The sequence below is a fragment of the Chromatiales bacterium genome (genome assembly GCA_024234935.1).
Lineage (GTDB): Bacteria > Pseudomonadota > Gammaproteobacteria > Steroidobacterales.
Window position 1 is genome coordinate 172733 of the sequence record JACKNI010000003.1, and the last position, 57671, is coordinate 230403.

53 protein-coding genes, 1 tRNA gene and 1 other RNA gene (2 of these 55 running past the window's edge) are annotated in these 57671 nt (G+C 62.7%); 21 read left to right on the plus strand and 34 right to left on the minus strand.

All coding sequences use genetic code 11. From position 1 onward, the window contains the following. The 7 genes in view from gcvPA to H6979_09340 are tightly spaced (at most 51 nt apart) and all read right to left on the minus strand, a layout consistent with a single transcriptional unit that may run on beyond the window. Positions 1 to 74: the 5' end (the start) of an aminomethyl-transferring glycine dehydrogenase subunit GcvPA gene (gcvPA, locus tag H6979_09310; protein ID MCP5140042.1), read on the minus strand. The gene continues 1288 nt to the left of window position 1, outside the view; the window shows 74 of its 1362 coding nt (coding positions 1-74); its start codon is at positions 72 to 74; its stop codon lies off the left edge, out of view. A gap of 51 nt (positions 75 to 125) precedes the next feature. Continuing rightward, positions 126 to 518, minus strand: coding sequence for a glycine cleavage system protein GcvH (gcvH, locus tag H6979_09315; protein MCP5140043.1), 393 nt, complete (start codon positions 516 to 518; stop codon positions 126 to 128). A gap of 21 nt (positions 519 to 539) precedes the next feature. Continuing rightward, complete coding sequence (gcvT, locus tag H6979_09320) at positions 540 to 1643, minus strand: glycine cleavage system aminomethyltransferase GcvT (protein MCP5140044.1); 1104 nt, start codon at positions 1641 to 1643, stop codon at positions 540 to 542. Between the two features lie 13 nt (positions 1644 to 1656). Then, entirely contained in the window at positions 1657 to 2619 is a 963-nt protein-coding gene (locus H6979_09325; GenBank protein MCP5140045.1) for an alpha-L-glutamate ligase-like protein, read from the minus strand. Beyond that, positions 2619 to 4151 carry an inactive transglutaminase family protein gene (locus H6979_09330; protein ID MCP5140046.1) on the minus strand — a complete coding sequence of 511 codons (1533 nt, stop codon included), beginning with the start codon at positions 4149 to 4151 and terminating at the stop codon, positions 2619 to 2621. Before H6979_09330 ends, H6979_09325 begins: the two co-directional genes overlap by 1 nt. A gap of 15 nt (positions 4152 to 4166) precedes the next feature. Beyond that, positions 4167 to 5483, minus strand: a complete 1317-nt coding sequence (locus tag H6979_09335) for an aminopeptidase P N-terminal domain-containing protein (protein ID MCP5140047.1) — start codon at positions 5481 to 5483, stop codon at positions 4167 to 4169. A 10-nt stretch (positions 5484 to 5493) separates the two neighbouring features. Next, positions 5494 to 6105, minus strand: a complete 612-nt coding sequence (locus tag H6979_09340) for a UPF0149 family protein (protein MCP5140048.1) — start codon at positions 6103 to 6105, stop codon at positions 5494 to 5496. A gap of 170 nt (positions 6106 to 6275) precedes the next feature. Between H6979_09340 and H6979_09345 the strand changes: the two genes are divergently transcribed. From H6979_09345 to rpiA, 5 genes are all read left to right on the plus strand, one after another. After that, positions 6276 to 6506 carry a TIGR02449 family protein gene (locus H6979_09345; protein MCP5140049.1) on the plus strand — a complete coding sequence of 77 codons (231 nt, stop codon included), beginning with the start codon at positions 6276 to 6278 and terminating at the stop codon, positions 6504 to 6506. After that, a complete protein-coding gene (locus tag H6979_09350; protein MCP5140050.1) occupies positions 6503 to 6820 on the plus strand; it encodes a cell division protein ZapA in 318 nt (105 codons plus the stop codon). The genes H6979_09345 and H6979_09350 overlap by 4 nt, the downstream gene beginning before the upstream one ends. Before the next feature lie 45 nt (positions 6821 to 6865). Continuing rightward, a non-coding RNA gene (ssrS, locus tag H6979_09355) (6S RNA) lies at positions 6866 to 7051 on the plus strand. A 14-nt stretch (positions 7052 to 7065) separates the two neighbouring features. Then, positions 7066 to 7680: a 5-formyltetrahydrofolate cyclo-ligase gene (locus tag H6979_09360; protein MCP5140051.1), complete on the plus strand. Its 615-nt coding sequence runs from the start codon at positions 7066 to 7068 to the stop codon at positions 7678 to 7680. A 379-nt stretch (positions 7681 to 8059) separates the two neighbouring features. Beyond that, complete coding sequence (rpiA, locus tag H6979_09365; GenBank protein ID MCP5140052.1) at positions 8060 to 8722, plus strand: ribose-5-phosphate isomerase RpiA; 663 nt, start codon at positions 8060 to 8062, stop codon at positions 8720 to 8722. Between the two features lie 59 nt (positions 8723 to 8781). Here rpiA and H6979_09370 read toward each other — a convergent pair. The 5 genes from H6979_09370 to H6979_09390 all read right to left on the minus strand — a co-directional run bounded on the left by H6979_09370 (position 8782) and on the right by H6979_09390 (position 12260). After that, positions 8782 to 8855: transfer RNA gene (locus H6979_09370), tRNA-Gln, on the minus strand. A 32-nt stretch (positions 8856 to 8887) separates the two neighbouring features. Further along, on the minus strand, positions 8888 to 9286 hold the full coding sequence (gene rpsI / locus H6979_09375) for a 30S ribosomal protein S9 (protein MCP5140053.1): 399 nt from the start codon (positions 9284 to 9286) through the stop codon (positions 8888 to 8890). 33 nt (positions 9287 to 9319) lie between these two features. Continuing rightward, positions 9320 to 9748 carry a 50S ribosomal protein L13 gene (rplM, locus tag H6979_09380; GenBank protein MCP5140054.1) on the minus strand — a complete coding sequence of 143 codons (429 nt, stop codon included), beginning with the start codon at positions 9746 to 9748 and terminating at the stop codon, positions 9320 to 9322. 182 nt (positions 9749 to 9930) lie between these two features. After that, entirely contained in the window at positions 9931 to 10974 is a 1044-nt protein-coding gene (locus H6979_09385; GenBank protein MCP5140055.1) for an AraC family transcriptional regulator, read from the minus strand. Positions 10975 to 11036: 62 nt separating this feature from the next. After that, entirely contained in the window at positions 11037 to 12260 is a 1224-nt protein-coding gene (locus H6979_09390; GenBank protein ID MCP5140056.1) for an acyl-CoA dehydrogenase family protein, read from the minus strand. Between the two features lie 177 nt (positions 12261 to 12437). Between H6979_09390 and H6979_09395 the strand changes: the two genes are divergently transcribed. Further along, on the plus strand, positions 12438 to 13478 hold the full coding sequence (locus tag H6979_09395) for an AraC family transcriptional regulator (GenBank protein MCP5140057.1): 1041 nt from the start codon (positions 12438 to 12440) through the stop codon (positions 13476 to 13478). A gap of 50 nt (positions 13479 to 13528) precedes the next feature. On the opposite strand, the gene H6979_09400 is transcribed toward H6979_09395, so the two are convergent. From H6979_09400 to H6979_09420, 5 genes are all read right to left on the minus strand, one after another. After that, complete coding sequence (locus tag H6979_09400; GenBank protein ID MCP5140058.1) at positions 13529 to 14773, minus strand: sodium:proton antiporter; 1245 nt, start codon at positions 14771 to 14773, stop codon at positions 13529 to 13531. An 86-nt stretch (positions 14774 to 14859) separates the two neighbouring features. Beyond that, positions 14860 to 17277 (minus strand): xanthine dehydrogenase family protein, encoded by a 2418-nt coding sequence (locus tag H6979_09405; GenBank protein ID MCP5140059.1) that lies wholly within the window; start codon positions 17275 to 17277, stop codon positions 14860 to 14862. A 37-nt stretch (positions 17278 to 17314) separates the two neighbouring features. After that, positions 17315 to 17773, minus strand: coding sequence for an SRPBCC family protein (locus tag H6979_09410; GenBank protein MCP5140060.1), 459 nt, complete (start codon positions 17771 to 17773; stop codon positions 17315 to 17317). Further along, a complete protein-coding gene (locus tag H6979_09415) occupies positions 17774 to 18271 on the minus strand; it encodes a (2Fe-2S)-binding protein (GenBank protein MCP5140061.1) in 498 nt (165 codons plus the stop codon). Then, on the minus strand, positions 18258 to 19151 hold the full coding sequence (locus tag H6979_09420; protein ID MCP5140062.1) for a xanthine dehydrogenase family protein subunit M: 894 nt from the start codon (positions 19149 to 19151) through the stop codon (positions 18258 to 18260). Before H6979_09420 ends, H6979_09415 begins: the two co-directional genes overlap by 14 nt. Before the next feature lie 169 nt (positions 19152 to 19320). On the opposite strand from H6979_09420, the gene H6979_09425 reads away from it, so the two are divergent. From H6979_09425 to H6979_09450, 6 genes are all read left to right on the plus strand, one after another. Then, on the plus strand, positions 19321 to 20196 hold the full coding sequence (locus tag H6979_09425) for an FAD binding domain-containing protein (GenBank protein MCP5140063.1): 876 nt from the start codon (positions 19321 to 19323) through the stop codon (positions 20194 to 20196). A gap of 14 nt (positions 20197 to 20210) precedes the next feature. Beyond that, positions 20211 to 20681: a (2Fe-2S)-binding protein gene (locus H6979_09430; GenBank protein ID MCP5140064.1), complete on the plus strand. Its 471-nt coding sequence runs from the start codon at positions 20211 to 20213 to the stop codon at positions 20679 to 20681. Positions 20682 to 20698: 17 nt separating this feature from the next. Continuing rightward, positions 20699 to 23023 (plus strand): molybdopterin-dependent oxidoreductase, encoded by a 2325-nt coding sequence (locus H6979_09435; protein ID MCP5140065.1) that lies wholly within the window; start codon positions 20699 to 20701, stop codon positions 23021 to 23023. 140 nt (positions 23024 to 23163) lie between these two features. Further along, positions 23164 to 24456 carry a serine protease gene (locus H6979_09440; protein MCP5140066.1) on the plus strand — a complete coding sequence of 431 codons (1293 nt, stop codon included), beginning with the start codon at positions 23164 to 23166 and terminating at the stop codon, positions 24454 to 24456. A gap of 30 nt (positions 24457 to 24486) precedes the next feature. After that, a complete protein-coding gene (locus H6979_09445) occupies positions 24487 to 26250 on the plus strand; it encodes an FAD-dependent oxidoreductase (protein ID MCP5140067.1) in 1764 nt (587 codons plus the stop codon). 41 nt (positions 26251 to 26291) lie between these two features. Then, positions 26292 to 26795 carry a hypothetical protein gene (locus H6979_09450; protein MCP5140068.1) on the plus strand — a complete coding sequence of 168 codons (504 nt, stop codon included), beginning with the start codon at positions 26292 to 26294 and terminating at the stop codon, positions 26793 to 26795. On the opposite strand, the gene modC is transcribed toward H6979_09450, so the two are convergent. Genes modC through modA form a run of 3 tightly spaced genes read right to left on the minus strand, consistent with a single transcriptional unit; the run spans position 26770 to position 29332 of the window. Beyond that, positions 26770 to 27840, minus strand: a complete 1071-nt coding sequence (gene modC, locus H6979_09455; protein ID MCP5140069.1) for a molybdenum ABC transporter ATP-binding protein — start codon at positions 27838 to 27840, stop codon at positions 26770 to 26772. The two genes, H6979_09450 and modC, sit on opposite strands and share 26 nt — an antisense overlap. Then, positions 27837 to 28514 carry a molybdate ABC transporter permease subunit gene (gene modB, locus H6979_09460; GenBank protein ID MCP5140070.1) on the minus strand — a complete coding sequence of 226 codons (678 nt, stop codon included), beginning with the start codon at positions 28512 to 28514 and terminating at the stop codon, positions 27837 to 27839. Before modB ends, modC begins: the two co-directional genes overlap by 4 nt. 2 nt (positions 28515 to 28516) lie before the next feature. Next, a complete protein-coding gene (gene modA, locus H6979_09465) occupies positions 28517 to 29332 on the minus strand; it encodes a molybdate ABC transporter substrate-binding protein (GenBank protein ID MCP5140071.1) in 816 nt (271 codons plus the stop codon). A 100-nt stretch (positions 29333 to 29432) separates the two neighbouring features. On the opposite strand from modA, the gene H6979_09470 reads away from it, so the two are divergent. From H6979_09470 to H6979_09485, 4 genes are all read left to right on the plus strand, one after another. Beyond that, positions 29433 to 31232, plus strand: coding sequence for a DUF3413 domain-containing protein (locus tag H6979_09470; GenBank protein MCP5140072.1), 1800 nt, complete (start codon positions 29433 to 29435; stop codon positions 31230 to 31232). 26 nt (positions 31233 to 31258) lie between these two features. Next, the gene (locus H6979_09475; protein MCP5140073.1) at positions 31259 to 32275 is read left to right on the plus strand and encodes a CDP-glycerol glycerophosphotransferase family protein; all 1017 of its coding nucleotides are present in this window, start codon (positions 31259 to 31261) and stop codon (positions 32273 to 32275) included. A gap of 17 nt (positions 32276 to 32292) precedes the next feature. Beyond that, entirely contained in the window at positions 32293 to 33072 is a 780-nt protein-coding gene (locus H6979_09480; protein ID MCP5140074.1) for a glycosyltransferase family 2 protein, read from the plus strand. A 71-nt stretch (positions 33073 to 33143) separates the two neighbouring features. Beyond that, positions 33144 to 34178: a glycosyltransferase family 4 protein gene (locus tag H6979_09485; protein MCP5140075.1), complete on the plus strand. Its 1035-nt coding sequence runs from the start codon at positions 33144 to 33146 to the stop codon at positions 34176 to 34178. On the opposite strand, the gene hisF is transcribed toward H6979_09485, so the two are convergent. The 3 genes from hisF to H6979_09500 are packed head-to-tail and all read right to left on the minus strand — an operon-like array spanning position 34179 to position 36690. Then, positions 34179 to 34937: an imidazole glycerol phosphate synthase subunit HisF gene (hisF, locus tag H6979_09490; GenBank protein ID MCP5140076.1), complete on the minus strand. Its 759-nt coding sequence runs from the start codon at positions 34935 to 34937 to the stop codon at positions 34179 to 34181. Then, complete coding sequence (hisH, locus tag H6979_09495; protein ID MCP5140077.1) at positions 34931 to 35527, minus strand: imidazole glycerol phosphate synthase subunit HisH; 597 nt, start codon at positions 35525 to 35527, stop codon at positions 34931 to 34933. The genes hisF and hisH overlap by 7 nt, the downstream gene beginning before the upstream one ends. Before the next feature lie 20 nt (positions 35528 to 35547). Beyond that, positions 35548 to 36690: an N-acetyl sugar amidotransferase gene (locus tag H6979_09500; GenBank protein MCP5140078.1), complete on the minus strand. Its 1143-nt coding sequence runs from the start codon at positions 36688 to 36690 to the stop codon at positions 35548 to 35550. Between the two features lie 51 nt (positions 36691 to 36741). Between H6979_09500 and H6979_09505 the strand changes: the two genes are divergently transcribed. After that, the gene (locus tag H6979_09505; GenBank protein ID MCP5140079.1) at positions 36742 to 37833 is read left to right on the plus strand and encodes a hypothetical protein; all 1092 of its coding nucleotides are present in this window, start codon (positions 36742 to 36744) and stop codon (positions 37831 to 37833) included. An 8-nt stretch (positions 37834 to 37841) separates the two neighbouring features. Here H6979_09505 and pseI read toward each other — a convergent pair whose 3' ends face one another. The 5 genes from pseI to pseB are packed head-to-tail and all read right to left on the minus strand — an operon-like array spanning position 37842 to position 43234. Further along, positions 37842 to 38909 (minus strand): pseudaminic acid synthase, encoded by a 1068-nt coding sequence (gene pseI / locus H6979_09510; GenBank protein MCP5140080.1) that lies wholly within the window; start codon positions 38907 to 38909, stop codon positions 37842 to 37844. Continuing rightward, the gene (pseG, locus tag H6979_09515; protein ID MCP5140081.1) at positions 38906 to 40384 is read right to left on the minus strand and encodes a UDP-2,4-diacetamido-2,4,6-trideoxy-beta-L-altropyranose hydrolase; all 1479 of its coding nucleotides are present in this window, start codon (positions 40382 to 40384) and stop codon (positions 38906 to 38908) included. Before pseG ends, pseI begins: the two co-directional genes overlap by 4 nt. Next, positions 40384 to 41079: a pseudaminic acid cytidylyltransferase gene (gene pseF, locus H6979_09520; GenBank protein ID MCP5140082.1), complete on the minus strand. Its 696-nt coding sequence runs from the start codon at positions 41077 to 41079 to the stop codon at positions 40384 to 40386. Before pseF ends, pseG begins: the two co-directional genes overlap by 1 nt. Then, positions 41076 to 42236 (minus strand): UDP-4-amino-4,6-dideoxy-N-acetyl-beta-L-altrosamine transaminase, encoded by a 1161-nt coding sequence (gene pseC, locus H6979_09525; protein MCP5140083.1) that lies wholly within the window; start codon positions 42234 to 42236, stop codon positions 41076 to 41078. Before pseC ends, pseF begins: the two co-directional genes overlap by 4 nt. Continuing rightward, a complete protein-coding gene (pseB, locus tag H6979_09530; GenBank protein MCP5140084.1) occupies positions 42233 to 43234 on the minus strand; it encodes a UDP-N-acetylglucosamine 4,6-dehydratase (inverting) in 1002 nt (333 codons plus the stop codon). The genes pseC and pseB overlap by 4 nt, the downstream gene beginning before the upstream one ends. Positions 43235 to 43339: 105 nt before the next feature. On the opposite strand from pseB, the gene H6979_09535 reads away from it, so the two are divergent. Continuing rightward, complete coding sequence (locus tag H6979_09535; protein ID MCP5140085.1) at positions 43340 to 44914, plus strand: capsule assembly Wzi family protein; 1575 nt, start codon at positions 43340 to 43342, stop codon at positions 44912 to 44914. Positions 44915 to 44966: 52 nt separating this feature from the next. Here the strand turns inward: H6979_09535 and H6979_09540 are convergent, their stop codons facing one another. Both H6979_09540 and H6979_09545 read right to left on the minus strand, forming a co-directional pair. Next, positions 44967 to 47339, minus strand: a complete 2373-nt coding sequence (locus tag H6979_09540; GenBank protein ID MCP5140086.1) for an MMPL family transporter — start codon at positions 47337 to 47339, stop codon at positions 44967 to 44969. 1 nt (position 47340) lies between these two features. After that, positions 47341 to 48291: a glycosyl hydrolase gene (locus H6979_09545; GenBank protein MCP5140087.1), complete on the minus strand. Its 951-nt coding sequence runs from the start codon at positions 48289 to 48291 to the stop codon at positions 47341 to 47343. Between the two features lie 291 nt (positions 48292 to 48582). Here H6979_09545 and H6979_09550 point away from each other — a divergent pair, with 291 nt between their 5' ends. The 3 genes from H6979_09550 (at position 48583) to H6979_09560 (ending at position 52663) form a co-directional block, all read left to right on the plus strand. After that, entirely contained in the window at positions 48583 to 50625 is a 2043-nt protein-coding gene (locus H6979_09550; protein MCP5140088.1) for a DUF1302 domain-containing protein, read from the plus strand. A gap of 17 nt (positions 50626 to 50642) precedes the next feature. Beyond that, a complete protein-coding gene (locus tag H6979_09555) occupies positions 50643 to 51956 on the plus strand; it encodes a DUF1329 domain-containing protein (GenBank protein ID MCP5140089.1) in 1314 nt (437 codons plus the stop codon). A 65-nt stretch (positions 51957 to 52021) separates the two neighbouring features. Beyond that, positions 52022 to 52663, plus strand: a complete 642-nt coding sequence (locus tag H6979_09560) for a class I SAM-dependent methyltransferase (protein MCP5140090.1) — start codon at positions 52022 to 52024, stop codon at positions 52661 to 52663. A gap of 13 nt (positions 52664 to 52676) precedes the next feature. On the opposite strand, the gene fdhD is transcribed toward H6979_09560, so the two are convergent. The 4 genes in view from fdhD to H6979_09580 are tightly spaced (at most 24 nt apart) and all read right to left on the minus strand, a layout consistent with a single transcriptional unit that may run on beyond the window. Then, positions 52677 to 53594 (minus strand): formate dehydrogenase accessory sulfurtransferase FdhD, encoded by a 918-nt coding sequence (fdhD, locus tag H6979_09565; protein MCP5140091.1) that lies wholly within the window; start codon positions 53592 to 53594, stop codon positions 52677 to 52679. Between the two features lie 18 nt (positions 53595 to 53612). Then, complete coding sequence (gene nrfD / locus H6979_09570; protein ID MCP5140092.1) at positions 53613 to 54470, minus strand: polysulfide reductase NrfD; 858 nt, start codon at positions 54468 to 54470, stop codon at positions 53613 to 53615. A gap of 24 nt (positions 54471 to 54494) precedes the next feature. Then, a complete protein-coding gene (locus tag H6979_09575) occupies positions 54495 to 55109 on the minus strand; it encodes a 4Fe-4S dicluster domain-containing protein (GenBank protein MCP5140093.1) in 615 nt (204 codons plus the stop codon). Further along, a protein-coding gene (locus H6979_09580) for a molybdopterin-dependent oxidoreductase (GenBank protein MCP5140094.1) crosses the window boundary here: on the minus strand, positions 55109 to 57671 show its 3' portion. The gene runs 62 nt beyond the window's last position; 2563 of the gene's 2625 nt are visible here — the last part of the coding sequence; the start codon falls outside the window, past its right edge; it ends in the stop codon at positions 55109 to 55111. The genes H6979_09575 and H6979_09580 overlap by 1 nt, the downstream gene beginning before the upstream one ends.

Consider the following 57671-nt stretch of genomic DNA (forward strand, 5'->3'; position numbering starts at 1 on the left):
GTGTCGATATCGGCGACACCGATCGTCTGCAACATGACGGCCAGGTCGTCGTCAGTATGTGGAATGAATGGCACGCCGCTTCCTGTAATCCTGTTTGTGATTCTGCCTGTCGTTTACAGGTCGTCTCAGTCTTCGGCAGCCAGCAGTTGTGCGTAGGCCGCACTGTCCAGCAATGCAGCGAGAGCTGCTGCATCAGCGGGACGCAACCGGACCAGCCAGCCTTCGCCATAGGGATCGGTGTTCACCAGCTCCGGCTGGCCAGCCAGCGCCGGATTACCCTGCACGATGACACCGGCCAGCGGCGCATAGACATCCGATGCTGCCTTGGTGGATTCGACCACGGCCATCGCATCACCGCGTGTCACCGTCCGCCCCGCATCCGGCAGCTCCACGTAAACGAGTTCGCCAAGCTGATGCTGGGCATGGTCAGTGATACCGATCACGACCGAGCCATCGGCCTCGGCGCGGACCCATTCGTGGTCCTCGGTGTATTTGAGCTGCTGCGGTATCTGGGTCATGTCTGTCTGTATTCCCTGCAACTATTTCTGAACCGGCGCGTCGTCAACCAGAATGCGCCCGAGCCGTACGAACGGCGGTTTGACGATCCGCGCCTTGCGCAGCACGCCACGGATATCAACCTGACAGGAACCGGTCGCTGCAACCGGCAACCGCGCCAGCGCAATCGAGCGTTCCATCGTCGGCGAAAATCCACCGCTGGTGATAATGCCTTCGCCGGCCGCGGTTATCACCCGCTGGCCGTGGCGCATGATACCGCGATCCTCCAGCACCAGACCGGTGAGCTTTTCGCTGACGCCTTCGGCCTTCTGCTTTTCCAGTGCTGCACGGCCACGGAACTGGCGGTCGGCCGGCTCGAAAGCAACCGTCCAGCCGAGCCCCGAAACCAGCGGTGAAGTTCCCGCATCCATGTCCTGACCATAGAGGTTGAGGGCCGCCTCCAGGCGCAAGGTGTCCCGCGCACCGAGCCCACAGCGAACCGCACCGGCGGCAGCCAGCGCCCGCCACAGCGCCACTCCCGCTTCAGCTGGCAACACGATTTCAAAGCCATCCTCACCCGTATATCCGGTGCGCGCCACAAACACGTGATCATGACGCACACACTCAAAGGACCGCAGCGCGAGCGCCGGAGCCTGCAACTCCTCCGCCAGCAGGGGGGCGGCCAGCTCACGGGCCTTTGGTCCCTGCACGGCGATCATCAGCAGATCGTCGCGGTGACGGATCACGATGTCATCGCGGTCCGCAACCCGTGCCATCCAGCCGAGGTCCTGGACGCGCGTTGCGGCATTGATGATCAGCCGGTACACGTTGTCGCCGAGCCGGTAAACGATCAGGTCATCGACGACACCACCCGCATCGTTGAGCATGCAGCTGTAAAGCCCCTGCCCCGTACTGCGCAGCTTGCCCGGATCGTTGGCCAGCAACCGCATCAGAAAACGTGTGCTGTCCGGACCGGTCAGGTCAACCACCGTCATATGCGAGACATCAAAGATGCCGCATGACTGGCGCACAGCGTGATGCTCTGCGAGCGCAGATGCATACTGCAGTGGCATGTCCCAACCGCCGAATTCGACAATCCGGGCGTCGTTGGCAACATGGTCAGCATAGAGCGGGGTTTGATGCGCCATCGTCCTGCCTTGATCAAATTGCCACAGCTGCCGGCTGCAGCAGGGGTCCCATGGAGAATGCTACGCGTTCTTTTACGCCGACGCCGGCCGGCCGGGCCTCGATCGCCCTGAGGCGGTCGCCCAATCCACACCGGTTTGCAATCTGGATATTAAGCCCCGGCCGCACATTGAGTTCCAGCAGCATCGGCCCGAGGTCACGGTCGAGAACGATGTCCACGCCAAGATAACCGAGTCCGGTCAGTTCATGACAGCGTGCGGCGAAATCCAGCAGATACTCCCAGCGGGGGATCTGCCGGCCGGCAATCACCGCTCCGGTATCGGGATGTTCGGTAACCACCGAATTGCCGATGACGGCGCAAATGGTCTTGCCGGTCGCAAGATCCAGTCCGGCGCCCACCGCCCCCTGGTGCAGGTTGGCCTTGCCATGCGACCTGCGCGTCGGCAGTCGCAGCATGGCCATCACCGGATAGCCGCGGAAAACGATGACGCGGATGTCCGGGATGCCGCGATACGCACACTCGCTGAAGATCGGATCGAACTTCACGCAGTACTCGATCAGCGCGATATCCCTGTGTCCGCCAAGGCTGTATTGGCCACTGAGCATGTTCGACAGGTGATGACCGATATCGTCACCATCCATGATCGTACCGTCGACCAGCCGGTATGCCGAGCCGTCCCTGACCCGCGCAGAGACGACGAGAATCCCGTCGCCCCCCGAGCCATGGGCCGGCTTGATGACGAAATCACGATGCCCGGCCACCAGTTCCGGCAGTCGCCGCACATCGTGGTGACTGGTGATGACACCATACAGCTCCGGCACCGGCAGTCCCGCCGCGATTGCCAGGCGCTTGGTAGCCAGCTTGTCATCGACCAACGGATACAGGTGACGCGGGTTATGCCGCAGGATGTACCGGCAGTTGCGCGCGTTGATGCCGAGTACCCCGCTGGCCGACAGCCGTTTTGCCAGGCCAAACATCAGGGCGCCCGGTCCGCAAATGACTTGAAGCGCACGAGTTCGAACAGCCGGTAGCCGCTGTAACGGCCGAGCAGCAGGGTAATGGCCAGCAGCCAGAGCAACAGCTCGGGGAACACGAAGAACAGATGCTTGAAAAACCCGATATCCATCACGCTGAAGCACAGTGCGGCGACAAACAGGCTGCCGACACCCTGCTGGATCGCCTCGGTGGGACCGCGCTCTTCCCAGACGATGGACATGCGTTCGATGGTCATGGTGAGGATGACCATCGGGAACAGTCCGACCGACAGGCCCATGTCCAGACCGAGCTGGTGGCCGACGATGCTGATCAGCGCCATCAGCAACACCACGATGATCAGCACCGAGGCCAGGCGCGGCACCAGCAACAGGCGCAGATGCTCCATGAAGAAGCGGAACAGGAGGCCCAGTGCCACGACCAGTGAAAACAGGATCACGCCCGCCACGACTTCAGTCTCGCGAAAGGCCAGCGCAACAAGCACCGGCATGAAGGTGCCGAAAGTCGTGACCCCGACGATGTTGCGCAGAAACACCACGAGCAGCGCGCCGAGCGGGATCATCAGCAGCACGCCATAGACCGCCTGGGTCTGTATGGGCAGAGAGAACATCGAGAAGTCTGCAATCCGTGACTGCCACGCGTTGGCCCTGCGCTCGGCAACCAGCACCGGGTCGACCTCGTTGCGCTGGACTGAAAACTGTACTTCCGTTTTGCCGCTGCCGTCTCGCGTATACAGAGGTGCCGAGCCTCGCCACCAGATCAGGAAATTGTCCGGCAGTCCCTGGGCACCGGTGGCCGGATCGAAGTAGATCCATCGTTCGCCGTCGTGTACTTCCAGCCAGGGCAACACGCGCGCCTGCTGCTCCCGGTCGACCAGGTAGACACCACGCAGCAGCCGGGCCGGAATCTGCGCCGCCGCCAGTACGGTGATCGCGGTGGCCGCCCGCGCCGTAACCCCTGTCCCGGATCCGAGCAGCAGCAGGACATTCTGGTCCGTACCGGGATTCGCCAGCCGCTTGAGCAACTCGACAGTGAACGAGGCCGGGTCCGCCGACTGGCTTTGTATCTGCCCCAGCAACTGTTGCAGGGCGATGTTCTCCGGCTCACGCAACCGGGGCGGCGCCGGAAATGGCGGTGTGGTATCGCTTTCAGCCTGCAGCGGATCCTTGTAGATCGTCGCCCGGTAATACAGCGTCTGCTCACCCTTGACCCGGCGGACGGCCCATTGCACCTGCCGGCCACCCGTAACATAGCGGGTCGTGAAGCCAAACCCGCGCGAGACGAAATTCTCGTCGAGAATGGCAAAGCCTGGTGTCAGCGCGGGCACGTACAGCGTGACCTTGGCCGGCACCGGCGCCGGGCCGGCATCGAACTTCAGCGTGGCCTCGACGGTCCAGATACGTGTCTGTTCATCAGGCAGCAGCGGATAGCCGAGCCCCTGCCACTTGTAGACAAACAATGCCCCGCCGACCAGGAACAGGGCCAGGGCCAGCACCCAGACTTTATAGTCCTTCATAGGGCTTCCATCGCGTCATCGGGCTGCCGTGCCGATCATGGCTTCAATCGCATCCGGGTCGACCGGCAGATCACGGGTCATGACCTCGCATCCGTCCCTGGTCACGAGCACATCGTCTTCAATCCGCACGCCGATGTTCCACCACTGTTTGCCTATACCGCGGCTGCCGGCCGGAATGTAGATGCCAGGTTCGACAGTCAGCGTCATTCCGGGCTCCAGCACACGCCACTCCTCGGCAATCCGGTAGTCGCCGACATCGTGTACATCCATGCCCAGCCAGTGCCCGGTACGGTGCATGAAAAACCGCTGACAGGCACGCGTCCTGAGCAGATTGGCCAGACTGCCTTCCAGCAGACCCAGGTCCTTCAGTCCCTGCGTCACCACGCGCACAGCCGCCTCATGCGGCTGGTTCCATGGATTACCCGGGCGGACCTCGGCGATGGCCGCCTCATGCGCATCGAGCACAACCTGATAAACGGCTCGCTGTTCGGCAGTGAATCGCCCGTTGACCGGCCAGGTACGAGTTACATCAGACGCGTAGTAGTCGTACTCGCAGCCGGCATCGACCAGCAGCAAATCACCATCCTCCAGCTTCCGGTTGTTCGCATGGTAATGGAGGATGCAGCTGTTGGGTCCGGAACCGACGATCGGCAGATAGGATGGCCGCCCGCCCTGGCTGTGGAATTCATGCATGTACTCCGCTTCGACCTGGTACTCGTACAGGCCAGGCCGACAGATGCTCATCGCGCGGCGGTGCGCCTGAACGGCGATTCGCCCCGCCCGCCTCATCGCCAGAAGCTCTTCCCGGCTCTTGTAGAGCCGCAGATCGTGCAGAAAATGGTCGATGGCAATGAACTGATCCGGCGTATGCGTCGCGGCCGCGCTACCGTGCGAGCTGAGCGCGGACAGCCAGCCCGTCAGGCGCTGATCGAACTCCGGGTGTGCGCCCATCGTGTAATAGACACGCTCACTGTCGCCGATGATCTTCGGCAGGATGTCGTCCACCTTGCCAATGGACAATGCCTCATCCGCGCCAAACTGGCTGACCGCATTGGCAGGGCCGGCACGGGTCCCGTCCCAGGTCTCGCGCTGCGGATCGCGGTCACGGCAGAACAACAGGTACTCGCCGCCGGCCCGCCCCGGCGCCAGAACCGCCACTGCCTCAGGCTCGCTGAAGGCAGTCAGATAATAGAAGTCGCTGTCCTGCCGGTACGGATACTGAACATCGCGGTTGCGCATGCGCGGCTGGGCGGCTGGCAGGATGGCAATACTTCCCTTGCCCATCATGCGCATCAGTTGCCGGCGACGGCGGCTGAATTCCCCGGGATTCATTGTCCGAACTTCAGTGGCGTACAGCGGTGGCTACACGCTGCCGGACACCCGCCATCTCTTCAAAGACGAGCTGTACGCTCACGCGGACATATTCAACCAGCTCCGCCCAGTCAGCCTCCGCATCCCGGTCGCCTTCGTCTTCCTGATAGCCAAGCTGCGACATCTCCGCAAAATCCCGCACGATCTCCGCAATGGCCTCATGCCGGACGGCCTCGTCGGCATCGCCGAAACGCACCGCAAGCGCCAGGCCATAGTTGAAACCCTGGCACCAGGCAGCGAGCGCCGCCGTACGCTCCTCGAGCGGCTCGTCATCCGCGGGCAGCAGCGGCTGGAAACTCATGTCGCCAGCCTCCAGCGCTCTGGTACTGGCAGCCGCCAGCCCGCCGAGCAACGCCGCCGCTTCCTGAATGCCGGCAGAACCCTCACCGATTTCTTCGGCCGGCAGATCCGGCTCCTCGGCCGTTGTCAGGGTATCCGCGAGCCACGACGACTGCGCATCGGCACCGAGTACACAGGCGAGCCCGCACAGGCTGCCATGGGCCTCGGCCGGTTCCGTGACGGCCCCGGCGCGCCGCAGGGCGTCGTCTATGACATCGAAAGACAAGGAATTGCTGGCCGTCATGGCTGAACCAGGCCTTAAATCAGTGGTATTGAAACAGCGAAACAATCTGAACGACAGTCGGGACTTTTAACAACTTCGGATAGCCAGCCTATCCTAGCATCAGGCCCGGCACCGGGAGGCGGCCTGCCGGTATTTGACCGCTGCAGCAGGCTGACACTATATTGAGTTCCATGAGCAACACCCTTGAAAAGACCTTCAGCCGTGAACTCGAGCGCCTCGAACGGCGCCTTGATGAACTGGTATTGATCACCAACCAGCTCAAGGATGAAAACCGCTCCCTGCGCCAGCGCCAGGACACACTGATCGCCGAGCGCGCCACACTCTTGCAGAAAAATGAGCAGGTCCGTTCGCGGGTTGAGGCGATGGTCGGACGACTAAAGGCCATGGAGCACGGATCATGACACTGGAAGCCTCTACCCAGGTCAACATCAAGATCCTCGAGAAGGAGTATCAGATCTCCTGCCCCGTCAGTGAACGCGTTGCCCTGCTGAACTCGGCGGAACTGCTTAACGCCAAGATGCGCGAGATCCGCGACAGCGGCAAGGTGATCGGCCTCGACCGGATTGCGGTGATGGCAGCGCTGAACATGGCCAATGAATTGCTGCGCTCGCGCAACATCGGGGAAAGCCTTGAAGGCAACGCCAAGCTCCGGCTGCAGGCCATGCGCGAGCGCATTGAGGGCGCACTGCAGGCCGGACGTCAGCTCGACCTCTGACACGTCACATATTTTTATTCGGGCCCGTGTCTATAATGGAGCCGGTCCCTCCTGCGGTGTTCGACAGCGGCTTGATTGGTCTCTCGACCCTTAATCGTGCTTTCGGAATCGCAGGCTGTCGGTAGTCTGTGCATGACCGCCTCGTGCGGGAAGCCTTCTCTGCCGCGTTTGATTCCACCTGATGCTCCCGGTCGGTGAGCAGCAGGCCGCACCGGCACAGGCGGGAGGGGCCACCTTCCTTATCCATGACGAACGGCAAGGCACCTTCCAAATCACGGTACCGCCAGCGCCTGCTGGCGCAGCGCCGCGCATTGACTCCAGACCAGATGCACCAGGCAGCCCGGCGGGTCGCCGCCCGGGTCTGGCGCCTGCCGGTCCTGGCCCGCAGCCGGCGTTTGGCCCTGTATTTGCCGGTATCCGGCGAACTCGACTGCACTCCGGTCATCAGCGCAGCCTGGCGGCGCGGACGTGAAGTTTTTCTTCCCGTAATGGCGGGAACCGGGCTCCGCTTCGCGCCTTTTGCACCCGACAGCCAGCTGCTCTGCAACCGCTTCGGCATTCCTGAACCGGCCTGCAGTGCTGACGAGTGGCGCAGCGCGCGCGAGATGGATGTAATTCTTGCGCCACTTGTTGGCTTCGATGCAAACGGCTATCGACTCGGCATGGGCGGTGGTTACTACGACCGGACGCTGGCATTTCTTGCGCTGCGCGCAAATTTTCGCCGGCCACACTTCATCGGATTGGCTTATGCATTTCAGCAGATCGGAGCTGTTCCTCACCAGGAACATGATGTGCAACTTGAAGCAGTCGTGACTGATGCGGGCTGTTTCAGTTGCCGTTCCGGACCACAACAGGAGTAAAAAACTGTCTCTGCGGGTCTCCGACCAGCGAAATGCCCCTTGACCCGAATGAGAACCAAATCACCCCGGTTGCTGGAATTCTGCAAACTCTTGTATATACTCAGCCCCGTCTACCTCGACACGGAGACTGAAACTATGGCTACGAAGAAAGCTTCCAAGAAAAAAGTTGCTGCTAAGACCAAGAAGAAGGCCAAGAAAAAGGCCGCAAAGAAAAAGCGTTAGTTGCTAAACGCCGGCCAGAAATCTGAAAAGATTTCTGGCCGATCTTCGAAAGAAGATAACGCGCGAAATCGGTGCCCGCTTCGGCGGGCACTTTTTTTTGTACCCCCTTCCCGCGCTGCATACCTATAATCGGCCGGCAACAGTTGCGGAGACGCACATGGAACAGGCCGCCAGAAAGCAGCAGGCCGCTCAGGCCGCCCTTGAATTCATCAAGCCCGGCATGACGCTCGGCGTTGGCACCGGATCCACTGTCAATTACTTCATCGATGAACTGATCCGGTATCGGGATGACCTCGCCGCGATCGTCGCCAGCTCCAGGGCAACCGAAGCACGCCTGCGCGCCAGAGGGCTGACGGTCAGCGAACTGGAGGATGTGGGCGATCCGGATCTTTATGTGGACGGCGCGGATGAGGCCAACAAGCACTTCCACCTGATCAAGGGCGGCGGCGGCGCCCTGACCCGCGAAAAAGTCCTGGCAGCCGCCTCCCGGAAGTTCGTCTGCATCATCGACCAGTCGAAGTGGGTAGCCACCCTCGGCCAGTTCCCGTTGCCCGTCGAGGTAATTCCGATGGCCCGGTCCTGGGTTGCCCGACAGTTCCTCAAGGTGCGCGGGCAGCCGGTTTGGCGGGAGGGCTTTGTTACCGACAACGGCAACCACATCATTGATATACGCAACCTGCAGATCAGCAACCCGGTGGAATTTGAAACCCGCTTCAACCAGGTTCCCGGCATCGTTACCGTAGGACTTTTTGCCAACCGGCCAGCCGACGTGATTCTCCTGGCAGACGACAGTGGCATAAAGCGCATGGACCGGCGCTGAACTGCCGGCGACTGCCAGATGAAAAAAAAACGGCCCGCTCCATGCGGGCCGTTTCATATTGGCTGGGGGACTAGGATTCGAACCTAGGTTCTCGGAGTCAGAGTCCGATGTCCTACCGCTGGACGATCCCCCAGTGGGTGGGACGCATTATAGACCGGTCGAGAACTAGCGCTTCGAGAACTGGGTTGCACGGCGGGCTTTGCGCAGACCGACTTTCTTGCGCTCGACCTCACGTGCATCACGGGTCACATAGCCGGCCTTGCGCAGCTGGGGGCGCAGGCTCTCGTCGTAAGCCATCAGCGCGCGGGTCAGGCCGTGGCGAATTGCACCGGCCTGGCCGGTGATGCCGCCGCCGGCAACATTCACATTGACGTCAAACTGGCCTTCCAGTTTGGTCAGCTCCAGCGGCTGCCGGACGATCATGCGGGCGGTCTTGCGGCCGAAAAACACATCGATGGGCCTGGAATTGATGGTGATCTCGCCATTGCCACGACGAATGAATACCCGTGCGGTGGAAGCCTTGCGGCGGCCGGTGCCATAAAACTGGGTGGACTGAGTAGCCATCTGTGGTGGTGCCTGCTGGGTCTGGTTTGGGGGTTAGAGCTTCAGTACTTCCGGCTGCTGGGCTGCATGCTCATGTTCTGAACCGGGAAACACGCGCAGCTTCTTCAGCATTGCCGCGCCGAGGCTGTTCTTGGGCAGCATCCCCTTCACGGCCTTGGTAATGGCGCGCTCCGGGTGCTCCTGCATCATCTTGCCGAGGGCAATCGTCTTCATATTGCCGACGTAACCCGTGTGGTGGCGATACAGCTTGTCTTTCAGCTTGTTGCCAGTCACGCGGATATTTGCCGCGTTGATGATGACGATGTAATCGCCCGTATCGACATGCGGCGTAAATTCGGGCTTATGCTTGCCGCGCAGCCTGAAAGCCACCGCGGAAGCGAGGCGACCGAGCGTCTGACCTGTGGCGTCTACCACATACCAGCCGCGCCGCACCTCATGAGATTTGGCAGAAAACGTGCCCATTCGACACCTGTAACTAAATGCCTCGGCTGGACCCGGAAAACCGGACAGCCCTCGGCGAGGGCCGCAAAGTGTATGCGGGCCGGCGGGTTTTTTCAAATCGGCCGAGCCGGAACCTCCAGCCGCGGGGCACGAAGCCCCGGCGGGCGGGCGATCTGGTCACCTGGACCAGCCCGGAGCGACGGCTACTCGACCGCCAATCCCGGTCGCCGGCCCAGGGACTGGTCCCGGTATTCGCTGGGGGAAAGCCCCTCCCAGCTGCGGAATGCCCGGGAGAAGCTGCTGACATCTGCAAAGCCCAGCAGATAGGTCACCTCGCTGACCGAGTGCAGCCCCTGGCGGATGTAGAGCTGCGCCAGTTCCCGGCGGGTCTCGTTCAGCAGGTTCCGGTAACTCGTGTTGCGCGTCGCGAGCTTGCTCTGCAGTGACCGGTCGCTCATGTTGAGACGCGCCGCAACCTTCTCCTTGCTGCACTCACCGGACGGCAGCAACTCGATGAACAGGGCACGCACGCGCGCGATGATGTCGTCGCGGTCCATGCGCGCCAGCAGTGCCATGACCACGGCATCATTCTGCCGGGCGAGCTCGGCATTGGCGGCGGGCAGCTCCACGCTCATGTCGCGCAGATCGAGGATCAGACTGTTGGACGGACAGCCGTAGACGACCGTGGTACCGAAGAACTGTTCGAATCGCTGCACTTTTTCCCGTGGCCGTGGCCGGCACAGACATACGGACAGGGGCGCGAAGTCCGGCCGGTAGATCTCGCGCATGAAGCGCACCGCCGTGGCCATCCAGGCATCCTGCGGGTAGTACTGCTGACGGTCGATGGTGGCCGCCATGACCAGGCGGTACTCGGTGGCCGTGCGTTCCATCTGGCAGTCGGCATTGGTACTGACCAGCCGGAAATAGCGCACGACGCGCCGGCAGAAGGATTCGAGCGTACTGCTCGCGAGCAGCGAAAAGCCCAGCGCATGCAGCGAGGTCGCGTGTACGAACTCGGCGATGGACAGTCCGAAAGAGGGATCGTTGGTGGCCGCGTCTGCCAGCTCGTAGACGCGGCTCATGGCGGCGGCAGGAAAACGGGTGGTGGGAACGCGTGCGGCTGCGAGGTCGATGCCGGCGCTCGCAAAGATGGCCCGGCTGTCGAGGCCGCGCGCATCAAGCGCCTGGGCCACGGCAACGGCCCAGCCGGCAATGATGTGCGGATCCCTGGTCTCCTGCAGTTCCACGGCGTCGCCTCCCGGGTGACTATCGCAATAGTCGATCCCGGTCGGCTGAAACACAAGCCTGCTCAGAAAGCGCTGACGCCGGTGAGCTCTTTGCCAACCACCAGTTGGTGTACCGATTCCGTGCCCTCGTAGGTGATCACGCTCTCGAGGTTCAGCATATGCCGTACCGGCACATACTCGGCGCTGATACCGCCGCCGCCCAGCATGTCGCGGCAGTCCCTTGCGATATCGAGCGCCATCCGCACGTTGTTCCACTTGGCCAGCGATACCTGGGTGGGGTGCAGGCGACCTGAATCCTTGAGCCGCCCCAGACGCAGCGCCAGCAGCTGGGCCGTGCTGATGCGCCGCGCCATGTCGGCGAGACGTACCTGGATCAATTGCTTGTGCGACAGCGGACTGCCAAACAGACGCCGGCTCTCGGTATACGCCAGCAGCTCCTTCAGACAAGCCTGGGCGCTGCCGATCGGGCCCCAGCTGATGCCATAGCGGGCCTGGGTCAGACAGCTCAGGGGGCCACGCAGACCGGTCACACCGGGCAGCACATTGGCCTCCGGAATGCGCACGTTGTCGAAAAACAGCGCGGCAGTCACGGAGGCACGCAGCGACATCTTGTTTTCGATCTCGGGGGCCGCAAACCCCGCCATGCCCCGCTCGACCAGAAAGCCCTTGATGCCTTCGTCGGTATTGGCCCACACGACCGCAACATCGGCGATGGTGCCGTTGGTGATCCACATCTTGGAACCGTTGAGCACCCAGTCGCCACCCTGGCGCTTCGCCTGGGTTTTCATGCTCGCCGGATCGGAACCACCGTGCGCCTCGGTCAGTCCGAAACAGCCGATGGCCTCGCCGCGCGCCATCGCCGGCAGCCAGCGCTGCTTCTGCGCCTCCGAACCGAAGCTGTGAATCGGGTACATGACCAGGCTGCTCTGTACCGAAACGAAACTGCGCAGGCCGCTGTCGCCGCGCTCCAGTTCCTGACAGATCAGGCCGTAGGCGACGCTGTTGAGCCCCGCACAATCGTAGCCCTCGATACTGCTCCCCAGCAGGCCGAGTCCCGCGATCTCCTTGACCAGTTCCTGCGGGAAACGATGCTGCTCGAAGCATTCGCGAATGATTGGCAGTACCTGGTCGTCGACGAAGCGGGCGACGGTATCCTGGACCAGGAGTTCGTCTTCAGTCAGCTCGGAACGGATATCGAACAGATCGAGCGGATCCAGCGCCCGGCCCGGCTTTGCCTGCGAACTGGACCCGGCGACTGCGCCCGGCTTGGATACCGACTCGACCATGGTCATATGTCCTGCTGTGCTTCAGGGGAGAGGCGATTATTAACAAAGCGGTCCGTCCGCCCGTTATACGGTTTGCGCAGCCGCATTGGCCGAAGCAGCCGGAGCGGACCACACCCGCCCGCTCCGCGCTAGTATCCCCTGCGTCAGCGGCAAAAGTCCCGCTGCATCGAGGCCTGAATGGACGACATTACACACGAGCCCTTTGGCAGCCTGCGGCCCGTGCCGCCGGCCGGCATGCCATTGCCAGGCCAGCTGGTGCTGGAAACCGCTGACCTGCTCACGGCCCGTGATCACCTGTCCCGGTTCCTGTGGCCACACACGGTAATACCCACGGCACGACGGCCCCAGGTGGCCTTCCGCCACTGCAGCGCCAGCATCGGCCAGGTCTCGATGCACGCGCTGCACTACGGTGCAGCGGTACAGATCGAAGCGCACCCGGATGACTCCTATCTTTTTCTCGTCCTGCTGCATGGCGCCGGCACACTCAGCCAGGACGGCTTCACGGGACCACTGAACCCGCAGATCATCCGCGCCATGAACCCGACCGGACCAGCCACGATGCGTTTCGTCGCCGGGGAAGTGAACCTGACCTTGCGCATACCCTCCACACTGCTGCATGGCTGGCTTGAGGAGACCACCGGACAGCGCGTCCCCGCTCCCGTGTACTTTGAACAGCATTCAGATCCGGGCACCGGCAATGCCCCCGGGCTGCGGCGTTTTCTGCACTTCCTGTGCAGCGAATTTGAACAGCGCACCGCCGGCATCGTCAGCAGCCCGACGGTTTGCCGCCAGCTGGAGCGAACGCTGATCAGCCTGGTGATGATGGAATTGCCACACAACCACAGCGCAGCGCTTGATGCCGAACGTACGGGTCCGGCACCGGGCTATATCCGCAATGTCGAGCAGTACATCCGGAGCAATGCGGACCAGCCCGTCACGCTGCGCGATCTCGCCGGGATTGCCGGTGTCAGCGAACGAACCCTGCAGGCGGGGTTTCGGCGCTTCCGGCAAACAACGCCCATGGAGTATCTGCGCGACTACCGCCTGGATCTGGCGCACCAGGGACTTCTGGCTGGCGCCGTCGGCGGCCGCAGCGTGACCGACATCGCGCTGACCTGCGGCTTCAATCACCTCGGCAAGTTTGCGAAGTGCTACCGCGCGCGCTTTGGCGAAACACCCTCGGAAACCCGGCGTCGGGCGCTGACGACAACCATCTAGATATCCTGCCGGTTGCGCCCGCGAGTCCGGGCTGAATTGCAGCCCCGCATTCAGCCAGCGGCCTTTTTTCCGTAATGGCCGACCACGCGGTTGAGTGTCATGCCCTGCACCAGCACCGAGAACACAACCACCATGTAAGTTGCACCGATCAGGAGATCGCGCTGTGGTGACAGCGGCAGGGACAATGCCAGACCGATGGATATGCCACCGCGCAACCCGGCCCAGGTCAGTATCGGTATGGCGCCGTGGCTGAATTCGCGCCAATACCGCATCAGTGACACCGGCACGGCGACGCTGACGAACCGCGCAGCCAGCACAATCAACACGGCAGCGATGCCAATCAGCAGGTTCTGCGGTGTGGTCTTGATCACCAGCAGTTCGATGCCGATGAGAATGAACAGGACTGCATTCATGAACTCGTCAGTCAGCTCCCAGAACGCATCCAGGTGATTGCGGGTCTTTTCCGACATGCCGAAGGCGCGGCCATGGTTGCCGGTTACCAGACCGGCGACGACCACTGCTATCGGCGCTGAAACATGCAAGTACTCGCCGAGGCTGTAGGTACCGGCTGCCAGTGCCAGCGTCAGCAGAATCTCCACCGGATAGTTGTCGACCGTACGCAGCATCCGGTACACCGCGTAACCGCCCACACCACCCAGCAACGCGCCGCCCAGCGCTTCTTTCAGCAGGAATACCGCGACACCTCCCGGGGCCGGGTCGCCGGTGCCGGTCGCAATATCCAGCAGGGTCAGAAACACCACCACGCCAATGCCGTCATTGAACAGCGACTCCCCGGCAATCTTCGTTTCCAGCGATTTCACTGCGCCGGCATTCTTCAAGACACCCAGTACGGCGACGGGATCCGTGGGCGATATCAGCGCGCCGAACAGCAAGCCATATATGAACGGTATCTCCACACCGAGTGCTCCGGCCGTGGCCCAGAAAGCGACACCGATCAGTGCCGTGGCCAGCGCCACGCCGACTGTCGAAAGAACGGCAACGGGCAACAGCTGGGAGCGCAGGTCATTGAAATTGACGTGCAGCGCGCCGGCAAACAACAGGAAGGCGAGCATGCCGTGCAGCAGGGTTTCACTGAAGTCGATGGAACCGACCAGATCTGCCGCCAGACGTACGCCTGGCATACCGAGCTTGCCGAGCAGCACCGTGGTCAGCGACAGGACCAGCGCAATGACCATGAGCCCGATCGTGGAAGGCAGGCCCAGAAAGCGGTAATTGAGGTAACTCGCCAGGCCGGCCAGAACCAGCAGGATGGCAACAGCCTGGAAAATCGTCACGTGCGCCCGCCTGCGAAGAACAAAACAGATACCTCAGGCCATGCAGTATACCGGCCTCGGCGGCATCTCCCGGTCCGGGGACAGGGTCAGCGTTTCTCCACGCTGACCGCCTGCGCGCGATTCGGTTTCTGCAGGGCTGCATAGATGGCCGGCGGCGAATGGTGTGACTCGGTGACAATCACCCCGGCCTCATGCAGCGCATCCTGAACTGCGGCCGAAATGGCGTGCAGCGGCGCGCCACCGCCCTCACCCATGCCCTTCGCACCGTTGTAACTGAAGGGTGACGGCGTCTGGATGCTGCCGTAGGCGATGTCCGGGATGTTCAGCGAGGTGATCGGGCAGTAGTCGCTGAAGGTGCTGGTCAGCAGATTGCCGCCTTCGTCGTAGTCGAAGGTCTCCATCAGCGCAGCACCGATGCCGTGGCTCGTCGCGCCGTGCACCTGGCCGGCGACGATTTTCGGATTGATGACGGTGCCGCAATCGTCCACGGCCGAGTAGGCCAGAATCTGTGCGCGGCTGGTCTCGCGACTCACCTCGATCACCGCGATGTGCAACTGGGCGGCATAGGTCAGGGTGAGGTTGCCGAACTTGCGCTTCGTGTCCGGCACACGGAATGGCGGGCGATAAACGTGGCGGATGTTGAGCGTGACATCGGCCATGCGCTCGTCGAGCATCGCATTGTTGTTGTTGATGACGTTGCTCAGCTGCCAGTAACCGATCGCCTTGTCGGTACCGCGGACACGCACTTCAGGACCCTGCGCGCCGGTGCCGAACTCCAGCTGGTCCTCGGCAGCTTCGAGCAGGAAAGCGGCCAGCTTGCGCATCTCGGCTTTCAGCTTCTGACAGGCGCCATGCACGGCCGAGAGGCCGGTGACGGCAAACTGGCTGGCATAGGTGCCGGAGTGGCCGACGTAGGTATTCCAGGCCGTGTCGAAGCCCGACCTCACCTGCACCATCGAGGGGTCGATACCGAGTTCATCGGCGACCACCTGCGAAGTCGCAGTCTCGTGTCCCTGGCCCGACGGACCGGTGCCCAGGCAGACCACCAGCGCGCCATCGAAGTCGAGCCGCATGGTGCAGACCTCTGCATTGCCCGAAAACGGCAGATGCTGATTCATGATCTGCGCCTGACCGAAATTATTGGTACCGGAATCCAGCGTGGTACCGATGCCGATGCCGATCAGCCGGCCTTCTGCGCGCGCCGCTACCTGCATCTTTTTCCACTTGTCCCAGTCAACCAGCTGCTTGGCTTTTGCAAGCATCGCCGGATAGTTGCCGGAGTCGTACACGCAGCCGTTTGGCGTCTCGTAGGGAAATTCGGTGATGTAGTTGCGCAGGCGCATCTCGTCTGCCGGGATGCGCAGTTCATGGGCACATATATCGACGATGCGTTCCATGAACCAGAGATGCTGCATCCGCGAGTAACCGCGGTTCGGTACCGCCGGACACTTGTTGGTCACGGTCTGCGTGAAGTCGATACGCATGTTGCGCAGCTTGCAGGTAGCCGGCAGCACCTGGGACCAGATCACGCAGCCCAGCGGCTCATAGCGCGTGTAGGCGCCGCAGTCATCGATGTGCCGGGAACGCACGGCGGTGATCACGCCGTCCTTGTCGAGGGCAACCTCGGTATCGAGGAAGGTCCGTTCGTTGCCGTGCCCGCTGCCGAGCAGGTTTTCCGTGCGGAGTTCCGCCCACTTGACGCGCCGGCCACCGGCTTTTTTCGATGCCAGTGCCGCCAGCGCCATGTACACGTAGTTCCAGATCTTGTTGCCGAAGCTGCCGCCGATATCGTGGGTGCGGATGCGCACCTGGTCGACCTTCAGCCGCAGGCCGGGTGCCAGCAGCTGCTGGGCAAAACCGGGGAAGGAGTTGTTGCAGAGAAAATCGACCGTACCCTGGCGGGTCCACTCGGCCACGCAGGCGTTGCCTTCGAGCGGCGTACTCGCGTAGCGATGAAAGTGCATGCGCGGAATACGCACCACATGGGCTGCGTCGCGGAACGCCTTGTCCACATCACCGTATTCATACACGCCGTGCCAGGTTCGGTTGGTCCCCGCCGCTTCGTGCAGGACCACCTTGTCGGTGAGCGCCTCCTCGGCATCGACCACCGCATCCAGCATCTCGTAGTCCACATTGATCAGCTGGCCGGCATCCATCGCAATCGCCGGCGAGGTCGCGGCAACGGCAGCCACCGGTTCACCCTGGAAGATGGCCTTGTCGACAGCCAGCGGCAGGTCGCGGATCTTGTCGCAGGGCTCGGGGCCGAGCTGCATGTAGGGATCGCAGTGTTCAAGCACATCCTTGCCGGTCAGCACGCAGACCACGCCGGGCAGCGCTTCCGCTGCCGCCGTATCGATGTCGAGGATGCGCGCATGTGCATAGGGCGAGCGGAGTACATAGAGATGCAGCATCCCCGCGCCGAGTTCATCGTCGGCGAAGAGCCCCTTCCCGCGTACCAGCCGCTCGTCTTCCTTGCGCCGCAAGGAGGTTCCTACCCAACTCATGATGCACTCCCTCGTTGCATGGTCTCAGCCGGCCATCTCAGCCGGCCTTGCCGGGCGACAGCGCCGCCTGAATGGCATCGATGAGACGCTGAATGTCTTTCTTGGCAATCGGCCGGATCAGTCCGCCGGCCAGCGCGACCAGCTTGCCGAACATGCTGAGATCGCCCTCCCATTTGACCCGCGTACCACCGTCATCCAGCGCCTCGAGATCGAAAGAGGTCAGCATGTTGAAGGCGCTGCCCATGACCTTGCCCTTGCCGCTGTATGCGGCACGACGCGGCGCCTCCTCACCTTCGAGGGCCAGCGTGACGACTGCCGAGCCGCGGATCTTGCCAACCCCGACGTCAACCGTCACATCGGTGGTGCGCTCATCCTTCACTTCCAGACTGCGATAGGTGGGCAGCAACGGCGCAAACTTCTGCGGATCGGCAAGAAGATCGTAGACTTCCTGCGGCGATGCCGTCACGGTGAACTCGCCGTCGAACTTGATACCCATCTAGCCATCCCCCCGCAGCTCGGTGGCGGCTGCTTCAATCGCCTTGAAAATATTCTGGTAACCGGTGCAGCGGCACAGATTGCCCTGGATCGCCTTGCGGATATCCCTGGCACTCGGGTCCGGATTGGCGGCGAGCAGCGCATGCGCGGACATCATCATGCCGGGCGTGCAATAGCCACACTGCAGGCCATGGTGTTCCGAAAAGGCTTTCTGCAGGGCATGCAGCTCACCGTCCTTCTCCAGGCCCTCGACGCTGAGAATCTCGCCGCCGTCGGCCTGTACCGCGAGCACCGTGCAGGACTTGATGGGCGCGCCATTGAGCTGCACCGTGCAGGCGCCGCAATAGGTCGTGTCGCAGCCAATGTGGGTGCCGGTCAGACGCAGTTCTTCACGCAGGAACTGCACCAGCAGGAGACGAGGCTCCACTTCGCGCTTGTACAGCTGCCCGTTTACCGTGACCTCGATGGGTACCAGGTCGATGGTCTCAGTAGTACTCATGGCTCACCTCGACTGTTTCGCCTTGACACCGGCGCTTCGCGGTCTCGATGCCGCGCTTGACCAGCACCTTGATGATCGACTGCTTGAAGGCGATGGGACCGCGCTGGTCATCCACCGGATCGCTCGCTGCTACCGCTGCGTCGGCCGCCCGGGCGAGCGTGGCCGGCGTCAGCGTCTTGCCCTTGAGTTCGGCTTCGGCTGCGCTGGCATGGATCGTGGTCAGTCCGGCCGAACCGAGCGCGATACGCACGTCCTCGCATTGGTCCCCCTTGAGGCTGAGCTGCACGCCGACTGAAATGGTGGGATAGGCGGGCGCACAACGCTTGAAGCCCACGTAGGCACCGGCACTGCCCTTGACCGGCATCGCAAAGCTGATGCCGGTGATCAGTTCGCCGGGTTTGAGCCTGGTGACGTAAAGATCTTCCACGAAACCATCCACAGGCAGGTCGCGGGTACCACCGGGTCCCTGGGTATGCAGCTTTGCATCAAGCGTGGTCAGCAGTACCGGCCAGTCACAGCTCGGATCACCGGAGGCCAGTGAGCCGCCGATGGTGCCGCGGCTGCGCACCTGGTTGTCGGCGATGCCGTTGGCGCAATCGCCAACGATCGGCAGCAGCTTTGCCAGCGGCGAGCGGGCGATGCGCGCATGGGTAGCCAGCGCACCGATGCGCACGCCGGCGGCATCCTGTGTGATGGTGTCCAGGCCGGGTATACGCCCGATGTCCACCAGGTCGCTGACCTCGCCAAAGCGCATTTTCAGCCAGACCAGCAGGCTCTGGCCGCCTGCCAGGGCGCGGGCCCCCTCACCCAGCTCGGACAGCTGCCGGATGGCCGCCTCGACTGAAGCGGCCCGGTGGTAACGGAATGGCGCAGGATACATGCTTGCTTCTCCCTTCCCCGATTGATAACACGTGCCTGCCCGGCGATCTATCCGGCTGCGCGTGCGGCTAACAGATTTGCCCAGAATGGGAACCCGGGGTTGCCGGTGCGTGACTATGCTCTGCAACCGGGTTATTTATTACCCTTGATTCTGAATCAGGTCTGATGCAATGGCACTCAACCTAGAGGATTACTACCTGCCGGCCAGCCTGCAGGAGGCAAGTACCCTGCTGCAGCGCTATGGGGCCGGGGCAATGGTCGTGGCCGGCGGTACTTTTGTACACGGTCTTGAAGTGCGGGGACTGCTGACCGAAACGGTTGCCCTTGTCGATATCAGCCGGCTGGGTTTGCGCGGCGTCAGTGAGAGCGGCAACGGCGGAATCTCGCTCAAGGCGCTGACCACACTCGCGGAAGTCGGCGCGGCACCGCTCGTCCGCGGGAATGCGGCCTTTGGCAGCATCGGCGATGCACTCCAGTACCCGCCACGCCAGATTCTCAATGTCGGCACGGTCGGCGGTTGTGTTGCTGCGGCAGCACCACTTTACGATCTGCCCGCCGCTTTTCTGGCACTTGACGGGCAGGTGCAGACCAGCCTCGCCGGCCGTCAGCGCGCCATCCCGCTGAACGACTTCTTCGTCGGCCTGTTTGAAAGTGCCTTGCAGCGCGGGGAGATCATTACCGCCGTCGAACTCCCGGCTCCTGCGGCCCGTACCGCGAGCGCCTTCCTGAAGCTCGAAACCAATGCCAACGACCTGTCCATCCTCAACGTCGCCGTACGGCTGACGCTGGACAAGGACGGCAAGTGTGCCGACAGCCGCGTCATTCTCGGCGGCGGCGTCGGCGAGACCTATGTGCGCGCGACCAGTGCCGAAGCAGCGCTGCGCGGACAGGCGGCCGGCGAAGCAAGCTTTGCCGCGGCGGCTGCCGCCGTCGTCGATGACTTCGAAGCGGTGGACGATCACCGCGCATCGGCGGCCTACCGCCGCCATATCGCCCAGGTCTATGTGCGCCGTACGCTGGCCACAGCCCTCGCACGGCTGGGCTGAGACAGGAAGTCCACATGAAAACCATCGAACTGCTGATAAACGGCGCGACGCACGAAGTGTCGGTTGAAGCCGACGAAACCCTGCTGCAGGTGCTGCGCAACCGCCTGGACATGACCGGCACGAAAAAGGGCTGTGACTCCGGCGGCTGCGGCTGCTGTTCGGTGCAGGTGGACGGCAAGGTGGTCTACTCCTGCATGATGTATGCGGTGGGTGCAGCCGGAAAAGCCATCACCACCATCGAAGGACTGGGCAGTGGCGGCACGGCGCTGGATCCGCTCCAGCAGGCATTCATCGAGGCGGGTGCCGTGCAGTGCGGTTACTGCACGTGCGGCATGATCATGAATGCGAGCGAGCTGCTCGCCACCACGAAGAACCCGAGTGAAGACCAGATCCGGCATGCCATTGCCGGCAACCTGTGCCGTTGTACGGGCTACACGAAGATCGTCGACGCCATCAAGCTGGCGGCCACGCGGATCGCCGGCTGAGCGATGGAGAAACTGATATGAGCCTGATTGGAAAAAGCCCGCAACGTCCCGACGCCTTCGACAAGGTCACCGGCGGCAAGGCCTTTCCGGTCAACGTCAAGGTGCCGGGCATGCTGCACGCCAAGCTGCTGCGCAGCCCCTACCCGCACGCCCGCATCCTCGGCATCGACACCAGCGCGGCCGAGAAACTGCCTGGCGTGAAGGCCGTGCTGGTACCGTCCGAGGTACCGAAGCGCAAGTTCACGCCCGTGTACTTCGTGCCCAGCGATGCCGGCAGCATGGTGCAGGACATGCTCATCATGAGCGACACCGTGCGCTTCGCCGGCCAGCCGGTTGCAGCTGTCGCCGCAACGTCGCTGCGCATCGCCGAGCAGGCCATCGAACTGATCGAAGTCGAATACGAAGAACTGCCTGTCGTCTTCGACCCCGAAGAAGCAATGCAGCCCGGCGCGCCGCAGTTGCACGAGCATGCGGCGAACAACGTGGCGGTGAACCCGGTGATGGGCTTCGGCGACCTGGACAAGGGATTTGCCGAAGCCGATCACATCTTCGAAGGCGTCTACAGCAGCCACCGGGTGCACACCTGTTACATGGAGCCGCGCGTCTGCATCGTGGACTGCGACCGGCAGGGCACATTCACCGTGCACTCATCGACGCAGCACCTGTTTGGCCTGCGCGAGAAGCTCGCCTTCGCGCTGGAGATTCCCGAGAGCAAGGTGCGCGTCATCAAGGCGCCCTATATCGGTGGAGGCTTCGGCGGCAAGCTCGACATGGGCTACATCGAGCCGATCGCCGCCCTGCTGAGCAGGAAGACCGGTCGCCCGGTGCGCATCGAGCAGACGCGCTACGAAGACTTCATCACCACGGCCCGGCACCCGATCAAGGTCTACCTGAAGACCGGCGTGAAGAAGGACGGCACCTTCACCGCCCGTCATGCAAAGAGCATCCTCGATACCGGCGCCCACGCGACACATGGCGCCGAAGTCATCAACGTGCACGGCGTGTTCGGCCTGCTGATGACCTATCGCTGCCCGAACAGCAAGTGGGAAGGCTACACGGTCTACACCAACAACATGATCGGCGGTGGCTACCGCGGCTATGGTTCACCGCAGGCCTGTTTCGCCGCCGAGTCGCAGATCGACGAGATCTGCGAGAAGCTCAAACTCGATCCGATCGAATTCCGCCGCAAGAACGCCTGGCATGCCGGCGAACCCCATCCGATGGTCCAGGGGCTGACACTGGACAGCTATGCCTTCGACGAATGCCTGCAGAGTGGCGCGGAGCGCTTTGGCTGGTCGAAGCGGAAGAAGGCGGACAGCGGCAAGGGCACAAAGAAGCGCGGCATGGGCTTTGCCTGTCAGCCGCTGTGGGTCAGCGGCTGCATCGGCTTCCCGGACATCTACGAGCACTCCGGCGCCATCATCAAACTGAACCGGGATGGCACCGCCGACCTCGCCACTGCCACGATGGATATCGGTTCCGGCCAGATCACCACGCTCTGCCAGATCGCAGCCGCCGAGCTCGGCCTGCCGATGGAAGCGGTGCGCATGGTGCAGAACGCGGATACGACGACCGTGCCGGTAGACGCGCCCACGCACGCCAGCCGGGCCACCTACAGCTCCGGCAATGCCGTGCAGGCCGCGGCGCGGACCGTGCGCGAGCGGCTGCTCAAGGTCGCCGGCATCATGCTCGATGTCAGTCCGGACCAGCTCAGCGTTGTGGACGGCAAGGTCCTGGTCAAGGGCGCACCGAAGCGCACGCTGAGCGTTGCAGAAGTCGTGACGCGCGCCGAATCGCCATTCGTGCAGCACGGCGCGAACGGACCGGCACCGACCACACTCGAGGAAAAGGGCACGATCATCGGCGTGTCGAGCCTCGCGCCCAAGGCCAACCCCTCGCCGGTGTCGGTGGAGTTCGTCGAAGTCGAAGTCGATACCGAGACCGGTGTGGTACAGGTGCTGCGCGTTGTCTACGCACACGACCTCGGCAAGCTGATTCACCGCAACGGCGCCGAAGGGCAGGTCGAGGGCGGTTTCCAGCAGGGCATGGGCTACGCGCTGATGGAAAACCTGCAGTTCGATCCCGTATCCGGCTCCTGTCTGGCCGGCGATTTCCTCGACTACAAGATACCGACCGCTGTGGAAATGCCGCGCGACATACAAAGCATCTTCATCGAGTCCAATGAACCGAGCGGCCCCTTCGGTGCGAAGTCACTCTCCGAGCCCTGCATCACGGTGCCCGCGCCCGCCATCGCCAACGCGATCTACAACGCCATCGGCGTGCGCATCCGCGAGCTGCCGATCACGCCCGAGAAGATACTCGCCGCACTCGGCAAGCTTTAGAGTCAGTCCGGACCGGGAACAATCCGTCTGCCTGGCGACGCCGCCGCCAGCAGCAATCAAATGCTCCGGCACCGGGTCGGCCGATTTGGAGTCCATTGGCCGGACTGGTAGCGTAAGCCCTCGAACCGGAGGGGGATCGCATGACGTCACGCTTTCTGACGTGCTGTCTGATGGCCGTGGCGCTCCACTGCCTGTCTTTTGACCGGGCGCTGGCGGCACCTGTCGAGGCCCCTCCGCTGCCACCAGAGGCGGCCGTCCAGCCGATCTCGCTGGGCAGTGACGGCTCTGAATCCATTGCTCTGGGCAGCATCGTGTTCCGGATAGCAACCGGCACGCCCGTCGGCAACCTCTACCGGATCGGTCGCAAGAAGCCCCTGCGGGAAGACCGCTGGACGGCGACTTCCGGGCGATCACGGGAATTCGACGTGGCCACCATGGACCGGCTGCGAGCGCAGGGCTACATGGTTGTCGATGCCACGCGGGATGTCTTCGCCCGGGCTGAACCGGGAAAGGCACGGTATCAGCTGGGCGCGGTGGTCTCGCGCGCATGGCGGGACTTCTACTTCAGGTACTCCAACAGTTACGTGTCCCTGCCGGATGAAGGCTACGGCGTTGCGAACCTTGACGTCGAGTTCCAGATCCTCGACCAGACCACCTCGGAAGTCGTGTTCCGCAAGACCTACCAGGGCTTCGGTACCGACGTGGGGCAAAACCCGTCACCGCTGATTCCGGCATTCATGAATGCCCTCGACCACGCGCTCTCTGACCAGGCATTCGTGGATCGACTGCGCAAGCCGGCCGCTGCCGGCACGACAATAGCCGGTGCACCGGCAACACAATTGCGGATCCCGGTCTGCAAAGTCGATGGCGAAGCACGCCTGCCCGACGACCTGAAACGGATCATGCCGTCCGTAGTGACGCTCCGCGTCGGCCAGGTGATGGGAACTGGTGTTCTCGTTTCATCCGAAGGCCATGTCCTGACGGCCGCCCACCTGGTCACGGCAGCGACCCGCATTACCGCAGCGACTTCCAGCGGTATGGAATTCGACGCATCGGTACTGCGCGTGGACAAGGCGAGTGACATCGCGGTACTGAAGCTGCCCGGCCGCGGCCATCCGTGTACGACCGTATCCCGGACCCTGACGCTGACGACCGGCGCGGACGTATTCATCATCGGCTCGCCGCTCGACAAGAGCCTCGCCAACTCGGTGACCCGCGGGATCATGAGCGGGGAACGAACCATCGACGGCATCCGTTACGTACAGACAGACGCCAGCGTCAATCCGGGGAACAGCGGTGGACCGCTGTTCGATGTCGATGGACAGGTGCAGGCGATCGTGACCACCAAGATCGTGGGTACCAGCATCGAGGGCCTCGCATTCGGTGTCCCGATGGAGGTAATTGCCAAAGACATGGGGATAGTCTTCGACTGAGGGGGGAGCGGGCGCCATATACTCCGGAATATGAAGCGTGCCCCCATCTCCCTTGTGGCCGGATTCGTTGCATGCATCGTGCTCGGCGGCTGCATGCGGCCGGAGCCGAAACCGGATGCCGATGTCATCGTCATCGGCACTGGTATCGCCGGCCTGTCGGCGGCCCTGGAAGCTTCTGCTGCCGGGCGCACCGTCCTGCTCATCGATGCCAACTCGGTCGGTGGCGGCCATGCGGTAAAGGCCGGTGGCTTCGCGCTGGTCGGGACGCCCCTGCAGGAACGGAAGGGCTACCGGGACAGCCCGGAGATTGCGGCGAGGGACCTGCTCGCCTGGGGCGAGGACGCGGATGCGGAGTGGGTGCGCCGCTACGTGACGGCATCCCGGACCGACGTTCATGACTGGCTGACCGGGTTCGGCGTGCGCTGGGGCTTCATTCTGGACACGCCCGAGCACTCGGTGCCCCGCTTCCATTTCGCCAACGGCGCGGCACTGAACGTGGTGGTGCCGATGATGCGGGCCGCGTTCGCCGACCCGAATCTCGGCTTTCACTGGAACACGGAAGCGGTTGCGCTCATCAACAGCGACGGTGCTGTACGTGGCGTGCGGGTGCGCAATCTGCGCACAGGCATTTCGCGCGATCTGGTCGCGCCGGCCGTGATCATCGCCACGGGCGGCTGGCAAAACGACCTGGCTTTTGTCCGCCGCGAGTGGCGCAATGACTTGCCCGTCCCGTCACCCCTGTATTCAGGCGCTGGCCACTTCGCGACAGGTACCGGCATCCGGCTGGCGCAGTCCGTCGGCGCTGCCACCACGCGCATGGATCACCAGGTGACGTTCACCACGGGAATTCCGGACCCGCGCGATCCGGGTGGTACGCGCGCCCTGCTCGGCCAGAACCCGGGCGCCATCCGGGTCAACAGCAAGGGCCAGCGCTTCATCAATGAGGCTGGACCGAGCAAGCTGGCCGACAGAACGGTACTCGGGTTGACGCCCGCCACTCACTGGCTGGTCTTCGATGCCGACGGTTTGCGCACGCTGCGAATCCGGGATGCCGTATGGCTGGGCAATCCGCCGGGCATCAAACCGCTGATGCAGGCCGGACTCATCCGCCAGGCTGATTCCATTCCAGAGCTGGCTATCGCGGCAGGTCTGCCGGCGACGGCACTGGAGCAGACAGTGCAGCGCTGGAACGCCGCGGTGCTGGCCGGCGAGGACACCGACTTTGCCCGCTTCGCGCATGGCAGGCCGGACCCGACCGCGCGGGCGCTTCGCCGGCCGCCGTTCTACGCGCTGCAGTTGTTCCCGATGACGCGCAAGAGCATGGGCGGCCTCGCGATCGACGCAAACACCGGTGTGCTGGATCAGGCGGGCCGACCGATTCCGGGACTATTTGCCGCCGGAGAAGTCACGGGCGTCGCCGGCATCAACGGCAGTTACGGTGGCGAAGGTACGTTTCTGGGTCCCTCGGTGTATCTCGGCCGACTGGCGGGTCGCGCTGTGACGGGCGGTGAAACCATCGGGCGCACCCCGCAGGCTGTGCCACCGCCGGCCAAGGCTACCGTGTCTGCCGATCCGGCCTACAGGGAACGGGCCATCACGGTGTCACCCGACGCGCTAAAGCGACTGACCGAGACCAGACGCCCCGGCTACTGGCACTTTGAAGAAGCGCACCGCATCGTGCTCGAACGCGCGCTGGACTGCACGGCCTGTCACACACCCGACTGGCCGACCGTGACTGCCGCGACGGCAGCCCAGCGACAGGCGCAACTGAATGCCTGCAGCACCTGCCACTAGCAGGCTGGCGACAATCAACCGGATTTATGCAGACTAGGGTCATGGACGCGCGCATACATCCCTACATCGTGCATTTCTCCGTTGGCCTGATCCTGGCCGGTGTGGCGCTGTTCCTGGTCGCTGCCGTGTTCCGGCGGCGGACTTGGTCGGCATCCCTGCTGCATGCGGCGCGCTGGAACCTGTGGATCGGCGCCGCCTTTGCGCTGGCGTCCATCGGCACCGGCTTCGTCGACTACATGAGCAATCCCTGTGACGCGGCGGCCATCGACGCCACCGTCCTGCACCGGCGCTCGGGTGCCGTGACCTGGTGGTCATCGCTGATCGCCGGCATCGCCGTGTACCGCACGCGTCAGCGTCCACCGGGCGGGGTGCTGATGGGCTGGCTGCTGTTCGTGGCCCTGGCGGCGATGACGGCCGCCAGGCTCGGCACGGATCTCACCTACGACCGCGGGCTCGGTGTCACCTCGGCCTGGCCGGACGACTCGACCGCCTGCTTCGAACTGGAGCGCCAGCCGCCGCCTACTCCAGCACCGCCACCGACTTGATCTGCGCCCAGACCCGCTTGCCGGGTCGCAGGTCCAGCGCATGCACGGAGCGCGCGGTCAGCCGCGCGAGCAGCAGGGTGCCGCCGATATCGATCTGCGCGAGTCGCGCGGCCGGATGGCCACTCCCGGCGATGGCCGTGACCGTGCCGGACAGCAGATTGAGGATGCTGACGTCATCGCAATGCGTGAGCGCGAGGCTCACGTCGCGGGCCAGCACCCGCAGACGCAGGCGACGGCCGATCGCCACGCCGTTGTCCTGCACCCACAGGCTGCCGCCCGGCACGGCCGCGCGCAACAGGTGCCAGTCGGCATCCCGTTCAGCCACGGTGGCCTCGAGCACGACCCCGGCGTCGTCCTCCTCGCCGCGCGGCAGATCGAGCCGCGACATGACGTCCGCGAGCGCACCGCTGGCGAAAACACGGCCTTCGTCCAGCACGACCAGGTGATCGGCCAGGCGTGCGACTTCGTCCGGCGAATGCGTCACGTACAGGACCGGGATCTGCAGCGTTTCGTGCAGCTGCTCGAGATACGGCAGGATTTCCCGCTTGCGTGCGAGGTCGAGTGCCGCGAGCGGTTCATCGAGCAGCAGCAGGCGCGGACTGACCGCCAGCGCCCGTGCGATGGCAACCCGCTGGCGTTCGCCACCGGACAGCCGCTCCGGTTTGCGTGACAGCAGATGGCCGATCCCAAGCAGCGAGATCGCCTGCTCCAGCGACACGCGACGTTCGGCGGCGGCGGTGCGCCTGAGACCGAACTCGAGGTTGCCCTGCACCGTCAGGTGCGGGAACAGGGCCGCATCCTGAAAGACATAGCCGATGGACCGGCGATGCGTGGGAACGAAGCGCGTCTGGTCCTGCCAGACCTCGTCGCCGAGCGCGAGAAAGCCGCCAGGCGCGCGCTCGAATCCGGCCACACAGCGCAACAACGTGGTCTTGCCGGAACCGGAAGGACCAAAAAGCGCCGTCACACCCGTGGCCGGGACAGCGAGATCCACGTCCAGGCTGAAGCCGGGCCAGTCGAGGCGAAAGCGCGCGGCGATGCTCATGGATGCACGAAGCGATATCGGCGGTTGATCGCATAGACGCCGAGCAGCAGCAGGAAAGACGCCACCAGCAGGCTGCCTGCCAGCAGGTGTGCAGAGGCGTAGTCCATCGCTTCGGCGTGATCGTAGATGGCAATCGACAGTACGCGGGTCTCGCCGGGAATATTGCCGCCGACCATCAGCACGACGCCGAATTCACCGACCGTATGCGCAAAACTCAGCGTTATCGCGCTTAGAAAGCCGCGTCCGGACATCGGCACCACGACATTGAAGAAACGATCCCAGGGACCGGCGCGCAGCGTCGCGGCCGATTCCGTCATCTGCCTGCCCACGGCCGCGAAGGCATCCTTGAGCGGCTGCACCATGAACGGCAATGAATAGAGCGTGGAGGCCAGCACCAGCCCGGCAAAGGTAAAGGCCAGATGCGGCAGCCCGAGGGATTGCAGCAGACCGCCGATCGGCCCCCTCGGACCCAGCGCGACCAGCATGTAAAAGCCGAGCACCGTGGGCGGCAGCACCAGCGGCAGCGCCACCACCGCTTCCAGCAGCAGCGCAGCGCGTGAGCGCGTGCGCGCCAGCCACCAGGCCAGCGGCGTGCCGATCAGCAACAGGATCAGCGTGGTGAGCGCAGCCAGTGCGAGCGTGGTGCGCAACGCCTGCAGGTCAGCTGCGGACATGCCTACTCCGGCGCCTCGCCGGGCAGTGCGAAACCATAGCGAAGCAGCACGGCGCGCGCCTCGGCGCCACCGATCCAGGTCGCGAAGGCCGCTGCAAGCGGATTTGCAGCTGCGCGCCGGGTGATCACATAGCCCTGCTCCAGCGGTTCATGCCAGGTATCGGGAATCAGCGTCCACGCGCCACGGTCCTTCAGACCCGGAGCCAGCACCAGAGACAGCGCGACGATGCCGGCATCCGCAGCCCCGCTGTCGATGAACTGTGCGGTCTGCGCGATGTTCTCGCCACGCACCAGCTTCGGCGCCATCGCCATCCATACGTTGGCGTACTCAAGCGCCTCGAGCGCACGTTTGCCATATGGCGCGTGATCGGGATTGGCAATGGCGAACTTGCGGATGGCAGCCGTTGGCAATTCCTTCAGGGACAGCCGGCCGAGTTCGGGCTTGAGGCTCCACAGCACGATGCGACCCAGCGCATAGGGCGTCGCCGGGCCGCTGGTCAGTCCCTGCTGTTCCAGCGCACGCGGATAGCTGATATCCGCCGAGAAGAACATGTCGAATGGCGCCCCGTTGGCAATCTGGGCGGAGAACTTGCCGGACGATCCGTAGATGACTTCGACAGTATCGTCCGGGTGTGTGCCGCGAAAGTCCGCAACGATTTCCTGCATCGCGAACTGCAGGTCGGAAGCGGCCGCAATCCTGAGCGAACCGGCGCCGGCCACGGGAGCCAATGCCAGCACCAGCGACAGTGCGAGCACCACCGAACCACCGACCTTGAGCTGCGCTTTCCCGATCATGGACCTGCGGTCTGTGCCTTGCATCGTTCCGTGCATAGCAGACCACATCAATCGACCGCAGCGCAAAACATCTGTTCTAGAATGCCGGCACGCCATGCCAGATTCATTCCGGAGCATCGATACCGTGACTTCCGCCCCCCCAGCACCCGGCAAACCTGGACGCGGCACTCTGCTGCGCTGGATCGGCTGGTTCGGTATCGCCAATGCGGCGCTGTATGGACTGGTCGGATTGCGTTACCTGTTTGCCTTCGGTCAGCCCGGGTCCGGACTGGCGACGGTTTACGTCCTGCTGGCGTTCATCGGCCAGTTCGCCCTGCTCGGCTTCCTGCCGCTGATGTTGCTGCTCGGACCGGTCGCACTGGTCCTGCCCCGCAAGACGCTGCTGATGATCATCGGCGTGCCGGTCGCCGCAGCCGGACTGACCATCGCCGCGCTCGATACGAATGTGTTTGCGGAATACCGCTATCACATGAGCGCACTGACGGCGCAGATCTTTGCCGGCTCGACCTGGGTTTTCGCCGGCATCATCTTCGTCGTTGCGCTGCTCTTCCAGGCCATGCTGGCAGGCAATGTCTGGCAGCGGGTCGCTGCAGGCAGGGGCGGCAAGGGCGGCTGGCTGGCGGCGGCACTGATCCTCTGCTGGTGCGGCGGACAGGGCATCCACATCTGGGCGGATGCGACGGCTTATGTACCGGTGTTGAGCTTTACCCGCTACCTGCCGGTGTATTTCCCGATCAAGGCCAAGCGCCGCCTGTCGCAACTGGGTCTGGTCGATCACGAGGTCGTCGAACGGGAGCGCCTGCTGCGCAAGGCGAGTGCACCAGACAGCGGTCAGCTGCACTACCCTTTGCAGCCGCTGGTCTGCAATGCCGGCAAGTCGACCCTGCCGAATATCCTGTTTGTGGTGATCGACGCGTTGCGGCCCGACAAGATCGGGCCGGAGTACACGCCGCGGATCGCCAGATTCGCGGCTGAAGGACTGCAGTTCAGCAACCACTACAGCGGCGGCAACTCGTCGCGCATGGGCTTTTTCTCCATGTTCTACGGTCTGCCAAGCACCTACTGGCAGGCGTTCAACGACACGCAGCGCCAGCCGGTACTCATGGACCAGCTGGTCGCGCAGGGCTACGAGATCGCCGCATTCAGCTCGGTAGGCTTTGGCGGTCCGGCAGAAATCGACCACACCGTGTTTGCCTCGGTCAGCCCGGAACACATGTATTCGGCACCGCATGACGGTGATCGCAACGTCGATATCACCCGCGCCTGGCATCGCTGGTTTGATGTGCGCAATGCCCCGGGCATACCCTTCTTCAGCCTGCTGTACTACGACCCGGGCAATGCGGCCAGCGATACGGGTACTGCCGCAGCGCCGAGTACGCTCGCGGAACGCCATGCGGCCTATCTGCATGGCATCAAGGCCACCGATCACGAAGTGGAGGATGTGCTCGCGGCCCTCGACGCCAAAGAAGGCCCGCGCGAAACGCTGGTGATCATCGCCAGCGACCACGGCTATGAGTTCGATGAACTGGGCCTCGGCAATATCGGTCACGGCAGCAACTACGGCCCCTGGCAGTTGCGTTCCACCCTGCTCATGCGCTGGCCAGGTCGCAAACCGCAGGTGTACACACATCGCAGCGCACATCAGGATCTGCCCGGCACCCTGCTGCAGGAGGTATTCGGCTGCGCGAATCCCGTATCCGACTACAGCAGCGGCGGCAATCTCTTCGACGGCAAGTCATGGGACTGGATCATTGCCGGCAGCTACAGCGACTACGCGATCGTGGAGCCGGACAAGCTGATCGTGACCTGGCCTGGCGGGCTGGTTGACGTCCTGGGGCCGGATTACCGTCCGAAATCGGGCATCCGCCTCAACCCCGCCACGATCGAAGCGACCATGCTTGAAATGCGGCGCTTCTACCAGTGAGCGCTGCTGACGGGAATCCGGACACCATGAGGCGACTGCTGTTCTATGTCGAGCAGGACTACTCCTTCGATATCCTGCGCCCGCTGCAGACCGAAGCGCGACGCCGCGGGCACGAAGTGCGCTGGCTGGTGTTCGGCGATGCGTCGCCCGCCCTGCTGAAGCCGGATGAAATTGCCGCGCGGAATGCAGCGGACGCCGTCCGCTATGCCCCGCACGCCCTGTTCGCCCCGGGCGACCGGGCGCCTGCCTTCATTCCGGGCCTGAAGGTCGAGGTCTTCCATGGTCTCAATGAAGACAAGCGCGGCGAGCCGATCCCCGAGCGCGGGCTGTTTGACCTCTATTGCACCCAGAGCCCGTCACAGACGGCGATGCTGCAGCCCCTTGCGCAGCAGCGCGGTTATTTCCGGGTAAGGGAAACCGGCTGGCTCAAACTCGATGCCATCTACAACCATCCCCGCGACGGCATCCGCCGCGACCGGCCACAGATCCTGCTGGCTTCGACCTTTACGCCCAGCCTGTCGGGTGCCGAGGCCCTTTATGCGGAGATTGCCCGGCTCAGCCAGTCACCGGAATGGCAGTGGCTGGTCACCCTGCACCCGAAGATGGCGCCGGCCACCGTCGAGCGCTATCGGGCACTGGCCGGCGACAATCTGCAATTCCACGGTACCGACAAGGTCATCGGGCTGCTGCACCGGGCCGATGTCATGGTCAGCGACAACTCGTCGGTGCTGCAGGAATTCCTGTTGCTGGGAAAACCGGTGGTCAGCTACCGGAACCGGAAACCCGGACCGTTCCTCATCGACATACAGGAGCCCGCGGAACTGCAGGCCGCGCTGGCCCGCGCACTGCACCCCGATGCAGAACTGCAGCGGGCAATCGACGCCTACGGACCGTCAGTCACTCCGTGGCGCGATGGCGCGAGCGCCGGCCGCATAATGGATGCCGTGGAAGACATGCTGGCCAGCGGCTGGCAGGATAAAAAGCCGCTGAATCTGCTGCGCAACCTGAAGATGCGCCGCCAGCTCGGCTATTACGGATTCTGACCAGCGCGGGAGCCACCATGCATTCACTGTCGGCCATCATCGTCTGCATGAACGAGCAGGACCGCATACGGCCCTGCCTGGAATCCCTGAAGCACATCGCCGACGAAGTCATCGTGTTCGACTCAGGCAGCACCGACAACACGGTCGCCATCGTCCGCGAATACACCGACAAGGTCTGGATCACCGAAGACTGGCCCGGCGACGGTTTCCAGAAGCAGCGCGCACTCGACAAGGCGAGTTGCGACTGGGTACTGATCATCGACGCCGACGAGTGGCTGGACCCGGAGATGAAAGCCTCGATCCGCACCATCCTGTCCAGACCGCAGATCGAAGAAGTCGCATTCAAACTGCCCTGGGGCAACGTGATCCTCGGCAAGCAGCTGAAGCACGGGCGCTCGGCACGGGCACCCAAACGCCTGTTCAGGCGCGAAGGCGCGCACATCACCCCGGTGGTCGTGCACGGACATATCGTCACCGATGGAAAAGTCTCCACGATCCGCAAGGGTTACCTGATGCACAACTCGCTCAGGGGCTTTGATCATCTGCTGGAAAAGAACCGCAGCTATGCCTGGGAGACCAGCCGAAAGTACTACGCGCAGAAGACCAGGAGCTTCGGCATTCCCTTTGCCATCGTGCGCGCCGTGTGGACCTTCTTCCTGATCTATGTGCTCAGGCTCGGTTTTCTCGACGGCCAGCGCGGTCTGATGATGGCCGTGATGTTTGCGCAGGCCTCGTTCAACAAGTACGCCGGGTTGTGGTATCTGGAAACCGAAAACCGCAACCGGACATCCAGTTGAACATACTGATTGCGGCCGGCTCGCGGGGCGCACTGAGCCAGTTGCGCCCCGAGTTCGAATCCTTCATCGCGATGGCAGAGCGCGGCCACAGGCTCACGATCGTCATCAAGCCGGATTCCGTCTACGTGCCGCGCCTGCGCGAACTCGGCATCCGCATGTTGCACTGCTATCCGGAAAAAAAGATCGATCTGGAATCGATTCGCGCGCTGCGCGCGGAACTGCGTCGCACCCGTTACGACATCATCTACGCAACGACCTCGAAGACCATTCCCAATGCAGCCTTTGCAGCGATCGGCTTCCCCGCAAAGCTGGTCGCCTACCGGGGCACTACCGGGGGCCTGCACCGTCACGACCCGACCGCCTACCTGACCATCCTGCACCCGCGTGTGGATGGCGTGGTCTGCGTTTCCGAGGCGGTCCGGCAGGACGTGCTGCGACGGGTCTGGAAAAACAGGGACCAGGTCGTAACCATCCACAAGGGCCACAACCTTGAATGGTCTTCACTGCCACCGGCCGATCTGGGCGAGTTCGGCATCGGCGCCGGTGATTTCGTGGTCATCTGCGCAGTCAACGCCAGGCCCAGCAAGGGCATCGACATCATGCTGGAAGCAGCAAACCACCTCGCGCATATCGACAATCTGCACCTGCTGCTGGTGGGCAAGGACACGGACACGGAGCCCTACACCACGCTGATTGCCGGCAACAGGATGCGCGAGCGCATTCATGTCGCCGGTTTTCGCCGGAATGCCCCCGAGCTGATTGCAGCCAGCAATGTGCTGGTGCAGCCCTCGCGCAGCGGCGAGGGCCTGCCGCGAGCCGTGATGGAAGCGATGGGCTACGGCACACCGGTGATCATCACCGATACGGGCGGCGGCAAGGAAGTGGTTGAAGACGGGGTATCAGGCTTCGTCGTCCCGGTGGAAGATCCGGCGGCAATCAGCCGCCGCGTAGAACAGCTGCACAAGGACCCGGACCTGTGCCGGCGGCTGGCAGAAAGCGGCAGGAGAAAGCTCGAAGACCGCTTTTCATCGGCCCGGACGACGGATAAATATCTGGCCTTTTTCGGGGCACTGGCCGGCGCATCCGGAGCGCCGGACCCGGGCTGATCAGCCGCCAGGCAACCTGACCGGAATGCCCTGCTCTGCCATTCGGCGCTTGCAGTCATTGGGCGTGAAGTTCGTGAAGTGGAAGATGCTCGCCGCGGCCACCGCTGACGCCCCGGCGCGGATCGCCGCCACACAGTCATCGGGACCGGAGATGCCCCCGCAGGCGATCAGCGGGACATCGGCGGCCTGTGCATAGCGCCCGATGCTCTCCTGGTCACAACCCTCCATCGTGCCGTCGCGATCCACGAAGTTGATCAGCAGTTCGCCGGCACCGAGCGCCTGTGCGCGGACAATCCAGTCAAGCGGATCGAGATCCAGCGCCGGATCAACCCGCGACCACACCCGGTTGACGCCATCACGCCGGCGGATATCGATCGAAACGACGATGCATTGCGCGCCGAATACGCGTACCGCATCGCGGACGAATTCCGGATCGACCAGCGCTCCGTAGTTCAGCGATACCTTGTCTGCGCCCGCCTTGAGCAGCTTGCGGATATCCTCGATGCTGCGCAGCCCGCCACCGACCGTCAGCGGCATGAAACACTCCGAGGCAATCTCGCGCACGGTGAACATGTCGATGGAGCGCTTCTGTGCGGATGCATCGATATCCAGCAGGATCAGTTCATCGACGTTGCGCGTGTTGTAGGTCCGCGCGACGGTGATCGGGTTGCCCAGGTTGCGCCGCTCGCTGAAGCGGATGGTCTTGAGCACGGAATAGCCGTTGATCAGCACCACCGGTATGACGCGGTGCCTCAGCATGCGAAAGCCGCGAAATTCCCGAGCACCTGGAGTCCGGCGTCCTGGCTTTTTTCAGGATGGAACTGGGTGCCCCAGACAGGACCGCTGGCGACTGCGGCAACGACCTGACCGCCGTAGTCGGTGGTGGCATGCGGGATATCTTCGTGCAACTGCATCGCATAGCTGTGGACGAAGTAAAAGCATGCGCCATCCGCCACTCCGGCAAACATGGCCATCGACCCGCCATGCACCTCGTTCCAGCCCATGTGCGGAATACGCAGGGCTGGATCATTCCGGCGCAAGGCGGCGACATGTCCGCGGATCAGCCCCAGGCCGGCAACCGGCGCACCGTCGGCACCCTCGTCCCCGCTGGTCGAGAGCAGCTGCATGCCGAGACAGATACCGAGGATCGGCGTCTGCCGGGCTTTCACGTTTTCTGTAATCGCATCGGCCATGCCACTTTCAGCAAGCTGCCGGGACGCTTCGGCAAAACTGCCCACCCCCGGCAGGATCAATGCGCCTGCGCTGCGCACGCCGGCCGGATCGGCACACACGGTATGGGCGACGTCGAGAAACTTCAGCGCGCGGGCAACGCTGCCGATGTTGCCCATGCCTATGTCGATAACGGTGATCACAGGGGCTGTGGCAGGAACTTTCTCTGCAGGTTGCCCTGCGTATCCTTGACGAGATTCCCGTCATCGTCGCAGACGAAGAGCATCTTGTTGGTGAAGCGGTCGAGCGTTGCCTCGAACACCGCCTCGCTCATGCCGAGAAATTGCAGAAAATCCGGTATGTACTTCCAGGGCACCTGACCCTCGGAGGACGCGACCAGCTTGCCGATGGCCTCATTGCGCGTCATGCGCCCGGCCCGGATTTCGATGCACAGCTGGTCGGTGGCGCGTCCGTAGCCGAATTTTATGAACTTCATGTAGTCGTGGAGTCCGCCAATCCACTTGCAGTCCAGGTTCTCGATGTCGTTATAGGCGCCCTCGACCGGCCCGCCGGGATTGCGGTTCCAGCCCAGACCGAGGACGAGGTCGCGGTTGCGCTCGGTGTCCCAAGGCTCGAAATAGCCGAGAAACAGGCCCGTCACGCCCACCTCATGGATCTGCTGGTCCGGCGGGTACTCGAGAAAGTAGATATCGCGCATGTCTACGCCGTCATGCACGGCATCCGAAAGCCGGTGACCGAGCATCTGGAACTGCTCGAGCCAGTTGCGATCGAGAAAATTGTTGCCCTTGCGGGAGGCCGGGCCGCCATATTCGAACTGCGAGTTCTCGCCCCAGATCAGCAGCGGAATGCGGAACTCGACGGCAATGCGCACCGGTATGGTGAAGATGCCGATGTGCTCGGGCCAGCAGCAATCGCCCAGCTTTCTGAAGCCGATGTCCACAAGTTGCCGGTAGGCCTTGCGGTTGCCGCCCAGCTGAATCAGGTCAAAGCCCTGGTCACGCAGGAAGATCAGGTTCTTCTGCCCGACCTCGGTCATTTCGCAGGGCACATGGTTCACGCAAAGCGGCTTCATGCCGTACTTGTCGCGCATGGTCAGTGCCTGATAGCAGCTGTCCTTGCCGCCACTGACGGGAATGATGCAGTCCCAGCGCGCACCGTCACCACGATACCGCGCGAGGATGGCCTCGAATTCAGCCGCCCGCTGACTCCAGTCGATGTCGCGCTTTCTCGCGACGGAATTGCACGCATCGCAGACCCCCTCGGCGTCGAACACCTGCTCGGGACGGGTAATCGGCATAATGCACTTGCGGCAGAATTGCATCGTTGGCTCCTGTCGACCAATCATAAGCCAGAACCAGAGAGCGGCTGAAGAATGCGGACTGAACCAAACATATATGTCTGCTCGACGGTCAGGCATCTGTTGTTTTCACTGCTGCGCGCTGCCTCGTGCAGGGACGAATCGCATTACATCCTGTTTTTCGCCGACTACCAGCAGGCGTCGCTCGGCGACTGGCATCTCGACAAGCTGCCCGCAAACATGACTGTCTGCGAGCTGTCCCGCGGCCGGGTCCGCCAGCAGCTGGCCGGGAGTTTGCGCGGCAGGCTTTGCTATTTTCTGGCCATGCGCGGCCTCCGCGCGCCCGCGATCATTCTCGGGCCACTGCACTCGATCCTTGCCGAAGCATCCCCGGAGCTCTCACGCGCGCTGGCTGATACCGGAATGCCGCATCTCTGGCTGTTCAACGAGCGCAACAGGATGGCCCGCCTGCTGCGCCTGCTGGCCAGGCGTTTTTCAGTCCTTGAAGACGGCGAAGGCAACTACCTGCTGCAGCGTTGTCCGTGGTGGAAATGGCCCGCCCGTCTTGTTCGCGGCCTTCCGGCGCGACACCGCGTTTTCGGCGAAGAAGACCGCTGCGAATCGGTCTGGGTGCTGCACCCGGAGCGATTGCCCGCACCGGTACGCCACAAGGGCCGGCAGATCGACTTTCTCACCAGCTCCGCCGGGCTCGCAACCATCAGACAGCTGTTCGACGCTGAGACCGTATCGGCCGGCGAGGCGCAACAGGTGATCCTCGCCAGCCAGCCATTCGGGATTCCAGGCGTCACCACCGCGGACAAGCAGCAGGTCTATGGGCAGATCATTGACTACCTGCAGACAAAGGGGATGCCGGTCGTACTGAAGATCCACCCGGCAGAAGATGCTGGCGACTACGGGTTCCTCGGTGAAAAGGTCCGGCGGGCACCGGCAAAAATCCCCCTGGAAGCCCTGCTGCTCGGCGCCTCCCGACCACCGATCGTGTTATCGGTGCTGTCGACGGCCGGTCTGGGCTTCGAACGTTACTGCCGCAGAATCAAGCTCTGCGAGGACGGCGCAAGTGACAGCCTGTACTTTCAGACGGTGCAGCGCTGGGTTGCCGATCCCGAAACGCTCGACGCGGTACTCCGGAAAAAACTGCCAGGCTGAGCGGGCGGTCACCGGCGCTCCGGATCATCCCCGACCAGCTGCCAGGTCACCGGCGAACCCCGCTGCGCATCGATCCGTGCATGGCGGCCGACGATGGCGCCGATGCAGTCCGGCGGCAGGCCAAAGCCGGGACGGATACTGCGCACATGCTCCGGCGTGATCAATTCACCCTTGCGCAGGTCCTTGACCACATAGAGCGAGCGGCGAAACTTCGCGTTACCCTGCTCGGACGACTGCCGGTCATAACTGACCTTGCCGAGTGCGGTCCATGCAGTGTGCGCGTCGGCAACCAGGCTGGCCAGTTCGGCCGGTTCCAGCGAGAAGCTGTCGTCCGGACCACCGCCGGCCCGATCCAGCGTTACGTGCTTCTCGATCACGCAGCCGCCCAGCGCCACCGAGGCCAGGGCGGTGACATTGCTGATCGTGTGGTCAGACAGACCCGTCAGCACACCGAAGCGCTGCGCGATATCGACCATCGTTTTCAGGTTGTATTCCCCGGCCGGTGCCGGATATCCGCTCACACAGCGGAGCACGATGGGGTTGGCGCACCCCCCTTCGCGTGCGGCATCTATCGCCGCACCGATCTCCTCCAGGCCAGCCATGCCGGTGGACATGATCAGCGGCTTGCCGGTACTTGCCACACGGCGGATGAGGGGCAGGTCGATGATTTCGAAGGAGGCAATCTTGTAGGCCGGCGCACCAAGCTGTTCGAGCAGGTCCACGGCGGTGGCATCGAAGGGTGAACTGAAAATGGCAATACCGAGTTCACGGGCCCTGGCAAACAGCGGCTCGTGCCATTCCCAGGGCATCTGTGCCCACTGATACAGTTCGAACAGGGTACGGCCATCCCAGAGACCACCGTGTACCTGGAAGTCCTCGCTGTCATGGTCGATGGTGATCGTGTCGGCGCGGTAGGTCTGCAGCTTGACGGCATCTGCCCCGGCATCTTTTGCCGCCTGAATGATCTGCAGGGCACGACCGATGTCGCCATTGTGATTGGCCGACAGCTCGGCGATCACATATGGCGGACAGCCGTCACCGATCTCGCGTCCGTTGATTTGCACGGTTCTTTTCATTGGCGTCGTGGCAGTACGAATTCCGTATCAGATGCACGCTGATAACCCGCTGCGGCAAACAGCCTGAGCGAGGCGGCATTGCCCGGCAGCACCGTCGCATGGATTGTAAGCTCCTGGTGCAGCTCGCCGAGGAGATTGAGTGCAATCAGGCCGAGCCCCTGGCCATGCAACGCGGGTGCCAGATAGATCGACACCTCATATTCACCCGGAAGCTGCCGGTCCAGACGCACCACCCCGGCCGGTTCACCTGACTTGCAGATCATGTAGAAATAGCAGAAAGGATCACGCAACCTGGCACGCATCCAGCTGTAGTGCCCGTCCCGGTCCGGCACCTGCGGATTGCGCGCATGGCGCCGGATCTCCGGCATCTGCTGCCATCGATAGACCTGGGCGATATCCGCCTCGCCGGCCACGGCAAGCCATATGCTGCAACCGTCCCGGCTCAGCGCGGGGAGGATTCGCTGTACGACGCGGCGGCAGCCGAGACCGGCGCTCACCGCCAGATTGGCATGGACGTAGTCCGGCCAGTGACTGCGGAGACGGTTCAGCGCAGTCGGCAGCCCGGTGTCCAGCGCTTCCCGTCCGATCGCGATGGCCGCATGTGCGTCCTGCATGGCCACTGCCACATCCGCCTGGTTGGCCGCGAATGGCACCAGCACAGAAGGCAAACCGAGTACCGCGCGCTCCCAGGTGGTCGAGCCCGGCGCGCCGATGGCCAGCGTGCAGCGACTCATGAGGCCGGCCATGTCTTCGACAAAGTCGTGCAGCACAAAGCGTCCGTCCAGCTCGCTGACGCGCTTTTGTATCGAGGCGAAATGCGGTGCCGCGGCCGACAGGACCAGGTCGATGCGGCCGATCCAGTCGCAGGCTGAAGTTGCCAGCACCTCCAACACCGACGCGGTGACATTCAGCGCGTCATAGCCGCCCATGCTGACCAGCAGGCGATGTTCCTGCGGCACAACGCTGCGATCCAGCTGTTCGCGAAGCCGGTAGTAGACCGGCTGCAGCAGTGCATATTCACTGCCGGCAAGCACTCCGGCAACCTGCCCGTGACTGTAGGCCGAGGCGGGCCGGCCGAGCGTCTGGTCGATGACCAGACTCGCGATGTGCTGCCGGCAAAGGTCGTCGATGACGATCAGCTGACTGCAATGCCCGGTTACGGCCTTCTCCCACTCCGGGCCCAGTTCGTAGTGATCGACCACCACGATATCTGCAGGACCGGACAGGGCGGCAAGAAATTCGGCCGCGTCGTCGACCGCCCCGGGCGACCCCGCACCGGCAGCACCGGCTGCGGGCAGCTGGCTGACTGCGAAGTTGCGCGCCTCGATCCTGTCGCACAGGTGGCCAGGCAGTTCACGGCACAGGAAGTGGCAGTCGGCGCCGCGCGCGGCAAGCGCATCCGCGAGCGCCAGACAGCGCATCACATGGCCGGCACCGATCTCGATCGAGGCATCCGCCCGGAACGCGACACGCATCAGGATTGCGCGGCCAGCACCTTGAATGCCAGCTCCGCCACGGCCCAGTCTTCCGGGGTATCGATATCGTGTACCCGCCGGCGCGGCAGGAGGATCGCCGCCGAGTGGTTCGCAAAGACCGGTCGCTCGGCGAGCCAGGCATCGGCCGTGCCCCAGTAGAACTGTCCGGCGTCGTGATAGCAGGGCTGCAGATCCTGCGAGCGCGTCTTGAGGTGTTCAGGCTGCAGCATCTCGATTGCGCCGCCGGCGGTCAGGCGAAAGGCGCGCTGCACCGGAAAGGCAAAATCCGTCGCACTGAAGACATAGTCGAGCCCATCCGTCGCCATCAGCCTGGTCAGGCCCGCGGAGAGATCCTCCACACGCATGAACGGCGCTGTCGGATAGATGCAGCACACGGCGCTGAAAACCTGTCCGTCCGCCTGCAGCGCCTCCACCGCGTGACGCATCACCTGGCCCGTGGTCGCCATATCGTCGGCAATGGCTGCGGGACGGACAAACGGCAGCTCGGCGCCATGCTGGCGGGCGACGCTGGCGATCTCCTCGTCATCCGTCGAAACGATGATGCGGTCGAACAATCCACTGCGCGTCGCCGTTTCCATCGACCAGGCGATCATCGGCTTGCCGCAGAACTCGCGGATGTTCTTGCGCGGTATCCGCTTGCTGCCGCCCCGCGCCGGTATCACGGCAAGCTTCATTCGAGCGCCGCTCCCAACACCTCCACCACCCGATCCTGTTGCGCGTCGGTCATGTGATGAAACATCGGCAGGCTGATCGCCTGCTCGTAATACCGATCCGCTTCGGGCCAGCTGCCGGTCAACTGCTGTGTTTCGACGAAGTACGGCTGCGTGTGCAGGGGAATGTAGTGCAGGTTGACACCGATGCCACCGGCGCGCAGCGCACTGAACACCTCCCGGTGTCCGGCCACACCCCGGGCATCGGCCAGGCGGATCACATACAGATGACGCGACGAGTAGGTATCCGGATGTTGCCAGGGCACCGTCACGGGCAGCTTCGCGAGCAGCCGGTCGTAGCGCTCAGCCAGGCGATTGCGCGCAGCCACCCATGCCTCCAGATGCGCGATCTGACTGAGGCCCAGGGCTGCCTGCAGGTCTGTCATGCGGTAATTGAAGCCCAGGTCTATCTGCTGGTAGTACCACGGACCATCTGCCGCATGAGTCATCCGTGCCGGTTCACGGGTAATGCCGTGGCTGCGCAACAGTGCCATTTTCTCCGCCAGCGCAGCGTTGTTCGTCATGGCCGCGCCTCCCTCACCGGTGGTGATGATCTTCACCGGATGAAAGCTGAACACCGTGATGTCGCTGTAGCGGCAGGCGCCTACCGGCTGGTCCTCATACCGCGCACCGACCGCATGCGAAGCGTCTTCGATGATCGAAAAACCGTACTCGCGTGACAGGGCGCTGATCGCGGCCATATCGCAGGATTGCCCGCACAGATGGACGGGGATCACGACTTTCGGCAGGCGCCCTCCGGCGTCGCGCACGGATTTCAGCCGGGCGGCGAGTGCCACCGGGCTCATGTTCCAGGTACGCGGATCGATATCGATGAAATCCACCTTCGCCCCGCAGTACAGGGCGCAGTTGGCCGATGCCACAAAGGTGATATCGCTGGTCCAGACCAGGTCGCCGGCCTGCACGTCGAGCGCCCGGCAGGCGACATGCAGCGCTGCCGTCGCAGAACTCGTCACGACTGAATGGCGCGCACCAGTCACCGCACAGAGCGCCTGCTCGAAGGCTGGCACCTTCGGACCCTGGGTCAGAAAATCGGACCTGAGCACCTCGACGACCGCATCGATATCGGCCGCCGAGATTTCCTGCCTGCCGTAGGGAATCACAGATCAGCCTGCCGGTCGAACTCGCGGATCTCCGGCACCGAGAGAAAATGCGGATTGTCACCCGAGTGGTACTGGAAGCCCTGTGCGACAGGCACGCCGGTCTCGCCGAGACCGTTGACCGTATAGTCACAGTTGTCGTGATGAAACTGGATGGTCGGACGCAGCACGTAGTGATCCTCGAACTCGAGGGTCAGGTGTGAATCATCCGCCGGGCACATGATCTCGTGCAGCTTCTCGCCCGGACGGATGCCCACGATCTTCGTCGGCAGCCCCGGCGCATAGGCCTGCGCGAGGTCCATGATGCGCACCGAAGGAATCCGGGGCACGAAGATCTCTCCGCCCTGCATGCGTTCGAAGTTGCGGAGCACGAAATCAACGCCCTGGCGCAGGGTGATCCAGAAGCGGGTCATTTCGGCATGGGTAATCGGCAGATGATCCGCGCCTTCCGCCACCAGCTGCCTGAAAAACGGCACCACCGAGCCGCGTGATCCCACGACGTTGCCATAGCGGACCACCGAAAAACGGGTGCGCGACTTGCCAACCATGTTGTTCGCAGCAACGAACAGCTTGTCGGAAGCCAGCTTGGTCGCCCCATAGAGATTGATGGGGTTGGCAGCCTTGTCGGTAGACAGGGCGATGACCTTCGCCACATTGTTCCGGATCGCGGCACGGATGACGTTCTCGGCGCCGTGTATGTTGGTCTTGATGCATTCCATCGGATTGTATTCAGCTGCCGGCACCTGCTTGAGCGCAGCAGCGTGAATCACGAAGTCGATGTCGTGCATGGCCTGGTTGAGACGGTCAGCATCCCGTACATCGCCGATGAAGTAGCGCATGCAGGGATCGTTGAACACCCGCTGCATCTCGAACTGCTTGAGTTCGTCGCGCGAAAAGATGACGAGTCGCCTCGGCTTGTAGCGCTCGAGGATCGTGCGGGTGTATTTCTTCCCGAATGAGCCGGTACCACCGGTAATCAGTATCGCTTTGTCGTTAAACATGAGGTTCCCGGGTAACCGCAACCAGTTTCAGGCGCCATGCGATCAGGCTTGCATTATCTACCGGGCCGCGCAACCATTAAAGCAATCTTGCGACGAGGTTCCGTGTTGAGCCGCAAATTCCCCTGTGGCTCATGGTTCGTCGGGTTTTTTTCCCTGCTCAAGGTTGCATGCATGGGCGATTCCGCTGACAAGCGCTGGCTGATATTCCTCATCCTGTCCGGCATCACCGCAACCGCCAGCGCCGAACCGTGGATCGACACCTCGGACATCGCGCTCCGCACTGAAATCCAGTACCTCGCCGACCGCGGCGTGATCAAGGCGCCAGTCACCACCTGGCCGCTGATGTGGGCGGCCATCGAACCGGATCTGCATGCGGCCGATGTCAGCCAGCTGGACGCGGCAGGACTCAATGCCTGGCAGGACATCATGCGGCATCTCGATTTCTCGAAACGATCCATCAGCTCGGCCAGCGTCACGGTCGCGAACGACGACAACCGCTTTGCCGGTTTCGGTGACGAATACCGCGACAAGAACACGGTGGCCCTGAGCTACAGCACGATGGGCGACCGGTGGGCGCTCAAGCTCAAGCCGGGCTGGACGGCTGACCCGGAGGACAATGATGAATACCGGCTGGATGAAAGCTACCTGGCCGGGACGCTGGGCAACTGGGTGGTATCGGCCGGACTGCAGGACCGCTGGTGGGCGCCAGGCTGGGACACCAACCTGAGCCTGACCAGCAACGCACGACCGATGCTGGCGCTTGCACTCACGCGCAAGGACGCGAGCCCGTTCAGGCTGCCGTTCACCGACGATTACCAGATCCCCTGGACGGTCACCACGTTCATGGGGCACATGAGTACTGATCGTGCTGTCCCGAACGCACTCCTGTGGGGCTTCCGCCTGAACTTCAAGCCGCATCCCCGCCTGGAAGTCGGCGTCACGCGCCTGGCGCAATGGGCCGGTGATGGCCGGCCGCATGGTTTTGACACCTTCTGGAATGTTCTGACCGGGCGCGACAACTGCGGCAACAGCGGCCTCGACTGCACGGACAACAACGAACCCGGGAACCAGCAGGCCGGTTACGACCTGCGACTGTCCGTACCCGTCGCAGGACACAACTTCGGCATCTACTACCAGTCATTTGCCGAAGACGGCAGTCAAAGCAGCACCAAGTTCTGGACCAAGGCACGTCCGCAGGTCGGCGTGGACACCACCGTCACCATCATGGACACACCTCTCCTGATGTTCCTCGAGTACACCGACAGCCTGAATTACTGCGGCAATGGCGAACAGCTGGGCATTGCCGATTGCTATTACGAACACCATATCTATCGCACCGGAATGCGTTACCAGGGTCGCAATATCGGCAATCTCTACGATAACGATGCCGCCACGGTGGTCTTTGGCATGATTGCGCAGATGCGCAACGACGCCAGCTGGCAATGGTCGCTGCGCTATGCCCACCTGAACCGCGACAACAGCGACGCATATCCGGGTGAACCCGACGGCAACACGGTCACGGAAATTGCCGAGGACCTGCTGATGCTGTCCGGGAAATATCAACGCATCTTCGGCCGCTGGAAGATCGGTGCGGGTGGCAGCGCCAGCCATTCAACCTTCCGCGATCAGTCCGGCGACGATGACTACAGGGCTTTTCTCGACCTGGAATACCTGCTGTAGGAGCGGCTTCAGCCGCGATTGATGGCCGGAAGCATCGCGGCTGAAGCCGCTCCTACGGATGGCTGCCGTTGGCCCCGCGTTCGTTTGCAGTCCCCATGATGAACTTCGGCTTGAAGATCTCGACCCATGCGGGCACCAGGAACATCGCGGAACAGGCGTTCAGGACCAGCATGATGATCAGCAGGCGTGCCGAGTCTGCCTGGAAGCGCAGCTCGGAAATGAACACCCACATGATGATGCCGCCAATCAGGGTGGTTGCCGTAAAGGCGATCGCGACACCGGTCGTGCTCACTGCGCGTTTTACCGCTTCCTGCAGGTCGGTCGCACCATGCATCTCTTCCTTGATGCGGTCCATCATGTAGATGGCATAGTCCACGCCCAGACCGATACCCACCGCGATCATCGGCACGGTGTTCACGTTCAGGCCCATGTCGAGCAGACCCATGCAGGCATAGGTCAGGGTCGTGGCAAAGCCCATCGAGACCAGCATCATCACGCCTGAATGTATCGATCCGTAAAACCAGAAGGTAAACATCAGGATCAGCACCAGCACCGCCGGCACGACAACCAGGTTGGTATCGAAGGCTTCCTCGTTGATCGCCGCTGTCACGCCGACCGGGCCACCGGCCAGATCGATATGCAGGCCGGGGATCTTGTTGCCGACCTCGTCTCGCCATTGCTTGACCATGTGGATCGCACGACGGATGGTCTCGCCGGTATGGTCCTTGTAGTAGAAGACCATGTTCGCGAGCTGCTCGTCGGTATCCAGATACTCGAGCAGTGCGCCCGGAACCGGCGCCGACATCATGTACATGAACATCAGGCCGCCGACATCACTGGCGCGGTTCGGCACCACGGCCCAGCGCGGATCATCGTTGCGCGTCATCTGGTTTACCTGGATCACCAGGTTGTTCAGCCCCTTCGCGCCACCCATGGTGGGGTCGAGCAGCATGTAGTTCTGGAAATCCGCCAGCGCCTTGATCACTTCCGGGCGCTTGAGACCACCCTTCTCGTCGGTACGCGCGATGATGAACAGCTCTTCCGAACCCGGAAACCGGTCATTGATCGCCTTCGATGACACGTTGAAATCGTGATCGCGATAAAGCAGCGGTGAACCCGGCTCCGGCTCGCCGATCTGCACCCTGAAACTCAGCGCGGTCGCAACCAGCACGATGCACAGGGTCACCCACAGCACGGCCTTCGCGCGCTCGCGCGTGCCGACGACGAGCGCCAGCTTGGGGAATACGTCGCGAATGATGGTGCGTTTGATGCTGATGTTTTTCGGCTTGGGCAGGATCGCCAGCAGCATCGGCAGGGTCACGAGCACCGTCACGACCATGCTCACCGCCCAGAACGAGGCGTAGATCGCCATCTTGTCGTTGATCGGCACCGAACCGAGACCGATCAGGAAAAGTGCGGCGGCATCGGCCACGATGGCCAGTGCGCCCGGACGGAACAGCGCATTGAAGGTATTGCGGGCGGCCAGCTGCCTGTCATCAGTACGCGCCAGCTCGAGAAAGTAGCGCTCCACTTTCTGTATGCCATGTGACAGGGCGCGCGCCGAGATCAGGAACGGCACCACCAGCATCAGCGGGTCGAGGTTGTAGCCGAGCACGCCCATGAAGCCGACGCCCCAGATGCTGGTCAGCGCCATGCCGAACAGTGGCAGCAGGATGCCGTAGAGCCGCCGTGTGTAGACGATCAGGATCGCCAGCACGATGACCACGGTATAGAGAAAGATCTGCAGGATCTGCACGCTGTAGGAGTCAACCCAGCCCACCAGCACCGGATTGCCGGTGGCGTAAATGCGCACGCCGGGCGCCGCTTCCTTGAGACGGATCGCCTGCAGCTCTTCGAAGATCTTGCCGTAGTCGAGCGCGCCCTCGTTGAGGGTGCCCTTGATGATCGCGGCCTTGAGATCGGGTGAGACGAGCAGGCCGAATACGCGCGGGCTGGCCACCACATCGCGTTGCATGCCGGCCAGCTCGTCCGGCGAGTAATCGCCATATTGCGGATCGTAGTAGGTCTTCGAACGGATGTTGCCATCCGGTGTCAGCGAGATCTTGCGTGTATTGCGGTGGGTGAGACTGGTCACCAGGTTGTGATTGATGCTGGTGAGCTTGTCCATGCCCTCCGTGATGCGATGAATGCGCGACAGCGTCTCGTTGGTGAATACCGTTCCTTCATCCACTTCCACCGCCATCGTGATGATGTTGGCGCCGCCGAAGGTATCGCGGATAGAGTTGTGGAGCTTGATGTAGGGATGCTGTTGCGGCAGCAGGTCGGCAAAATCCGACAGCATGCGCACAGTCGGGATATGCCAGGCAAACCATGCCGTGATCAGCATGACGATCAGCAGCACCAGCTTGCGGTGATCGAACAGCGCATTGCCGAAGCGCGGGAAAAAGCCCTGGGGTTCGCTCATCTCAGCTCCTCGGCACTGCATACAGCGCACCGGCGGCTCCGCCGATGAGCAGCCGGTCATTGCCAGCCGCATGAATCACGCGCAGGAACAGCCGCACCGGCTCGCCATAGTCCACGCGCTGCCAGCTGTCGCCATCGAGCTTCAGCAAGGTCCCTTCACCCCCGGCCGCATAGATGTCGGCACCGATGCCGGCCAGGCTGTAGATCGGCACCAGCGTCTGCGTATTCTGCAGCGCCCAGCTCTTGCCGCCATCGGCGGTATGCAGGATCTGGCCTGCGAGGCCGGCAACCCAGCCCGTATCCAGATCGCGGAAATACGCATCCTGCGGATAGAACTCGCCCGGCAGCGGTTCGCCCGCAGTCCAGGTTTCGCCACCGTCCTCGCTGTGCACGTTGAAGCCGAACTCGCCGAAGATCAGGGCGTGCTCCGCATCGATGAACTGGATCGTTGTCAGGATCGTGTCATCACCGATGGAATGGTCTTCCCAGTTTTTTCCCGCATCGTCGCTGACGATGATGGTGGTGAAGCTGCCGACCACCCACAGGCGGTTCCGCGGATCGCAGGTGATGCCCTGCGGTGACTCCTCGGTCTGAATCGGGTTTGATGCCCAGGTCTGCCCGTCATCGGCGGAAACGAGCACCTCGCCTTCAGTTGCGAGTGCCGCGAATTGTCCGTTCGGACAGTCCGCGATACCGATCAACGATGGCCAGCCAGGTATTTCCTGCCGGTTCCACGTCGTGCCGGCATCCACGGAGCGCAGCACCAGGCCGTGATTGCCGACCACCACCAGGGCCTTGTCGCTGGATGCTGCCTGCTGGAAGAGATCACCACGACGAATCGGTGCAGCCTGCGACGCCTGCACACCCTCGAGATTAAGCGGCGACTCGCAGGCCACCAGTACACTGGCTGCCGTCACCACGAATGCAGCCAGTCGAACGACCGAATATTTCAAGCGCCCCCCTTAATACGGTTCCGGTTACCAAACTGATTACCGACGCATAGCGCAACGCATACTGGAATGATTCTGCTCGATTGGCAGCACCCGGATCATTCATTTTCGGCATCCCTTTATGCGAACCGGACACCGCAACCGGTGAGCCATTGACGAGCATACGGGAGCGTGGCAGAAGAGATACTTGGGCTGCTGGCGACAAGTGGGGAACATCCGCGATACGCCCGCCAGCCTCAGGTATCTGTTGCAGGGTTCTTCGGACTTCCGTGAATTTCCAGGGGGGAAATAACCATGAGACTCATTCGCATTCCGCGTGCCGCCAGTCGTTGCAGCATCTTGCTAGGTATGGCGGTCGGCATCGGCCTGAGCACCCCGGCATACGCGGTATGGCATTCGGAGGACGGCTCACTCGAAGTCCGCGGCTTCGTCGACAACATGACGAACGTGCGCGACGACGTCGGACTGACCAAGCAGCGGGTACAGGGACAGCTTGAACTCTTCAAGCAGGCCCAGCCACGCGGCATCTTCTCCGACCTGTCGATGGGTGCGACTTTCCGGCTCAGCTACGATGCCGTCTACGACATCAACGATGACGAATATGGCAGGGCGGCCGGCGGCCCGCTGACCTACTCTGCGCCGGGGAATCCGGACTTTTTCACCTACATCAACGGCGGCAGCGCGCCCTTCACCCCGCCGACAACCCTCGCCTACGCCGGCACCTTCGGGCCGGATGGCACCGGCGCCGATGGCGCCATTCCGCTGCCTGGTACCGGCGGCACGATCAACTCACCGAGCAATCCAAACGACGGGCTGCGTTTTGCAGCAGGTGACATTTACGCCTATCAGGATGGCGGCGTGATGCTGGCCACACCGGTACGGCCCTGCGATACGGACAGCCGCGGCTGTGGCCCTCTCAAGGGCTACATGGACAAGGACCGCAACGAACTGCGCTACAAGGAGCTGAACGACGATCTCGACTTCATCCGCGAACTCTGGGTGGCGGGAAGCATCCCGGTCGGCAGTGGCGACAACGAAATTGCCATCCGTCTCGGCCGGCAACAGGTCGTGTGGGGACGAACCGACCTGTTCCGCGTGCTGGACATCGTCAACCCGATGGATTTCTCCCGCGAGAACCTCTACGCGGAATTCGAAGACTCACGCATTCCGCAATGGATGGCGAACGTCGAGTACCGGCTCGGTGCCACCAAGACATTCGACGACCTCAATTTCCAGCTGATCTACAAGCTCGAGCCCTTCCGCCCGCACGACCTGGGCCAGGGTGGCGAACCCTATGCGATCCTCGGCGCCGGCAACCTGTTCCGCGCCCTGGCGAACTGCTGGGAAAACGGATGCACCGTGGGTAATTTCCCGGCCACGGGAGTCACCGTCGATTTCCCCAGCCATGCCATCGGCATCCGCGACGTCAAGAAACCCGACCACAGCGAGTTTGGCGGACGGATCGAGGGCGTCTACAAGGGCGTCGGCTTCTCGCTGAACGCGATGTACTTCTACTCGCAGTTCCCCTCGCTGCGCGGTGGAATTCCAACCGTCGATCCGTTCACGACTTCTCTTGTGGAGACCGTGCACCCCTACGACATCGCTTTCGACGTGGAATTCCCGCGCCTGTTCATGATTGGCGGCTCGGCGGACTGGTACTGGGAAAAAGCCCGGACCTCGTTCCGGGTCGAGACCTCGTACACCACCGGCGAAGAATATGCCGACACCAGCAAGCCCGATCTCTATTCCGATTCGGATGTCTTTCGTGGCGTCATCGGCTTCGACCGGCCAACCTTCATCCCCTTCCTCAACAAAGACCGGGCCTTCCTGATTTCCGGACAGGTGTTCTACCAGAGACTGCTGGACTACAAGTCCTACAACGTGAACTCCGCCGGAATACCCACCCAGGGAAAGATCGGCTTCCAGGACTGGGAGGACAACGTCCTGCTGACCCTGCTGATCCAGGGCAACTACTTCAACGACCGACTGACACCGCAGATCATCACTGCCTACGATACGGAGGCCAAAGCCGGTGTCATCAGCCCCTCGCTCGAATACAAGCCCAACAACAGCTGGGTGTTCAAGCTCGCCCTGAACCTCAAGTGGGCGGATGACAACGGAGCCATCGCTGCAGATGACAACCGCTCTGCCAATCCGTTCCCGCCGGCCACCTGCGCGCCGCCCATCGCCCTGTCGCCAGACCCGAGTCCCTGCCTGACTGCGTACAGCAGCCTCGGCGTCTCCGGCTTTGAACCGCTGGGACGCTTCCGCTCCGGTCCGATCGGCACCGCGATAAACGAAGACGAAATCCAGTTCACCTTACGCTACCAGTTCTGATTGCGAGGTTCGTGACAATGAAAAGGCTAGTAATAATTGGCGCCGCTGTGGCCGGCCTGACGGGCATCGCAGCGCATGCAGAAGTGTCTGACGCGGTCATCAAGAACGCGTTTGCACCCTACGAGAAAACCGCTCCCACTGCGGCAGGCTATCAACCCGGGATGCGCATCACGGCCAAGAACGTGGATGCGCTTGAAGGCATTCTTGATCCCTTCACCTTCCGCTACGTGAAGAAGGGCTGGTTCGAGATCCCGACGACGCCCACCTTCTCCCTGCCGCAGAACCCGAACTACATCGAGGCAACCCGCAAGGGCGCCGACAAGGTCAAGCTGTCGCCCGAAGGGATGCTCGTGAACTTCGATGCCGGCCGGCCTTTCCCGCAGGAGCCCGATGCCAAGGATCCGCAGGCAGGCCTCAAGCTGATGTGGAATTTCCAGCGTTCCATCAACGCCGGTGACAGCGAGACCATTCATCCCTTCTGGTGGACCTTCCGCAACGCCAAGACCGGGCAGAGCGAGCGCCAGCTGCGCTTCGAGTGGCACTTCCTGAACTGGAAACACCGCACGATCTTCGAGCCGAAACCGGATATCACGCCGAATCCCGGACAGATTTTCCGCTCGATTTCCGCCAACGTGCTTGAGCCTTTCGACCTGGCCAATACCCAGCTGCTGATCTGGCGCTATGAAAACGACCTGCAGCGCGACGACGGCTGGCTGTATCTGGGCTTCCAGCGCCGGGTGCGGCGTCTGGCCGTCGGTCAGATCACCGATGCCTTCCTCGGCACCGACGCGATGATCGAGGACTTCGAGGGCTACAACGGCCGTCTCGACGACTACAAGTGGACCTACAAGGGTACGCAGAACGTGCTGATGCCTTTCGAGAAGCATAACGAGCTGCCGGAGCTGGACACCGAGCCGAAGGGCGATGCCGACGGCTTCCGCTTCGTCAAGTTCGGCGGGCAGGGCAACTGCTTCCCGCAGGTGACCTGGCAGCTGCGCAAGTCCTACATCATCGAGGGCAACCCGAAGGACCCGAACCATCCGCTCAGCAAGCGCGTGATCTACATGGATTCGGAGAGCGCGACACTGCCGATCGTGACGCAGTACGACCGCAAGGGTCAGCCGTGGAAGTACTTCCCGATCTGCAAGTCCCACTCCGACTTCCACCTGGCCAAGAACAAGGGTGTTGGCGTCGCCGTCGACGACTGCGCGCTGTTCTTCGACGAGCAGGCCATGCACTGCACCACCCTGCAGTTCAAGTCATACGTGAATCCGCAGGAAAACCCGGCGTCGCTCTTCACCGTGCAGAAGATGCGCTCGACGGGACGTTAGACTTCGCAACGGCAAGGGCCCGTGATCATCCGGTCACGGGCCTTTTTTTGTTTGGAGCAGAAGCGATGACTGACAAGCATGTTCACGCCAATCCCGTCCGCGGCCGATTCAACTCCTGGCTGCTGGCAAAGTATGAAGACGATTTTCACGAGGAAATGGGTGAACGGAAGCAGCAGCACATTGGCGCGCTGAACGGTACGGTGGTCGAAATCGGTGCCGGCAACGGCGTGAACTTCCGCTACTACCCGCCCGGCGTGCGGCTGATCGTCTATGAGCCCAACCCATGGATGCATGAGCGCCTGCGTCAGGCAGCCGGCAAATACGGTCTCGACTGCGAACTCCGCCCCGTCAGCGCGGAACAACTCGATCTGCCCGCACAGTCAGTCGATGCCGTGGTCTGCACCCTGGTGCTGTGTACTGTTGACGACCCCGGCCAGATCCTCCGCGAAGTACGGCGGGTGCTGAAGCCGGGGGGCAAGTTCTTCTTCCTGGAACACGTTGCAGCACCACGGGGCAGCGGACTGAGACGGGTACAGGATCTGTTGATGCGTCCCTGGCGCTGGCTCTTCGAAGGTTGTCACACCAATCGCGAAACCGCCGCGCTGCTGGAAGCCGCCGGTTTCTCAAGCGTGGAAATTGAGCGCTTCAGGTCAAGAAAGATGCCGCCGGTGATCGTGCCGGTCATCTCCGGCGTCGCGACCCGGTAGGCGACGCCACCCTTCAGCCGGAAAGGCCAGCGCCTTCTTTTCTCAGTTCGCTGATGCGCTGCGGCTGCGAGTAGATCGTCACCCGCCCGCCGCGCACAAAGCCGGCCAGCGTCACGCCGAAGCGTTCGGCAATCTCGATGGCGAGTGAGGTCGGTGCGGAAACCGCGGCGATGAACTCGAAGCCGGCCCGGATGGCCTTGGTGATCATCTCGAGACTGAGACGGCTGGACAGCAGCACGCCACAGCCGGACAGATCCGCGCCCTTCAGCAGGCACTTGCCGATCACCTTGTCGAGTGCATTGTGGCGCCCGAGATCTTCTGCAACGGCGATGATCTGCGCGTTGCGGTCAAAGACGGCCGCGGCATGCGCGCCACCGGTCTGCGTGAAGACCGTCTGCAACTTGCGCATTGCCGACATCAGCTCGTCGAACTGCGCGCTGCGCAGCCGCGCCGTATCCGGTACGGCCACCAGTCCGGCAACCAGATTGTCGACGGCTTCGCGGCCGCCACACACACCGCAGGAACTCCCGATGGTGACGTTCCGGCGTCGCGGATCGACGCTGTCGGGATCGACGAGCTGCACGCGGACGATGCCGGAATCACTGCTGCAGACTTCCATCCGGCGCAGATCGCCGAGGCTGCGGATCAGGCCTTCGGTAAACAGAAAGCCGGCGGTCAGGGACAGGACTTCAGGATCATCCGTCGCGGCCAGCACGCCATGATCGCGGCTGAACCCGAGGACCTCGTGCAGCGAGGCGGTCGGCGTCCACATCAGGGTGAACCAGCCCACACCCTCGACGTCGATCGTCAGCATGGCCTCTTCGACGACCTGGCAGTCCTCGCGCACCGGTGGCTGGCCTGCGCCTGGCAGGAAATACGCGGGCACCAGCCGGACGCCGTGCTGGACGGGCGGAGCGGGCTTTTGCGTCATAAGGTCGCCGGAATCAGCTCAGGGACGGAAGCTCATGATCGGCTCGAATACCCCGGCCTTGAATATCAGCAGGCGGAACGTGTAGTAGCCGGTCAGCGTACCCGCCGCCGCGATCATGGCCACCAGCGGTACATTGCCGGCGAACCAGAGCAGCAGGACCGGAAGCAGCACGCCCGCGCCACAGACAAGCAAAAAGAACCACTTTGCATAGAGCGTACGGGTGAGCAGCTCCGCCGACTTGCGCGCACCCGGCGAACCATGTCGTGCGGCATGCAGCAGGCTCAGCAGCACTGCAGCGACAACCAGGTGCAGGATCAGGGCCACCGGGGTCAGAAACTGCGCGGACTCAGGCACGGAAGCGAGCAGCAGCATCACGCCGGCCGTGGCGGAATAGGTAAGGCTCGACACCGGTATGAGGCCGCTGTTCCACAGTGAGATCGCCGTGGAATGCGACATCGCAAAGCCCTGATAGGTCATCACCACCAGCGCCGCGGCACCCGCCAGCAGCTTGAGCAGACCGCCGAAGGCGGGGATATATCCCATGACATCAAGCAGATGCAGCGCGCCGAAACCGATGAAGCAGACGATGCCGATCAGGCCGCGGCTGATCCACGACCGGTCCGGACGCAGGATGGCCCGCCAGGATTTTGCCGGGACACCCATATGCGAGAGATGAAAGTAAGTCTTGAGCAGCCCCGTAATCAGCAGGCCCGCCATCATCCCCTGGGCCGATTCCAGCAACAGTGAGACAAAAAACAGCCCGGCACCGAGCTCGCCAAAGAAGAACGCACTGGCCATAGGGGTATCCCAGTAGCGCTGCAGGCGGTAACCGAGCTTGAAACTGTCACCGACGATGGGCAGATCATTTACAGCCATGTTGTTTCCCCTCTGCTCCCGTCCTCAATCGATGTAATACACCTTGGGCCTGGTATTTTTCTCGGGCAGCGGCGACTTGCCGCCGCGTTCGCGGATCAGTTTGCTCGGCTTGCTGTTCGGGTCGTCGAGATCGCCGAAGATGCGCGCGTCGGTTGGACAGGTCACGACGCAGGCCGGATCGAGGCCGGCATCGACGCGCCCGCTGCAGAAATCACACTTGGTGACCATGCCCGGTGTGTAGCGCGGGTAGCCCTGCTTCTCGAAGTCGGTGAGCTCACCCGTACCGAACAAGCCGTCCTTGAAGGCCTCGGCTTTCATCTCGCTGCGCTGGTCGTAGGGACAGGCAACGGCACATGAACCGCAGCCGATGCACTTCTGCGGATCGACCATGACGATGCCGTCCGGCCGCGTGTAGGTTGCACCGCTGGGGCAAACCTTCTCGCAGGGTGCATCCTCGCAGTGATTGCAGAGCGTCGGGATATACACGCGGTTGACGGCCGGATATACGCCGTATTCCTCGCTGAGGGTGCGCGTGAAAAACACGCCGTCGGGCAGGGAATTTTCCTGCTTGCAACCGATCACGCAGGCGTTGCAGCCAATGCAGCGCTTGAGGTCGAACACCATGCCATAGCGTGCCATCAGTGTTTCCTCCCCTTGCCTGGCAGCGCAATCTCATCCACCAGGTCATAGACCGAGCCGCCCTTCTTCAGGTGCTCCGGCCAGTCCGGCAGTTTGGTTATCTTGACCTTGCACACCGTTTCCGGCTGGCCGGTCACACCATCGGTGTTCTTGAGGTCATAGGGCAGCAAATCGTTGAAGTGGCCGCCGGCGTGCTTGATCCCCTTCGACTGGGTCTTGGCCCGCGACAGTGCATTGGACACGCCGAGGGCATCGAGATGCCAGCCTTCGGAGATGCCGATACGGCCGAAGATCTTGCCGTAAGGCGACTCGACCTTGACGATGTCCAGCGCCTTCAGGCCCTGCTTTTCCGCTGTCTTCGGATTCAGCATCAGCGCAATGTGCACCGGGTCGCGATAGACGATGTCCTGGATCCACGGATTACTCAGGCTCTCGCCAAAGTTGATCTGGATATCCTTGAAGAACATGCCATAGAGGTCGTACTCCGCTGGCTCGTTGTGCACCGGGTCGAGCCGGGGCGTCGGCAGCGGCTGATAATCCTCCCATGCCCATTCGTCACGGAATGGCACCTTGGCGGCATCCATCTTCGCCCTGAGGTCGTCGCGCACCTTCACCATGTCCTCGATGTAGAAGTGCAGGCGCATGCCTTCCCACGGCCGGTACCACTTGTCGAGACGCCGCTCGGTCACCGCATGACCATGCTCGACGTACCAGTCCAGATCCTTGCCGTTCCAGAGCAGACCCTTGCGGCGGGCGATCTCCTTGTCGGTGTACTTGATGCCCGGCTCGAGCTTCAGCTCGGGCTTCTGCACGAAGCCCAGCGCAAAGTTCAGCACTTCGTTGTAGCTGTCGAGCACACCGATCCGCTCGGCAAGCTCGGTGAAGATCTCCTCCTCGGTCTTCGTGTCGTAGAGCGGCTCCACCGCCGGCTGCCGCATGCACATGCCTTCGGTATGCGGTGGCTCGATCATGGTCATGTTCCATGATTCGAACACGTCATTGGACGGCAGGATGACATCGGCCCACTGGGTCGTCTCGGTGGGAATGATGTCCGACACCGCGATGAACTTCATGCTCTTCATGAATTCAAACCACTTCTCGCGCGGACCCTGCATGGCCCAGATCGGATTCGAGTGGCAGACGATCATGGTGTCGGGACGGAACTCGAGACCATACTTCTCCGGGTTGAGGAACACTTCCAGGTTCAGGTGTGGCGGATGCACGCCGACCGGAAAGTAATCCATCAAGTGGAAGGTCTGCGGCGGATAGGCAAACGGCGGCACCGGCCCGAGCTGATGCGGATTGGGCTTGATCATGCCGTTCTCGCCAGGCTCGATATGACTGTGATCGACCCACTGGTCGTCGAGCGTCACACCGATATGTCCGCCCGGGGTGTCGATGCAGCCGAGCAGGAAATTCACCATCTTGAAGGAATGGTTGGTCTGGAAGCCGAGCTTGTGGCCCTGCGCGCCACGGTAGTAGTTGTAGGCGGCAGGACGCAGCGGCATCACGCGGCCGTCGATCTCGATCTTGGTGTCGGCGGCGATGCCGGCGGCGTCATACATCTCCTTCGCAATCCGCCGCACGGTAGCGGGCGGGATGGTCGTGACCTTCTCCATCGCTTCCGGCGAGCAGTCGGCAAGGATGTCCTTGAAGCGCTGGAAGGCCGGCTTGCAGGGCTTGCCCTCGACCGTGAATGCACCCTCCAGGGCGAACTCGCCGATGGTCGGGTCGTCCCAGAGCTTGGCGCGATTGTCGACGCTGTCCCAGACGTAGATCTTGCCTTCGGCATTGCGGATGAAGTAACCGTCATCGCCGACCAGATAGGGTGCGTTCGTGTCCTTGCGCAGCGACTTGTAGTCGCACCAGCCCTCGTTGACCATCGCATGGCACATGCTCAGGGCAAACTGCCGGTCGGTGGCCGGACGGATCGGCACCCACTCTTCCGACTTGGCCGCCGAGATTGAAAAACGTGGCTCGACGGTCACACAGCGCATGCCGCGCTTCACGCGCGCATCGGCCACCCAGGCTGACTGCGCCGCCGCATGCAGATGCGAGGAGAAGCCGTCGCCGGTACCGTCGTTCAGCCAGTAGTTGCAGTACTTTGCATCGTTGGCTGCCGCGAAGGCTGAATGCACATAGCCGTTGATCGGGTGATAGGCGCCGCCGCACATCGTGCCGCCGGACTGGAAGAAGTTGAAATTGCCGAAGGACAGCGGCCAGACCCAGATGTTCATCTTCTGGAAATCTTCCAGCGACGGGATGATGCGGCGCGGATCGGTCTGCAGGCAGTCCTTGAGCTTGTCGGCCACCAGGGTGAGCGCTTCGTCCCAGCTGATCGGTACCCACTTCGGGTCGATGTTCGGACCCTTCTCCGGATTGGTGCGTTTCAGCGGCTGCGTGAAGCGGTTGGGATCATAGTGCCGCATGATCGCCGAGTTGCCCTTGGGACAGAGCTTGCCGCGGTTGGATGGATTGGTGGGATCGCCTTCAACCTTGTTGATGACACCGTCGTCGGTGACATGGATGAGATTGGTGCAGGAGTGCAGGCACATCTTGCAG

Bases quoted from the DNA above. Each gene is read 5' to 3' on its own strand.
- gcvH (MCP5140043.1), bottom strand. From the start codon at position 518: ATGACCCAGATACCGCAGCAGCTCAAATACACCGAGGACCACGAATGG.
- gcvT (MCP5140044.1), bottom strand. From the start codon at position 1,643: ATGGCGCATCAAACCCCGCTCTATGCTGACCATGTTGCCAACGACGCC.
- H6979_09325 (MCP5140045.1), bottom strand. From the start codon at position 2,619: ATGTTTGGCCTGGCAAAACGGCTGTCGGCCAGCGGGGTACTCGGCATC.
- H6979_09330 (MCP5140046.1), bottom strand. From the start codon at position 4,151: ATGAAGGACTATAAAGTCTGGGTGCTGGCCCTGGCCCTGTTCCTGGTC.
- H6979_09335 (MCP5140047.1), bottom strand. From the start codon at position 5,483: ATGAATCCCGGGGAATTCAGCCGCCGTCGCCGGCAACTGATGCGCATG.
- H6979_09340 (MCP5140048.1), bottom strand. From the start codon at position 6,105: ATGACGGCCAGCAATTCCTTGTCTTTCGATGTCATAGACGACGCCCTG.
- H6979_09345 (MCP5140049.1), top strand. From the start codon at position 6,276: ATGAGCAACACCCTTGAAAAGACCTTCAGCCGTGAACTCGAGCGCCTC.
- H6979_09350 (MCP5140050.1), top strand. From the start codon at position 6,503: ATGACACTGGAAGCCTCTACCCAGGTCAACATCAAGATCCTCGAGAAG.
- H6979_09360 (MCP5140051.1), top strand. From the start codon at position 7,066: ATGACGAACGGCAAGGCACCTTCCAAATCACGGTACCGCCAGCGCCTG.
- rpiA (MCP5140052.1), top strand. From the start codon at position 8,060: ATGGAACAGGCCGCCAGAAAGCAGCAGGCCGCTCAGGCCGCCCTTGAA.
- rpsI (MCP5140053.1), bottom strand. From the start codon at position 9,286: ATGGCTACTCAGTCCACCCAGTTTTATGGCACCGGCCGCCGCAAGGCT.
- rplM (MCP5140054.1), bottom strand. From the start codon at position 9,748: ATGGGCACGTTTTCTGCCAAATCTCATGAGGTGCGGCGCGGCTGGTAT.
- H6979_09390 (MCP5140056.1), bottom strand. From the start codon at position 12,260: ATGGTCGAGTCGGTATCCAAGCCGGGCGCAGTCGCCGGGTCCAGTTCG.
- H6979_09395 (MCP5140057.1), top strand. From the start codon at position 12,438: ATGGACGACATTACACACGAGCCCTTTGGCAGCCTGCGGCCCGTGCCG.
- H6979_09405 (MCP5140059.1), bottom strand. From the start codon at position 17,277: ATGAGTTGGGTAGGAACCTCCTTGCGGCGCAAGGAAGACGAGCGGCTG.
- H6979_09410 (MCP5140060.1), bottom strand. From the start codon at position 17,773: ATGGGTATCAAGTTCGACGGCGAGTTCACCGTGACGGCATCGCCGCAG.
- H6979_09415 (MCP5140061.1), bottom strand. From the start codon at position 18,271: ATGAGTACTACTGAGACCATCGACCTGGTACCCATCGAGGTCACGGTA.
- H6979_09420 (MCP5140062.1), bottom strand. From the start codon at position 19,151: ATGTATCCTGCGCCATTCCGTTACCACCGGGCCGCTTCAGTCGAGGCG.
- H6979_09425 (MCP5140063.1), top strand. From the start codon at position 19,321: ATGGCACTCAACCTAGAGGATTACTACCTGCCGGCCAGCCTGCAGGAG.
- H6979_09430 (MCP5140064.1), top strand. From the start codon at position 20,211: ATGAAAACCATCGAACTGCTGATAAACGGCGCGACGCACGAAGTGTCG.
- H6979_09435 (MCP5140065.1), top strand. From the start codon at position 20,699: ATGAGCCTGATTGGAAAAAGCCCGCAACGTCCCGACGCCTTCGACAAG.
- H6979_09440 (MCP5140066.1), top strand. From the start codon at position 23,164: ATGACGTCACGCTTTCTGACGTGCTGTCTGATGGCCGTGGCGCTCCAC.
- H6979_09445 (MCP5140067.1), top strand. From the start codon at position 24,487: ATGAAGCGTGCCCCCATCTCCCTTGTGGCCGGATTCGTTGCATGCATC.
- H6979_09450 (MCP5140068.1), top strand. From the start codon at position 26,292: ATGGACGCGCGCATACATCCCTACATCGTGCATTTCTCCGTTGGCCTG.
- modC (MCP5140069.1), bottom strand. From the start codon at position 27,840: ATGAGCATCGCCGCGCGCTTTCGCCTCGACTGGCCCGGCTTCAGCCTG.
- modB (MCP5140070.1), bottom strand. From the start codon at position 28,514: ATGTCCGCAGCTGACCTGCAGGCGTTGCGCACCACGCTCGCACTGGCT.
- modA (MCP5140071.1), bottom strand. From the start codon at position 29,332: ATGCAAGGCACAGACCGCAGGTCCATGATCGGGAAAGCGCAGCTCAAG.
- H6979_09475 (MCP5140073.1), top strand. From the start codon at position 31,259: ATGAGGCGACTGCTGTTCTATGTCGAGCAGGACTACTCCTTCGATATC.
- H6979_09480 (MCP5140074.1), top strand. From the start codon at position 32,293: ATGCATTCACTGTCGGCCATCATCGTCTGCATGAACGAGCAGGACCGC.
- H6979_09485 (MCP5140075.1), top strand. From the start codon at position 33,144: ATGGCAGAGCGCGGCCACAGGCTCACGATCGTCATCAAGCCGGATTCC.
- hisF (MCP5140076.1), bottom strand. From the start codon at position 34,937: ATGCTGAGGCACCGCGTCATACCGGTGGTGCTGATCAACGGCTATTCC.
- hisH (MCP5140077.1), bottom strand. From the start codon at position 35,527: ATGGGCAACATCGGCAGCGTTGCCCGCGCGCTGAAGTTTCTCGACGTC.
- H6979_09500 (MCP5140078.1), bottom strand. From the start codon at position 36,690: ATGCAATTCTGCCGCAAGTGCATTATGCCGATTACCCGTCCCGAGCAG.
- H6979_09505 (MCP5140079.1), top strand. From the start codon at position 36,742: ATGCGGACTGAACCAAACATATATGTCTGCTCGACGGTCAGGCATCTG.
- pseI (MCP5140080.1), bottom strand. From the start codon at position 38,909: ATGAAAAGAACCGTGCAAATCAACGGACGCGAGATCGGTGACGGCTGT.
- pseG (MCP5140081.1), bottom strand. From the start codon at position 40,384: ATGCGTGTCGCGTTCCGGGCGGATGCCTCGATCGAGATCGGTGCCGGC.
- pseF (MCP5140082.1), bottom strand. From the start codon at position 41,079: ATGAAGCTTGCCGTGATACCGGCGCGGGGCGGCAGCAAGCGGATACCG.
- pseB (MCP5140084.1), bottom strand. From the start codon at position 43,234: ATGTTTAACGACAAAGCGATACTGATTACCGGTGGTACCGGCTCATTC.
- H6979_09540 (MCP5140086.1), bottom strand. From the start codon at position 47,339: ATGAGCGAACCCCAGGGCTTTTTCCCGCGCTTCGGCAATGCGCTGTTC.
- H6979_09550 (MCP5140088.1), top strand. From the start codon at position 48,583: ATGAGACTCATTCGCATTCCGCGTGCCGCCAGTCGTTGCAGCATCTTG.
- H6979_09555 (MCP5140089.1), top strand. From the start codon at position 50,643: ATGAAAAGGCTAGTAATAATTGGCGCCGCTGTGGCCGGCCTGACGGGC.
- H6979_09560 (MCP5140090.1), top strand. From the start codon at position 52,022: ATGACTGACAAGCATGTTCACGCCAATCCCGTCCGCGGCCGATTCAAC.
- fdhD (MCP5140091.1), bottom strand. From the start codon at position 53,594: ATGACGCAAAAGCCCGCTCCGCCCGTCCAGCACGGCGTCCGGCTGGTG.
- nrfD (MCP5140092.1), bottom strand. From the start codon at position 54,470: ATGGCTGTAAATGATCTGCCCATCGTCGGTGACAGTTTCAAGCTCGGT.
- H6979_09575 (MCP5140093.1), bottom strand. From the start codon at position 55,109: ATGGCACGCTATGGCATGGTGTTCGACCTCAAGCGCTGCATTGGCTGC.